Consider the following 57,309-nt stretch of genomic DNA (forward strand, 5'->3'; position numbering starts at 1 on the left):
TAAGGTGCATTTTTTGGTCTGTAATCAGGTCAAAGTCACAACTTCTTGCTGGGGCTACGGCTCGCCGAACAACCCGATTAAAGAGCCTAAGCAAATGAAGGAGCCCGCTGTATGTCCGAAATGAAAAACAATTCCATAGCTAAAGCTTGGGCTCCTCCGGTTTTTCCTGTCAGTGGTCGTTTGCCTTCCGAGGCGTCGGTGGTGAGCGCCAATTACAAAAACAAACCTTGGAGTGACTATTTAGTTACGTGCGCAACATTTTTAGTTTGGTTGTGGTCAGGGAGGTTTAAGGCTGTGAAATTAATGATGAGAAAATTGCTGATGCAAGGATTGTGTGGCTTGCTGGCCTTAATGCTATTCGGATGTTCCTCGGCGGATAACGAAATGGCGGGCGGAAATATACAGGCCGTCAACCATACCTTGAGTGCAATCAATTGGTTGTCGGTCAATGGTTATAGAGCTGACGGAGGGGGCGGGCGATCTTGCTGCATTATCATGCCGACTAAGTGGCGTCCTGGTTTGAAAGCTAATATCGAATGGGAAGTCGACCCTGACCCGTTTGCAAAAATGCCTCCTCTTGGAACAAAGGAGTTTAAGGTTGCTATGGCTAAAGCGGAAACTAGCTTCCAGCGTCACAGCGCCACAGTGGATATACCAGAGTGGCCAGGTACAGAGTCTTGTGATCTTAAGGTGCATTTTTTGGTCTGTAATCAGGTCAAAGTCACAACTTCTTGCTGGGGCTACGGCTCGCCGAACAACCCGATTAAAGAGCCTAAGCAAATGAAGGAGCCCGCTGTATGTCCGAAATGAAAAGCAACTCCATAGCTAAAGCTTGGGCTCCTCCGGTTTTCCCTGTCAGTGGTCGTTTGCCGACGAGAACTTCGGTGGTGGCAGCCAATTACAACAAGCAAACCATGGAGTGACTATTTAGTTACGTGCGCGTAATTTTTAGTTTGGTTGTGATCAGGGGGGTTAAGGCTGTGAAATTAATGATGAGAAAATTGCTGATGCAAGGATTGGGTGGCTTGTTGGCCTTAATGCTATTCGGATGTTCCTCTGCGGATAACGAAATGGCGGGCGGAAATATACAGGCCGTCAACCATACCTTGAGTGCAATCAATTGGTTTTCGGTCAATGGTTACAGGGCCCATGGAGGAGGCGGGAGTTCGTGCTGCATCATCATGCCGACTAAGTGGCGACCTGGTTTGAAGGCTAATGTCGAGTGGGAAGTCGACCCTGACCCTTTTGCTTACTCAAAATGGCCGCCGTTAGGAACTGATGGCTATCGAGCCGCACAAGCTAAACATAAAGCCAATTATCAGCACCATAGAGTCACAGTGGAAATTCCGGAGTGGCCAGGTACAGAGTCTTGTGATCTTAAGGTGCATTTTTTAGTCTGTAATCAGGTCAAAGTCACAACTTCTTGCTGGGGCTACGGCTCGCCGAACAACCCGATTAAAGAGCCTAAGCAAATGAAGGAGCCCGCTGTATGTCCGAAATGAAAAGCAATTCCATAGCTAAAGCTTGGGCTCCTCCGGTTTTTCCTGTAAGTGGTCGTTTGCCGACGATAACTTCGGTGGTGGCCGCCAATTACAATAAACAAACTTTCGAGGAGAGCCGTTACCGTCAGGGGGTTAATTCCAGAGGGCAGAAGCGGCATTCCGACTGCTGTCATAGTCTGCATATCAGTCTATTTTTCGATGGCACCAACAATAACGACAGTAACGATACCAAGAGTAACCACCCCAGTAATATCGCCAAACTCTATCATGCGTCGATTCAAGACAATGATGCCAAGAGCAAAGGCTATTTTTCTTATTACATGCCGGGTGTCGGTACTCCGTTTCCCGAAATTGGTGAACTGGATTACAGCGAAGGCGGGCTGAAATATGCCACTGGTGGTGAGGATCGCATCAACTGGGCGTTGGTGCAGGTAGCCAGTGCCCTGTCTTTCGCGCTTAACGATAAGAAAGAAATTGATAGGGCTATTGCCAAAACCAAGGTCCAGGCCATGAGCACCTTGAAGGCGCCTCTGATGAGTGCCCTAGGTCAAGGTAACCGGCGGCGGACGATGAACGAGTTATTGGCCCCCTTGCAGGCCAAAACGGAATTGGCCAAGCCTCGCGTGCTGGGGGTCAAACTGTTTGTGTACGGCTTCTCCCGAGGAGCAGCCGAGGCCCGTACTTTTGTCACCTGGCTGAGCCAGTTGTTCGACACCCCTGAGGGCGCCGAGCAACCTGTTCAAGAACTGGCGGGCTTACCCGTGAGCGTCGAATTTCTCGGTGTGCTGGACACCGTGGCCTCGGTGGGCATCGCCCATGCGGCCCCGTTTTTCGCCGGGCACATGGATTGGGCCGATGACACCCAGTTATTGCCGGATGCACAGCGCTTCCCGAAGCTGGTCAAGTGTTGCCGACATTTTGTCGCCGGCTTTGAGCAGCGCTCATGCTTCCCGCTAGATTCGATCCGGAACGAGAACGGCCAGTATCCGGCCAACACCTATGAGGTGGTTTACCCCGGTGTGCACTCCGATGTTGGCGGCGGCTACCCCGAAAATGACCAGGGCAAGGCCCGTGGTGGCACTGATGAACTGGTGTCGCAGATCGTTCTGCACGACCTATATGCCGCCGCATTTTCAGCAGGAGCGCCGCTGCAAGTGTTGGAAGCAGTACTGCCAAAAAGTCTGTTGTCGCAGGCGCAATGGCGAAGCATGGGGCGCGATACGTTACGGGAGTTCGACGTCAGCCCTGTAGTAATCGAACGCTTCAACGCCTGGCGGAGCAAAACCCTACCTGGTATCCCCGCCGACAAGTCCGTCGACAATCCCGCTGGGGAGTACACACCGCAGCTTCTGAGCACAACCGTAGAAGACACTCTGGCTGATCAATTGGGCTGGATCACCGGCTGGCGCATTGGCCGTTATGTTAATGACCTCAAGGATGATAACGACAGCTACAAACGCCAGCCGTATTTCACTCAGGCCAAAGAAGTCACGGCTTACATTGCGAGTGAAGAGCGCAAGGACTATGAAAAAGAAGTGGCAGGCCTGCCGCGTAAACGACTGGAAAACCCTAATCTCCCGGGCCCGCGGATCTACGAACCGACGATCGACCAGACCCAGCTCAGTCAGGCTGCCGCAGAGTTCAAGTCCGACTACACGGGGCAGAAGCGCGAGCAGACCAGTTGGCAAGGCACGGTGACTGATGTGGTGTTACGTGACGCGGTCTTCCTGCTTAACGAGAATGACGAGTCCAAGGATCATGATTTCCTCAAGACGGCAGGCGATCAGCGCAGTAAGCAACTGTTCCGTGATGCTCAAGGTACGTCCAGTGCAGACCCTGACATGGCCCTGCTGGTGGCGTTGTTCGATGACCAGATACACGACTCGCGGGCCTGGTTCATGCACGATAAGTTGAAGTCGAGGGAGTTGTGGGCCGGTTATTTCTTTTACCGCATGACCTATTTCGGTAACGACAACAGCCGCGATCTATCTCCGGTTGTAGTCGCCGGTCGCATATTGGGCGTGGCGATGATTGCCGGGGCTACGGTGTATGGCATCAAGCGCCGTGGCGTATTGGGTGGTGTTGGCGGACTGGCGGCGGGTATTGGGGCGGCGACTATCGGCTACCAGGTGATCGATAAAGCCACTGGCTTGGCGATGCCGTTCCTGCCGGGCGCCGAGAAACTCCTGCAACCGACCCGCCATATCGGCCAGGTGGTGGCCGAACAGAAGCGCCAGATCTCGCTGGATGACTATATGCAGCGTATCGAGCAGACCAGTGCGATGTTGCGCAAGACGGGCAGCTTGGTCGAGCAGGTGAAGGCGGTGGTCTCATGATGCCTCTGGTACGGCTGGGCGACCCATTGCACCCCTTCGGCGGTGAGGTGTTATCGGGACACTACGAAGCCTTCGGCAAACCAGTGGCCTGTGTAGACGATCAAGTCCGCTGCAATCTGCATGGCATGACGCACATTATTGAAGGTACCTCGATTTCTACCATGGACGGCAAACCTGTGGCGCTGGATGGCCATCGTTGCGCGTGCGGTTGCCAGTTGGTCAGCACCTTGGCGGCAACTTTTATGAGTGTCGCGCCATGAATGGCCCCCCTGAATACCCTGGCTCTATCGAACCGGACGCACCACGTTGGGGACGCTGGTGGCTGGGGTTGGTGCTGCTGTGGGGGACGCAGTCGGCAGTCTTGCTGCTGGTGTGGCCCCAGGAGCAACCGCGCCTGGAGCTGTGGCTGTGGAGTGCAGTGCTGCCGCTGTGCTGGGCGTTGGTGCTGGCGGTGCGTGTGGTGGTGTGGCAGATCGAGCTGTTCAATCGCACGGTGTATCTGCGTACGCTGGAGACCGCCATACAGCGTTGGTGGCAATGGCGCTCTCTCGGGCTACCGGTGCAGGACGTGTTGTTACTGGGACCTGCGGGTGATGTGCAAACCGATTACCGCAACTTGATGAAAGACGTCCCGCTGTCTAAGCCTTTGGCGACACCCGGCGCCACGCATCTCATGTTGCGTTGTCCGTTGTCGATGAGTGCTCTCACCGAGCGTGCCCCGGCCCTGGCCCGGCATTTGGCTCGCTTGACCCTGGCGCTCCCAGGGCTGGTCGAGGGCTGGTCGCAACTGCGGGCGATTGCATGGGTAGGAGATGAGAGCAGCCAGGCTGCTTTCGTTGATGCGCTGGCCCGGGCGGGCGTGGTGTTGCCCGAGGCCCGTTTGTCATTACAGAACCTGACTGATTTGGATGACCTGATCGATACCTTCCACCGCGATTGCTGTGGCGAGAACGATTGGCTGTTGTGCGCCGGTGTGGTGTCGGTGGAGAGCGCAGACGAGGGTGAGCTGACCGGTGAAGCCGGCTTTCTCTGGCGGGCAAGCCGACAGGGCCGGCAGTTGTTGCATCGCGGTGAATACCTGGCGAGCGAGTCTCCTGTCGAACTCTGTACACAGATGCAGCGTTACGCCGGGCTGCAATCTCCTCCGACCACCTGCCTGGCACTGGATAAAACCAGCCAGGCAGCGTTTGTAGAGGGCGGTTGGTCAGCGGTGGGGCATCAACTGGCCGGGCAGTGGGGCGTGCTGGCGCACCTTGCGCCATTTATCGGGATGTCCCTGGCATTGCTGCAGGCGGGAGAGGCGGGTCAGCCCTGTGGTTGGCTGAGCCAGGATGGAAACAAACGATTGGCGATTGGAGTGGCGGTGCCTCATGGCAACAGTTAAAGACGTAGGTAAGGGCTCTTTGGTGCGCGTGGGGTTGGGCTATCTACTGATCATGACGCTGCTGGTGCTGCTCGGTGGCCTGTTGTATGGCTTGTGTGGCGGCTATCTGGGCTGGCCGAAAATTCCGATCAAGCACTTACTGCTGTGGGGCCTGGGGTTGTGGTTCGCGCTCTGCTGGTTCTGCCCGGTCATTTTGCTGGCATGGGATCGTCTGGCGCTTCGCCAGGCACGGCGGGTTGTGGGGGCGGACGCTGAGACGCCGAACTTGCGATTGAACCCGGAACCGACATCGCCAGACGCGGCAAAGGTAGGAGAGCTGCGCGAGCACCTGCGCGAATGCTACGGCTTCTTCTGGCGCCGCAAAGTCCGCCTCCTATTGGTCCTCGGCGAACCCGCGCAAGTCGAAGCCATAGCCCCGACCCTGGCCGATAAACGCTGGCTGGAAGGCCAAGGCACCGTGCTCTTGTGGGGCGGTAGTGCCCAGTCGACGCGGGACCAATCATTCCCTACACAATGGGCTGGCCTCAGCCGCTGGCGCGCACTGGACGGCGTGGTCTGGGCGCTGAACAACACCCAGGCCGCCGATGATGCCGCAATCGCGGCGGGCATTCATCAGTTGCAGCGCCTGGCCCGCAGCCTGAGCTGGCAGTTGCCGTTGCACCTGTGGCATGTCTGCGACAGCGCATGGTCTCAGGCTACTCGCAAGGCACGCCCGGTCGGTTGCCTGTTGCCTGCACGTTTAACGGCGGCGGCGTTGGAAACCTCTCTGTCTCGGTTGCTGGAGCCATTGCGCCGCGAGGGCCTGGCGCAGATGAATGGTGAGATGAGCCATGACTTCCTGCTACGCCTGTCGCGGGACTTACAGGGCGAGGGCATTGCCCGTTGGCGTCACACGCTGGCCCCTCTGGCCGGTGAGTTTGCCCGTGGCGTGCCGTTACGCGGGTTGTGGTTCAGCCTGCCGGTGCAGCGTACTCAGCGCGATGCTCAACATGTTTGGCCGGCCGCGCCGGTGTGGCACGGCGTGCTGGACGATAAAGCCAGTGGCCGTCGGCTGGGCTGGAGTGTTCCGCGTGTCGCCTATGTATTGATGCTGGGACTGGCGACGCTGTGGGGCGCCGGTCTGTTGCTGTCGTTTGTCAGCAACCGGATGCAGATTGCCCAGGTGCAGGCCTCGTTGGCGACCTTGGAGCAGCCGGGCAACGGCGATGCGCAACTGACTGCGCTCAATGACCTGGTGCGCGAACTCTCCCGCCTGGATTATCGCGCCGAACACGGTGTGCCCTGGTATCAACGTTTCGGTCTGAACCGGAACCCGGATTTGTTCGAGGTGGTGTGGCCGCGTTATGTCGAAGCCAACAACCGTTTGATGCGTGACCCGGCGGCGGCCAATTTGCAGCGCCAGCTCAACGCCTTGATCAGCCTGCCACCGGGCAGCGAGCAACGGGCCGAGCGGGCTCAGAGTGCCTACGAGCAATTGAAGGCGTATCTGATGCTGGCACGCCCGCAAAAAGCCAATGCGGTCTTTCTGACCAAAGCCTTGAGCAACGCCGAGCCGTCGCGCGTTGGCGTATCGCCGGGGCTGTGGCAAGGTCTGTCGCCAACGCTGTGGCAGTTCTATGGCGAGCATCTGGCGGCGCATCCTGAATGGGCCATCAAGGCTGACCCGACGCTGGTAGCACTGACCCGGCAAGTGCTGCTCGGCCAGTTGGGCCAGCGTAATGCCGAGACCAGCCTGTACCAGCAAGTCCTCGACCTGGCTGCTAACCAATACCCTGACATGGGTGTGCAAAACATGGTCGGTGAGACCGACGTCCTGGCGCTGTTCTACACCGAAGCCAGCGTGCCGGGCGTGTTCACCCGTCAAGCGTGGGAAGGCCAGGTGCGCCAGGCCATCGACGACATCGCCGAGGCGCGCCGCGAAGAAATCGACTGGGTGCTCAGCGACAAGCAGGCCGACATCGCCGCCGAATTGACGCCGGAGGTACTCAAGGAGCGTCTCATCGAGCGCTACTTTTTGGACTACGCCAATGCCTGGCTGGATTTTCTCAACACCTTGCGCTGGCATCAGGCTGACAGCCTGCCCGATGTGATCGACCAGTTAACCCTGATGACCGATGTGCGCCAGTCGCCGTTGATTGCACTGATGAACACCCTGGCCTATCAGGGCCAAGCCGGGACGCGTACGCAGGCATTGGCCGACTCGCTGATCAAGTCCGCACAAAAGCTGATCGACCAGGACAAGGTGCCGGTGATCGACCAGCAAACTCAGACGCCACGTAGCCCGCTGGATGCCACCTTCGGTCCGCTGCTGATGTTGCTGGGCAAAGCGGAGGGCAAGGCTGATAACGACCGGTTGAGCCTGCAAGCGTTTCTCACTCGGGTCACGCGGGTACGTTTGAAATTGCAGCAAGTGAGCAATGCGCCCGACCCGCAGGAAATGACCCAGGCCTTGGCGCAGACCGTATTTCAGGGCAAAAGCGTCGACCTGACAGATACCCAGTCTTACGGCAGCCTGATTGCCTCCAGCCTGGGCGCGGAGTGGGGTGGCGTCGGCCAGACGCTGTTCGTGCAGCCGTTGCAGCAAGCCTGGCAACGGGTGCTGCAACCGTCAGCGGCAGGGCTCAACAATCAATGGCAACGGGCGGTGGTCACCGACTGGCAAGGCGCCTTCGCCGGTCGTTACCCCTTTGCAAACACCGCCAGCGACTCCTCGTTGCCGATGCTGGGGCAGATGATCCGCGCCGACTCCGGGCGCATCGAGCAGTTTTTGCAACGCCAACTGCGCGGCGTATTGCGCAAGGAAGGCAGTCGTTGGGTGGCCGATCCGCGTCACAGCCAGGGGTTGCGTTTCAACCCGCAGTTCCTGGCGGCGATCAACCAGCTCAGTCATTTGGCGGATGTGATTTACACCGATGGCGGCATGGGCTTGAGTTTCGATCTACAAGGCAAACCGGTGCGTGATGTAGTGCAAACCACCTTCGTGCTCAATGGCGAACAGCACCAGTATTTCAACCAGCGCGAAATCTGGCAGCGCTTCAACTGGCCGGGCCGCAGCGACCACCCGGGGGCCAGCCTGAGCTGGACCAGCATTCATACCGGCGAGCGTCTGTTCGGCGACTTCCAGGGCACTTGGGGCTTGATCCGCCTGCTGGAAAAAGCCCAAATCACGCATTTGGACGATAGTGACAGCCACTATCGTATGGTGCTGAAGGCCCCAGACGGCGCAAGCCTGACCTGGAACCTGCGCACGGAACTAGGCGCAGGGCCGTTGGCCTTGCTGCAATTGCGTGACTTCACCTTGCCGCAGCAGATATTTCTGAGTGAGGGCGCTGTAGAGGTGCCCTATGCGCAGATTGATCGGTAGTGGTTTTGGAGAGCGGGGCTTGCTGCGGATGGTTTGCTATCCCGCTCTAGCCGCAGACACTTTGCTCACTTCTGCTCCATCATCCACTTCACAAAATCCCGCACCTTGGGCACCTCCGCCGAATGCTCCGGGTACGCCAGGTAGTACGCGTCCTGGCTGGGCAGTGCGTGCTGCCAGGGGATCACCAACTTGCCGTCTGCCAGCTCTTCTTCCACCAGAAAACGCGGCAGGAGCGCCACGCCACAGCCCACCTGGGCGGCGCGGATGCACATATAGAAGGTGTCAAAGCGCGGCCCGTGGTAGCTGTGTTCGGTCTGGTAGCCGAGGCTGGCGAACCAGTCGTGCCAGCCCTGGGGGCGTGAGGCGTTTTGCAGCAGCACCAGTTCGCTCAGTTGCGTCGGGTCGCGCAAGGGCAGGGCCGGCAGGCTCTCGGGGGCGCACACCGGCACCAGTTCCTCGCTGAACAGCTTGAGGCTCTCGGTGCCGGGCCTTGCGCCTGCGCCGAAGTAGAAGGCCAGGTCGGCCTTGCCTTGCAGCAACTCGTCTGGCGTCTGTTCGTTGCACAGGTCCAGGTGGATCTGCGGGTGGCGTAGGCGCCAGCCCTTGAGACGTGGCACCAGCCAGCGCGCGCCAAAGGTGTAGGGCGTGGACACCCGTAGTACTTCGGTCTCGCCGCCGTAGGAGCGCAGGTAGTGGGTCGACATCTCCACCTGGCTCAGGATCTTGCGCACTTCCACCAGGTACAGGTCGCCCGCCGGGGTCATCTGCAAGCGCCGACGCACCCGGCGAAACAGCAGGTGCTGCAGCAACTCTTCCAATTGCGCGACCTGCTTGCTGACGGCGCTCTGCGTGAGGTTCAGCTCCTCGGCGGCACGGGTGAAGCTCAGGTGGCGGGTCACGGCCTCGAAGCATTGCAGCGCGGTGATCGAGGGCAAATGTCTTTTATTGAGCACGGCATGCCTCTTTTTGTTTTGCATGAATAAACGGAATGATATCTCGCCTAATCGTCGTTTGTTGGCAAGTCCTGGGCCAGCTACAAATAAGGCCTGGATCGTCGTGCGGGCTGCGGCGCATTTTTTGTTGATGGATTGAAGGAGTGACCCATGGTTGCCGCATTGCTTGATCGTCTGGGGGTAGACCCGGCGTTGTACCAGGCGGGGAAACAGCCCGTGCATTCCCCTATCGATGGCAGCCGCATTGCCAGTGTGCACTGGGAAGGCGCCGCCGAGGTCGAGCAGCAGGTCAGTCGTGCCGAGCATGCATTCGACGCCTGGCGCAAGGTGCCGGCGCCCCGTCGCGGTGAACTGGTGCGCCAGTTCGGCGACCTTTTGCGTGAGTACAAGGCCGACCTGGGCGAGTTGGTGTCGTGGGAAGCCGGCAAGATCACCCAGGAAGGCCTGGGGGAAGTGCAGGAAATGATCGATATCTGCGACTTCGCCGTGGGCCTGTCGCGCCAGTTGTATGGCCTGACCATCGCCTCCGAGCGCCCTGGCCACCATATGCGTGAAACCTGGCACCCGCTGGGCGTGGTGGGCGTGATCAGCGCCTTCAACTTCCCGGTCGCAGTGTGGGCGTGGAATACCGCGCTGGCGCTGGTGTGCGGCAACGCGGTGATCTGGAAACCCTCGGAAAAGACCCCGCTCACCGCACTGGCCTGCCAGGCCTTGTTCGAGCGGGTGGCGAAAAACTTCAGCGATGCACCACAGTACCTCAGCCAGGTGGTCATTGGCGGGCGCGATGCCGGCGCCGCCCTGGTGGACGACCCGCGCGTGGCGCTGATCAGCGCTACTGGCAGCACGCGCATGGGCCGCGAAGTGGCGCCCAAGGTTGCCGCGCGGTTTGCCCGCAGCATTCTGGAGTTGGGCGGCAATAACGCGATGATCCTCGGCCCCAGCGCCGACCTGGACATGGCCGTGCGCGCCATCCTGTTCAGCGCGGTCGGTACCGCAGGCCAGCGCTGCACCAGCCTGCGCCGGCTGATCGCCCACGAGTCGGTCAAGGATGAAATCGTCACGCGCCTAAAGGCCGCGTATTCCAAGGTGCGCATCGGCCATCCTCTGGAAGGCAATCTGGTCGGCCCGCTGATCGACAAGCACAGCTTTGAAAACATGCAGGACGCCCTGGAGCAGGCCCTGAGCGAAGGCGGCAAGGTGTTTGGCGGCAAGCGCCAGCTGCAGGACCAGTTCCCCAACGCTTACTACGTGGCGCCGGCCATCGTCGAAATGCCTGAGCAGAGCGATGTAGTGTGCAGCGAAACTTTCGCGCCGATTCTCTATGTAGTGGGCTACAAGGACTTCACCGAGGCGCTGCGTTTGAACAACGCCGTGCCGCAAGGCCTGTCGTCGTGCATCTTTACGACCGATGTGCGCGAGGCCGAGCAGTTCATGTCGGCGGTGGGCAGTGATTGCGGGATCGCCAACGTCAACATCGGGCCGAGTGGCGCGGAGATCGGTGGCGCGTTTGGCGGCGAGAAAGAAACCGGTGGCGGGCGTGAATCGGGTTCGGATGCCTGGCGCGGGTACATGCGCCGGCAGACCAACACCGTGAACTATTCGCTGGAGCTGCCGTTGGCCCAGGGTATTACCTTCGACTGAGCCTCCAGCCGAAATGCGGTCAATGTGGGAGCTGGGTTGCCGGCGATAGCGGTATTGAATTCACCATCGTCATCGCTGGCAAGCCAGCTCCCACATTCGATTGGGTTCGCAATTCAGAATAAGAGTTGTTTGTTAGATCCCGGAGTCTGGCAATGCCATTACGCGAAGCGTGTTTGTGGGAACAACTGACCCCTGGCCGGCCGGATCGCGCAGCACTCGCGGGCGAGGTCAAGGTGGATGTGTGTGTGATCGGCGCCGGTATCACCGGTTTATCGGCGGCCATCCACCTGCTGGAGCAAGGTAAAAGTGTCTGCGTGCTGGAGGCCCATCGCACCGGCCATGGCGGTTCTGGGCGCAACGTGGGGCTGGTCAACGCCGGGATGTGGATCCCTCCGGATGAGATCGAGGCTGGTTTCGGCACGGCGGTGGGCAGCCAGCTCAACCGGATGCTTGGCGCAGCGCCGTCCCTGGTGTTCAGCCTGATCGACAAGTACAGGATAGATTGCCAACTGCGCCGCGAGGGCACGTTGCACATGGCGCACAACGCCCGTGGCGAAGCCGACCTGCGCAGCCGCGAGCAACAATGGAAGCGCCGTGGCGCGCCCGTGGAGCTGCTGACCGGTGCTGCGTGCGAGCAGGCCACCGGCACCCAAAAGATCGCCGCCGCCTTGCTCGACCGGCGTGCCGGCACCTTGAACCCGATGGCCTACACCAGTGGCCTGGCCAATGCCGCAGTGGGCCTGGGTGGGCAGTTGTTCGATCATTCACCGGTGACCCAACTGGAGCGCCAGGGCCAATCCTGGTCTGTGCAAACGGCCCAGGGTGCGGTGCAGGCTGCACAAGTGGTGATCGCCTCCAATGCCTACACCGAAGGCGAGTGGACCGAGTTGCGGCGCAATTTTTTCCCCGGTTACTACTATCAGGTGGCCTCGGTGCCCCTGAGCGGTGATGCTGCGCAGCAAATCCTGCCGGGCGGCCAGGGTTCCTGGGATACCCGCCAGGTGCTGAGCAGCATCCGCCGCGATGCCGATGGGCGGTTGTTGCTGGGCAGCCTGGGCAATGGCAACCAGAAACCCACCTGGTTTCTCAAGGCCTGGGCCGACCGCGTGCAGCAGCACTATTTCCCATTTCTCAAGGCGGTGGACTGGGAATACACCTGGACCGGCTGCATCGCTTTCACCCCAGACCATCTGATGCGTCTTTTCGAGCCGGCGCCCGGTTTGGTGGCAGTCACTGGTTACAACGGGCGTGGGGTGACCACTGGCAGCGTGGTGGGCAAGGCATTTGCCGATTATTTGTGCCACCAGGACCCCAAGGCCCTGCCGATTCCGTTTGCGCCGATGCAGCCGCTGGCCGGCGTGGGCCTGCGCAGTTGCCTGTACGAGGCCGGATTCTCGCTGTACCACGCGGGCCAATGCCTGCGAATTGTCATCTGATCAGCGAAATACCCTTCAAAAGCCGGCATTTTCTTAGCCGGCTACTAATCTGTATTGGTGCGAGTCGTAGCAGTGACGCACTGTAAATGTGCACTTCCGTTACGCGCATGGTTACAGATGCTCGAAGGGGCGCTTGATGGCTGGCTGACATCAGTCCAATGGGCGGGTTTCACTCTTTCGGGCCAGTGGTTGCACCTCTGCGTTCCAGAGGGTTGCACGTCCCGCCAAAAAGGCACCGAAACGCCTGTAATAACAATGACACCGTGTCTTTTTGAAATATAAAAACGCAATGGCACGCCGCTTGCTCTCAGCTTTCCAGTGAAGGTTTCAAGTGAAAGTTTGAAGTGAAATTGCAGTGCCCATTCAACAAAAAACTCGGAGCACCACTCATGTCCCAGACGTTTTACAAGAAAGGTTTCCTGGCCCTCGCGGTAGCTGCCGCGCTGGGCGTTTCTACGTTTGTTCAAGCTGATGTGAAGATTGGCGTGGCGGGGCCGATGACCGGTGCCAACGCTGCCTTCGGTGAGCAGTACATGAAAGGTGCCCAGGCGGCGGCCGATGTGATCAACAAGGCGGGCGGGATCAACGGCGAGCAGATCAAGCTGGTGGCCGGTGACGACGCGTGCGAACCCAAGCAGGCCGTAGCCGTGGCCAACCGCCTGGCCGACCAGGACAAAGTGATCGGCGTGGTCGGGCACTTCTGCTCGTCGAACACCATTCCAGCCTCCGAGGTGTACGACGAAGCGGGCATCATCGCAATCACTCCAGGCTCCACCAACCCCCAAGTGACCGAGCGTGGCCTGGGCGCCATGTTCCGCATGTGCGGGCGGGATGACCAGCAGGGCATCGTGGCCGGCGACTACATCGTCGACGTGCTCAAGGGCAAGAAAGTCGCGGTCATCAACGACAAGGACACCTACGGCAAAGGCCTGGCCGATGCCACCGCAGCCCAACTGACCAAGCGCGGCGTCAAGCCGGTGCTCGAAGAAGGCCTGACCCGTGGCGAGAAAGACTTCAGCGCCCTGGTGACCAAGATCCGTTCGCTGGGCGCCGATGTCGTGTACTTCGGCGGCCTGCACCCGGAAGCCGGCCCACTGGTGCGCCAGATCCGTGAAGCGGGCCTCAAAGACGTCAAGTTCATGTCCGACGATGGTGTGGTGACCGACGAACTGGTGGCGACCGCCGGTGGTGCGCAATACGTCGATGGCGTCTACATGACCTTCGGCGCCGACCCGCGCCTGCTGCCAGACAGCAAGGCCGTGGTGGAAGAGTTCCGCAAAAATGGCACCGAGCCTGAAGGCTACACCCTGTACGCCTACGCCTCGATCCAGGCCCTGGCGGCCGGCTTCAACGGCGCCAAGTCCAACAAGGGTGAAGACGCGGCCAAGTGGCTCAAGGCTAACCCGGTGCAAACCGTGATGGGCAAGAAGGAATGGGATACCAAGGGTGACCTGAAGGTCTCCGACTACGTGGTGTACCAGTGGGACAAGGACGGCAAGTACCACCAGTTGGAAAAGCAGAAGTAATCAACCAGCCACCGCCGACCCCTTGTGGGAGCCGGGCTTGCCCGCGATGACGGACTGACAGCCAGCACCTGTGTTGAATGTGAGACCGCTATCGCCGGCAAGCCAGCTCCCACACTGGATCGCGGTTGCCCGGGCCATTGCGTCCGGTACCAGATCTGTTTTTTCCTCCAGAAGGGCCGCACGCCCAAGGGTGTGCAGGTTCTCACCGCGTGAGATTGCGTTATGGATGGTATTTTCCTGCAGCAACTGGTCAACGGCCTGACCCTCGGGTCGGTCTATGGCCTGATCGCCATCGGCTACACAATGGTCTATGGCATCATTGGCATGATCAACTTCGCCCATGGCGAGGTTTACATGATTTCCGCTTACCTCGCGGCGATCAGTCTGGCACTGCTGGCTTATTTCGGCCTCGAATCCTTCCCGCTGCTCATTCTCGGCACCCTGATATTCACCGTCGTCGTCACCGGCGTCTATGGTTGGGTCATCGAGCGTGTCGCCTACAAACCGTTGCGCAACTCCACTCGCCTGGCCCCGCTGATCAGCGCCATCGGGATCTCGCTGATCCTGCAGAACTACGCGCAGATCGCCCAGGGCGCCAAGCAACAAGGCATTCCCACCCTGCTGGCCGGCGCCTGGCGCGTCGATATCGGCACCGGGTTCGTACAGTTGACCTACACCAAGGTCTTCATCCTGGTCGCGGCCTTTGCCGGCATGGCGCTGCTGACCTACATCATCAAGTACACCAAGCTCGGCCGCATGTGCCGCGCGACCCAGCAAGACCGCAAGATGGCCTCGATCCTGGGGATCAACACCGACCGCGTGATCTCCTACGTCTTTGTCATCGGTGCCGCCATGGCGGCCCTGGCCGGTGTGCTGATCACCCTGAACTACGGCACGTTCGACTTCTATGCCGGCTTTATCATCGGCATCAAGGCATTTACCGCAGCGGTACTCGGCGGCATCGGCTCCCTGCCTGGGGCGATGCTGGGCGGGATTATCCTGGGGATTTCCGAGTCGCTGTTCTCGGGGTTGATCAACTCTGACTACAAAGACGTGTTCAGTTTCTCCCTGCTGGTGGTGATTCTGATTTTCCGTCCCCAGGGCCTGCTTGGTCGCCCGCTCGTGGCGAAGGTGTAAACATGTCTGCTGCCAAATCTATCGATATCAAGAAAAGTGTGGTCGATGCGGTCCTCGCCGGGCTGATTTCCCTGATCGTATTCGGCCCCATCGTCGGCGTGGTCCTGGACGGCTACAGCTTCAACCTGGAACCGGCCCGCGTCGGCTTGCTGGTGGCCATCGTCATGGCCGGGCGCCTGCTCATGAGCCTGTTCCTGCAAACCCCCAAGGGCTTGAAGATTCTCCAGGGTTTTGAAAGCTCGGGCTCTGGCGTGCATGTGCTGGCGCCGGACTACAAGTCGCGGCTGCGCTGGATCATCCCGGCGCTGATCGTGATCGCCATTGTCTTTCCGTTTTTCGCCAACAAATACCTGCTGACCGTGGTGATCCTCGGGCTGATCTACGTGTTGCTGGGCCTGGGCCTGAACATCGTGGTCGGCCTGGCCGGGCTGCTTGACCTGGGTTACGTGGCGTTCTACGCCATCGGCGCCTACGGCCTGGCCCTGGGTTACCAATACCTCGGGCTGGGGTTCTGGACGGTGCTGCCGCTGGCGGCCATTGCTGCTGCGCTGGCGGGGTGCATCCTCGGGTTCCCGGTGTTGCGAATGCACGGTGACTACCTGGCCATCGTGACCCTGGGTTTTGGTGAAATCATCCGCCTGGTGCTCAATAACTGGCTGTCGTTTACCGGCGGGCCAAACGGTATGCCGGTGCCATCGCCGACGTTCCTCGGCCTGGAGTTCGGCCGGCGTGCCAAGGAGGGCGGGGTGCCGTTCCATGAGTTCTTCGGCATCGCCTACAACCCCAACGTGAAGTTCCTGTTCATCTACATCGTGCTGTTTCTGGTGGTGCTGCTGGTGCTGTACATCAAGCATCGCCTGACCCGCATGCCAGTGGGCCGCGCCTGGGAAGCCTTGCGCGAGGATGAAATCGCTTGCCGTTCCATGGGCCTGAACCACGTACTGGTCAAGCTCTCGGCCTTCACCATCGGCGCTTCGACGGCCGGCCTGGCCGGGGTGTTCTTTGCCAGTTACCAGGGCTTCGTCAACCCGTCTTCGTTCACCTTCTTCGAGTCGGCGCTGATCCTCGCCATCGTGGTACTGGGTGGCATGGGCTCGACGGTGGGCGTGGTCATTGCCGCGTTCGTGCTGACCGTGGCGCCTGAACTGCTGCGCAGCTTCTCCGAGTACCGGGTGTTGCTGTTTGGCGTGTTGATGGTGGTGATGATGATCTGGCGGCCACGGGGCCTGATCCGGATCAGCCGTACCGGTGTGACACCACGCAAGGGGGTAGCGCCATGAGCAAGGAAGTTGTCCTCAACGTGGAACACCTGATGATGCACTTCGGTGGCATCAAGGCCTTGAGCGATGTGAGCCTCAAGGTCGAACGCAACTCGATCTTCGCCCTGATCGGCCCCAACGGCGCCGGCAAGACCACGGTGTTCAACTGCCTGACCGGCTTCTATACGGCCAGCGGCGGCAAGATCGAACTCAACATCCGCGGCAAGCAGACCAACGTGATCCAGTTGCTCGGCGAGCGCTTCAAGCCTACCGACTTCGTGTCGCCCAAGAGCTTTTTCAGTCGGGTGTACTACAAGATGTTCGGCGGCACCCACCTGGTGAACCGCGCAGGCCTGGCCCGTACCTTCCAGAACATTCGCCTGTTCAAGGAAATGTCGGTGGTGGAAAACCTGCTGGTGGCCCAGCACATGTGGGTCAACCGCAACATGCTGGCGGGCATTCTCAACACCAAGGGCTACCGCAAGGCAGAAAGCGACGCACTGGACCACGCCTTTTACTGGCTGGAAGTGGTGGATTTGGTGGACTGCGCCAACCGCCTGGCTGGCGAGCTGTCCTACGGCCAGCAGCGCCGCCTGGAAATCGCCCGTGCGATGTGCACCCGGCCGCAGATCATCTGCCTGGACGAACCGGCAGCGGGCCTCAACCCCCAGGAAACCGAAGCCCTTAGTGCGATGATTCGCCTGCTGCGCGACGAACACGACCTCACAGTGGTACTGATCGAGCACGACATGGGCATGGTGATGAGTATTTCCGACCACATCGTGGTGCTGGACCACGGCAACGTCATTGCCGAGGGCGGGCCGGAAGCGATCCGTAACGACCCGAAAGTGATCGCGGCCTACCTGGGCGCCGATGAGGAGGAGCTGGTATGACGACGCCTATCCTCGAAATGAAGGACCTGGACGTGTTCTATGGCCCGATCCAGGCCCTGAAGAAAGTCTCGCTGCACATCGACGAGGGCGAAACCGTGAGCCTGATCGGCTCCAACGGCGCGGGCAAGTCCACGCTGCTGATGTCGATCTTCGGCCAGCCGCGTGCCGAGTCCGGGCAGATCCTCTACCAGGGCGTGGACATTACCCACAAGTCGTCCCACTACATTGCCTCCAACGGCATCGCCCAGTCCCCGGAAGGGCGGCGGGTGTTCCCCGACATGACCGTCGAGGAAAACCTGCTGATGGGCACCATCCCCATTGGCGACAAGCACGCCAGCGAGGATATGCAGCGCATGTTCGAGCTGTTTCCACGGCTCAAGGAGCGGCGTAACCAGCGGGCCATGACCATGTCCGGTGGCGAGCAGCAAATGCTCGCCATTGCCCGGGCGTTGATGAGCCGGCCCAAGCTGTTGCTGCTCGATGAGCCGAGCCTGGGCCTGGCACCGATTGTGGTGAAGCAGATCTTTGCCACCTTGCGCGAACTGGCGGCCACCGGGATGACCATCTTCCTGGTGGAGCAGAACGCCAACCACGCGCTGCGCCTGTCTGACCGGGCGTATGTGATGGTCAACGGCGAAATCCGTTTGACCGGCAGTGGCAAGGAGCTACTGGTGAACGAGGAAGTGCGCAACGCCTACCTCGGCGGGCACTAACCCGCCATCACCCTAGGCGCCGGCTTGTGTGGGAGCTGGCTTGCCTGCGATGCAGACACCTCGGTATTTCAGGTACAACGAGGTGATGCCATCGCGGGCAAGCCCGGCTCCCACATAAAGCCGGCGCCTACATTTTTCGGTAGTCCGCAGGCCTTCCGGCAAATTGTGGAAAACAAATCCACACACCTCCCAAAGCGCGACATATAGCCGCCGCAAATCCCTGTTTTGTCACACAAATGACTTGTCCCCATCCACTGTGGAACCGGCTGTGGGTAACATGGGAGTAGCTGGCTGTACGCCTTTATCTACGGGGCTTACAGCGCGGTGGCTGTTTTTTGATCAGGGGCTTTTTCGGGAGGTGCCGCAGGTTTTGTCAACCTGTTCATAGACACAGGTATATGACCGGAACATGACCTGCAAGCCTGTGGATAAGTCTGTGGTTAAACTCTGGAAAGACGTGTGCAGGGGCCGGATTTACTGGCCTGGAGCCATGCCTCCTGGCGCGTCCTCCCCCATGGGCCTACATATGGGCCGCCCAAGGTCAAGCAAAAAACTTTTTGAATCGCCCTGAAAGCCTTGTGCACAGCGGCCTGGAGGGTTTTGCACTTGCCCCCAAAGACTGTGGGCGCAGCTGTGGATAACCTGCGCGCACATGGCTGCGCGCCACGTTTTATAAGGCTTTGCCTGTGGTGGTTAAAAATTGACCAGGTGTGCTTCAAGTTGTGTGCATAGCGGTTGCCGCGACGGCGGCGTAAGGGCATTCTGCTGGCTGATTTTTTCTCGATGCCCGCAAGGAGAACACCATGTCCGACACGCTGTTTATTACTGGCGCAACCTCAGGTTTCGGCGAAGCCTGTGCCCGTCGCTTTGCCGAGGCTGGCTGGAAACTGGTGCTCACCGGTCGACGTGCCGAGCGCTTGAATGCCCTGGTCGAAGAGCTTTCCAAGCAAACCGAGGTGCATGGCCTGGTAGTGGACGTGCGTGACCGCAAGGGCATGGAAGAGGCGATTGCCAACCTGCCGGCGTCGTTCAGCAAGCTGCGCGGGCTGATCAACAACGCGGGCCTGGCCGTGGGCACCGACCCGGCGCCCAAGTGCAGCCTCGACGATTGGGAGACCATGGTCGACACCAATATCAAGGGCCTGCTGACCACCACCAGCCTGTTGCTGCCGCGCCTGATCGCCCATGGCCGTGGCGCCGGGATCGTCAACCTGGGCTCCATCGCCGGCAACTACCCATACCCGGGCAGCCACGTGTATGGCGGCTCCAAGGCGTTCGTCAAACAGTTCTCCCTGAACCTGCGCTGTGACCTGCAAGGCACCGGCGTGCGCGTGACCAACATCGAGCCGGGCCTGTGCGAGAGCGAGTTCTCCCTGGTGCGCTTTGGCGGTGACCAGGCGCGTTACGACGCCACCTACGCCGGCGCCGAGCCGATCCAGCCGCAGGACATTGCCGACACCATCTTCTGGGTGATGAACACCCCGGCGCACGTGAACATCAACCGCCTGGAGCTGATGCCGGTAAGCCAGACCTGGGCTGGGTTTGCGATTGAGCGTGGGGCCAAGTAAGGCTTGAGACCGCGTCGCCTGTTTCGTGAGCAAGTCCAATCGCCGCACCGCCGATTCGACTTGCTCGCGAAGGCGGCAAATCGGCCAAAAGGCGGCATAAGGTACACTCCACTCCTGAAAACCCCACCGCACCCAGCGGTTTAAAGGTTTTGACAGGAGGATATGTGAGTAACCGAGGTGAGCAGGCACTGCTCAAACAATCGACCATCCTGATGTTCGCCGTGGCGATCGCCGGGATTGTCACGGGTGTGATATCAGGCGCCCAATCCATTTTATTCGACGGCTTTTTCTCGCTGATCGCGACCTTTATCAAGGTGCTGATGCTGATCACGGCCAAGCTGATCGCCAAGAAAAGCAACGATCGCTTCCAGTTCGGCTACTGGCACCTGGAGCCGATGGTGTTGCTGATCGAAGGCAGTTTCCTGCTGTTGATCGCCATCTACGCGTTTCTCAACGGGGTGTTCGGCATTATCAATGGCGGGCGCGAGATCGAGTTGGGGCTGGTGATCATCTACGCTGCGGTGTTTACCGTGGTCGAGTTCGCCTACTTCTTCTATGTGCGGCACCGCAACCGCAAGCTGCAGTCGTCGCTGATCCAGTTCGACAACATCAGTTGGCTGGTAGACGCCATGCTCTCCGTGGGCCTGCTGGTGAGCTTCCTGGCCGCGCTGCTGCTCAAGTCCCAGGGCTATGGCGAGTGGGCGGTGTACGTCGACCCCTTGATCCTGATCCTGCTGGCCCTGAGCATGCTGGCGCCGGCGTTGAAGATCTTGCGCCCGGCCTTGCGCGATGTGCTGGGAATTGCCCCCGACCAGTTGGACGACAAAGTGCGCGAAGTGATGGACGCGGCCCAGGCCCGGCATGGTTTCGACGACTACGTGTCCTACGTGCAGAAGCACGGGCGGGCGCGGTTTATCGAGATTCATGTGGTGCTGCCGGCGGACTACCCGGTGGATAAGGTCGCGACGCTCGACGGGCTGCGCGAAGAGATATCCACAGGGCTGGGCGCGCCGGACAAGGCGCGGTGGTTGACGATCAGCTTTACTGGGGATCGCAAGTGGATTGCTTGATCGGCCGTTAGACCGAGGTGAGGCTACCGCAGGCAAGCCAGCTCCCACATTGTTGAAGGGTGAACCCCTTCAAGTGTGGGAGCTGGCTTGCCTGCGATGGGGCCAGAAAGATCAGCCGAGAAACTCGCTCAACGCCTGATAGCAGGTCGCCAAATGGTAAGGCGTAGTCGACGGCATATCCCGCCGGCTCACCTCACCCTTGGCATCCAGGCACTCATTCCAGCCCTTGGCATGTAAAAAATGCTGCTGCAACGCCAGCAACTGGCGCTCCAGCACTGCCGCGCTGCCCGGGCGCAAGGTCAGTGCGCGCAGGTACTCGGCCTGGGCCCAGATGCGCTGGGTGGCGTCACGCACGCTGCCGTCCAGCGCCAACATGCCGCTGACCGCGCCACTGAGGTTATCCACACCGGTTTGCTCGGCATAGGCGAATGCCCGGCTCAGCGAGGCATGCAGCGCAGTGCCGCGCAGCAGGGGCGAGGACTCCAGCAGGAAGAACCATTCAAACTGATGCCCCGGCTCGAACCAGTTATCCACAGCCCCCAGGGGCTTTTCCATCATTACGCCATGCTGGCGTTCGATAAAGCGTCGCTGCATGGCCGTCGCCAGTGCCAGCAGGGCCTGTTGCACCGCCGCATCTTCACGCACTGCGAGGGTGGCGAGGAAGCCCTCGGCCAGGTGCATCAGCGGGTTCTGCAGCGGGCCGGACTTGAGGGACGACCAGTTACGCTCCAGGACCGCTTCATACAGGCCGTCGCCCGTGGCAAAGCGCTCGGCGACCACTTCCAGGGCGGCATTGAGCACCGACTCCACCAACGGCTCGCGAACCTTGGCCCAGTAATGGGCGCAGGCGAAGATGATAAACGCGTGGGTATACAGGTCTTTGCGCTTGTCCAGCGGCTGGCCGTGGGGGTCGATGCTGTAGAACCAGCCGCCGTGCTCGGCGTCATGAAAGTGCCGTTGCAGCGAGCGAAACAGCGTCGCGGCGCGTTCTTCGGCAAAGTCCTTGCCCGGCGCGCCGATCAGGCTGGCAAACACATACAACTGTCGGGCACAGGCCATGGCGCGGTAGCGTTGCGGGGGCAACGGGCGGTGATCGGCATCCAGCGCCTCATAGGGCAGCGCCAACTCGGCATTCCAGCCCGGACCCTGCCAGAGCGGCACGATCAGGTCGTTGAAGTGCGTGAGCACAGCGTTCAATTGAGGCTTGTTGGCAGAGCTTGGAGCGATGGGCATCGGCTGGCGTCGTCACGGCAGGGGTGTTTGCCGCGCATGGTAGCAGGCTTGGGGGCTGCGGTGGTTTTGCTACCGCTATCGCGAGCAAGCCCGCTCCCACATTCGACCCCATTCCAAAGGTAGAACTCGGTCAAATGTAGGAGCTGGCTTGCCTGCGATGAGTACCTTACAGGCGCCAAAAGACTCAGCCCGCCAGCAACCAAACCCCCGTCGCCGCCGAAGCCGCACCCGCCACCCGCACCAGCGGTGCCGCCGCAGCTGGCAGGAAACGCACCAGCGCATACCCGGCCGCATGCAGCACCGCCGTCGCCCCGACGAACCCGGCCGCATACGCCCAAGGGCTGGTCATGTCCGGCAGCTCCAGGCCATGGGCCACGCCATGGAACAGGGCAAACGCGGCTGTTGCGGCCACGGCCACCGCCACCGGCGGGCGGATCGCCAAGGCCACTGCCAGGCCCAGGGCCAGCACCGACGCGGCAATCCCGCTCTCCAGGGCCGGCAAGGCCAACCCTTCAAAACCCAGCACGCCACCGATCAGCATGGTGCCGACAAACGTACACGGCAGCGCCCAACGCGCCGCGCCTTGTTGCTGTGCCGCCCACAGGCCGACGGCCAGCATCGCCAGCAAATGGTCCAGCCCGCCGAGGGGATGGCTGATACCGGCCACCAGGCCATTGTCGCCGTGGCCCGGATGGGCCAGGGCCAGGGCCGGGGCCAGTAGCAGGGCGGCGGCGGCAAACAGTTTGTTGAGGCTCATAAACAGCTCCTTGGTAAGGGGATCAGGCTGCGGTCAGCAGGCCCTGGCGTTCGATAAAGGCGACGATTTCTTCCAGGCCGACCCCGGTTTTCTGGTTGCTGAAGACAAATGGCTTGCCGCCGCGCATGCGCTGAGTGTCGCTGTTCATCAGTTCCAGCGAAGCACCGACCAGCGGCGCCAGGTCAATCTTGTTGATCACCAACAGGTCCGACTTGCAGATCCCCGGCCCGCCCTTGCGTGGCAGCTTGTCGCCGGCCGACACATCGATCACATAGATGGTCAGGTCCGACAGTTCTGGACTGAAGGTGGCCGATAGGTTGTCACCGCCTGACTCCACCAGGATCAGGTCGAGGCCGGGAAAACGCCGGTTCAGTTGATCCACCGCTTCGAGGTTGATCGACGCATCTTCGCGAATCGCCGTGTGCGGGCAGCCGCCGGTTTCTACGCCGATGATGCGCTCGGGCGCCAGGGCCTGGTTGCGTACCAGAAAGTCCGCGTCTTCGCGGGTGTAGATGTCGTTGGTGACCACCGCCAGGTTGTAGCGATCACGCAGGGCCAGGCACAGCGCCAGGGTCAGGGCGGTCTTGCCGGAGCCAACGGGGCCGCCGATACCGACGCGCAAAGGTTGTGTGTTCATGGGGTTCTCCTAGGAACGGAACAGGCGGCTGTACTGGCGCTCGTGGGCCATGCATGCCAGGGACAGGCCGAACGCGGCGCTGCCAAAGTGGTGGGGATCGCGCTGGTTGGCGTCCTGCTGGGCTTGTTGCAGCAACGGCAGCAGTTCGCTGGTCAGGCGTTGGGCGGCCTGTTGGCCCAGGGGCAGGGTCTTCATCAGCACGGCCAACTGGTTTTCCAGCCAGCTCCACAGCCAGGCGGCCAGGGCATCGTCGGGGCTGATCGCCCAGGCTCGTGCGGCAAGTGCCCAGCCCAGGGCCAGATGGGGTTCGTGGGTGGTGTCGAGAAAGCGCCGCGCCGCGTCATCCAGTTCCGGCAGGCCGTTGAGCAGTTGTTGCAGGGAGTAGCCCATTTGCCGGCTCTCCTGGAACAGCTCGCGGGTTTCGCGGCTGGCGCGGTGTTCTTCACACAGTTGGCGCAGGCCCACCCAGTCCTGGGCAGCTGCCGCCTGGCAATGGGCAAGCAACAGCGGCGCTTCGAAGCGCGCGAGGTTGAGCAACAGTTGGTCGCTGATCCAGCGTCGGGCGCTGTCGGCATCGCTGACACGGGCATTGTCCACGGCCATTTCCAGGCCTTGGGAATAGCTGTAGCCGCCAATCGGCAATTGCGGACTGGCCAGACGCAGCAGCGCCCAGGCCGGATTCACAGGCGCACGCCGAACTGATGCAGTTTGGGCGGGTAGTTGAAGTCTTCGTCACCGTGGCGCGAGTGATGATGACCGCCACCGTAGGCTCCGTGCTCGGGCTGGAACGGCGCTTCGAGGGTTGCGGTATGGGCCCCCAGTTGCTCCAGCATGGCCTTGAGCACGTAGTCATCGAGCAGGCGCAGCCAGCCGTCCCCCACTTGCAGGGCCACATGCCGGTTGCCCAGGTGATAGGCCGCACGGGTCAGTTCAAAGGCGCTGCTGCAGGTGACGTGCAGCAGTTGTTCAGGGCGTGCGCAGACGCGTACGACACGTCCGTCTTCAGCTTGTAGGAATTCCCCATCGTAGAGTGGCGGCTGGCCGCGCTCCAGAAACAAGCCGACATCTTCACCCTCGGCACTGAAACAGCGCAGGCGGCTTTTGCTGCGGGCTTCGAAGTTCAGCAGCAACTCCGCGGCCCAGGTGGGTTGGGGCGCAATTCGGCGGTGGATGACCAGCATCGGGAAGCTTCCAGCAATGAGCGATAAACAGGCTAGAGCAAGGGGCTTGCCAACCACGCTTAGCGTAGGAAATAGCCGTAGGTTCTGGGCATTGCGCCACTAAACGGGGCGGTGGCAGGAGGTTGGAGTGATCTATTTTGGTGCGCCGCAGGGGGCGATGGCACCTGAATTGGGCGATTTGGCCGGGGCTATTTATAGCTAGGGGTGATTTGGGATTTGTCCTACGACCATCTTGGATTTGCCGTTCATCTTGCTTCGCATCGCTTCACTAGGATTGCACCCCGTGTTTAATCCACTGCGTTGTTCATCATGTTCAAGTCATTTTTATGTGTAGTGATGGTCGGCCTGTTTGGCGTCACGTCATCGGCTTCGGCCAACTTCAACAAGCGCCACACCTCACTGGCGCCCTTCAGTGCCTCGCTACAGGCCGTGCCGCAGCCGAGTATCGAGAATGTAGTCGACCGCGCCCACCAATTGCTCGGCACCGCCTACAAATGGGGCGGCAGCTCTCAGGACCAGGGGTTCGATTGCAGCGGCTTGCTGGTCTATCTGTTCAAGACCGAGGCCAACATTGTCATCCCGCGCACCACGGCGGCGATGCACCGGTCAACGGCGGCGACGATCAAGCGTGACGCGCTGCAACCGGGCGATGCGGTATTTTTCAGGGCCAATGGGCGCAACCAGGTCAGCCATGTCGGCCTGTATGTGGGCGAGGGCAAGTTCATTCATTCGCCGCGCAAGGGCAAGAGCATCCGCATCGACTCACTGGCCAACAGCTATTGGAAGAAAAACTACACCACCGCCAAGCGTTTCCAGGCGCTGCGCTGACCGGCCTATTCGGTGCTGCCCAGGCCTTGCCAGTGCTTGAGGCCGATAAAGATAAAGCGCAGTTGCTGGGTGATCTTGGCCTGGGGCGTGAGGTGCGCCGGCAAGGCCGCGGCGGGCGGGTCGATAATGTCGGGCAGGGTGGCGAACACGCTCTTGACGATCAGGTCGGCCATCACATGCAAACCGTCGGCATCCAGGTGCTGCAGCTTGGGCATCAGCGTCAGGTCGGCTGCCAGGTCCGAGGTGATGTCTTCGCGCAAGGCGCCGATGGCTTGGCGCACGGCCAGGCAACCGCCGTATTGCTCGCGGGCGAGGAACAGGAATTGTGAACGGTTGGCCGCCACTACATCGAGAAAGATCCGTACCGAGGCATCGATGATGCCGCCCATGACGAATTCGTTGTGGCGTACCAGGCGGATGGTGGCACGGAAGGTCTGGCCGACCTCACTGACGAGCACCAGGCCCAATTGGTCCATATCGGCAAAGTGTCGGTAAAAGCCGGTGGGCACGATGCCAGCGCTCTTGGCCACTTCGCGCAGGCTCAGGCTGCCAAACCCTCGGCCACCCTCCATCAGATGGCGGGCTGCGTCCATCAAGGCAAGGCGGGTCTGTTGCTTCTGTTCGGCGCGGGGCAGCATTGGCGGGTGGGCTTTGTAGACAAGGACAGCGACGCACTCTAGCAAATCAACTTTGCCTGCGTCGAACTTGTAACGGGACAAAGGTGGCGCAGATCCCACAAAGTCAAAGCCCGATCTCTGGGGATCGGGCTTTTTTCAGGGCCAGCACAGGCTTAGCTCGTAGCTTTATGCATGTCATCCAGACGGTCGGAACCGCCCTCGGCGACGAATTCGCGTTGTTGCAGGCGATCCGAGCCACCTTCAACCAGGCCTTTTTGTTCCAGGCGATCACGGCCGCCTTCGGCGACGAATTCGCGTTTTTGCAGACGGTCCGAGCCACCTTCAACCAGGCCTTTTTGTTCCAGGCGATCGCGACCACCTTCGGCAACGGTCTGACCGATGTGCGTGGCGTCAGCCTTGGCTTGCGGGATGGCTTGTTCGGCAGCTGGCAGGGCAAAAGCGCTGGTGGCCAGGACAGAGAGTGCAACACTGAGCAGTAATTGGCGTTTCATGATGAGTTGCTCCTTGGGAGGGCGATAAAGTGGGTACAGGGCTAATGCTACTCTCGATATCTCGATATAAAAGTTCATAAACACAATGGTAATAATCAACAGAATTGATTGTTCTGCGCCGAGGCTCTAGATCGCGCCTCTCAAGCACGCGCTTTTGCACCGGGGTGGGTATTTTCGACACGGGCGTGGGTAACAACGGTGCGTCGTTGATGAAAGAAGCTGTCGGATTAGTCAGAAAAAGCGCTTTTCAGCGCTAATTGCCATCTGCGGTTAAACCCCCAGGCCATTTGCCAGTCGTAGCCATATAAGCTTTAGTCCTTGCGCGCGTTGCCAGTGGCACGCGCAGTCGTAATCAGGAGCCCTGTGCAATGACGCGCACTCGTAAAATTCTCGCCTGGAGCAGTGCCTGCTTCGTTCTGTTAATCGCCGCTGTGGTACTGATCCTGGTGTTCTTCGATTGGAACCGGATCAAGCCGCAACTCAATGCCAAGGTCTCGGAAGAGCTGCATCGCGCCTTTGCCATCAATGGCAACCTGGCGGTGGTCTGGCAGCGCGAGCCGGACGAGGGCGGTTGGCGCGCCTGGGTGCCGTGGCCCCATGTGGTGGCCGAAGACCTGAGCCTGGGCAACCCCGAGTGGTCGAAACAGCCGCAGATGGTCACCCTCAAGCGCGTTGAACTGCGCATCTCACCCTTGGCCCTGCTGGCCCAGCGCGTGGTGATCCCGCGCATCGACCTGACCGAGCCGAGTGCCCAATTGCAGCGCCTGGCCGATGGCCGCGCCAACTGGGCCTTCACCTTTGATCCCAAGGACCCGAATGCCGAACCGTCCAGTTGGGTGGTGGATATCGGCGCCATCGGCTTCGACAAGGGCCACGTGACCCTCGACGACCAGACCCTCAAGACCCGTCTCGATGTGCTGATCGACCTCCTGGGCAAGCCGATTGCGTTCAGCGAAATCGTCGGTGAGCGCGATGCAAAAAAAGCCCTGGAGCAGGGCGCCACACCCCAGGACTATGCGTTTGGCCTCAAGGTCAGCGGCCAGTACCACGGCCAGAAACTCGCCGGCAGCGGCAAGATCGGCGGGCTGCTGGCCCTGCAAGACGCCGCCAAGCCATTCCCCCTGCAGGCCCAGGCGAAGGTCGGGGATACCAGCATCGCCCTGGCCGGCACCCTGACCGACCCACTGAACCTCGGCGCCCTGGACCTGCGCCTGAAACTGTCTGGCACCAGCCTGGGCAACCTTTACCCACTGACCGGCGTGACCCTGCCGGACTCGCCGGCCTATTCCACCGATGGGCGCCTGATCGCCAAGTTGCATGAGGCGGGCGGTGCGTCGTTCCGCTATGAAAACTTCAACGGCAAGATCGGCAACAGCGACATCCACGGCGACCTGGCCTATGTCGCCAGCCAGCCACGGCCAAAGCTCAGTGGCGCACTGGTGTCCAACCAACTGCTGCTGGCCGACCTGGCGCCGCTGATCGGTGCCGACTCCAACGCCAAGCAAAAGGCCCGTGGTGGTGAAAGCAAGCAACCGGCGACCAAGGTGCTGCCGGTGGAGGAGTTTCGCACCGAGCGCTGGCGCGATATGGACGCCGATGTCGAGTTCACCGGCAAGCGCATTGTCCACAGCGCCGAACTGCCCTTTACCGACCTCTACACGCACCTGGTGCTCAACGACGGCCAACTGAGCCTCGAACCCCTGCGTTTCGGTGTGGCGGGCGGCAAGCTCGATGCACAGATTCGCCTCAATGGCCGCATCACCCCGCTGGAAGGCCGGGCGAAACTGACGGCGCGCAACTTCAAGCTCAAGCAACTGTTCCCCACCTTTGAACCGATGAAGACCAGCTTTGGCGAGCTAAACGGCGATGCGGATATCGCCGGGCGCGGCAACTCGGTGGCGGCTTTGTTGGGCAGTGCCAATGGCGATCTGAAAATGCTCATCAACGACGGTGCCATCAGCCGAGGCCTGATGGAAATCGCCGGGCTGAACGTCGGTAACTATGTGGTCGGCAAGATGTTTGGCGACAAGGAAGTGAAGATCAACTGCGCGGCGGCGGACTTCGGCATCAAGACCGGCCTGGCCACCAGTCGGTTGTTTGTGTTCGACACCGAGAACGCGATCATCTACATCGACGGCACCGCGAACATGGCCAGCGAACAACTGGACCTGACAATCACCCCAGAGTCCAAGGGCTTTCGCCTGTTTTCGCTGCGTTCGCCCTTGTACGTCAACGGACCGTTCATCAAGCCCAATGCCGGGGTCAAGGCAGTGCCGCTATTGCTGCGTGGTGCGGGGATGGTGGCGCTGGGTGTGATCGTTGCACCTGCGGCAGGCCTGCTGGCACTGGTGGCGCCGAGCGGGGATGAGCCCAACCAGTGCGTGCCGCTGTTGCAGCAGATGCGGGAAGGCAAGGCGCCGAAGACGGTGAAAGGCTAGAACAAACCCACAACCCAATGTGGGAGCGGGCTTGCCCGCGATAGCGGTGGGTCAGTCGCTAAAAATGCTGACTGATACACCGCTCTCGCGAGCAAGCCCGCTCCCACATTAGTGAGTGCTGCTGGCAGGCTTACAGGTCTTTGAGAATGTCCGCCATATCGTCGGCGTGCTCTTCTTCCTGGGCCAGGATGTCTTCAAAGATCCGGCGGGTGGTCGGGTCTTTCTCGCCGATGTACTGGATGATCTCGCGATAGCTGTCCACCGCGATGCGCTCGGCCACCAGGTCTTCGTAGACCATGTCCTTCAAGGTCTTGCCGGCCACGTACTGTGCGTGGGACAGCTTGGACAGCAGATCCGGGTTGAACTCTGGTTCGCCGCCCAGCTGTACGATACGTTCGGCCAGTTTGTCGGCGTGTTCCAGTTCCTGGTTGGCGTGCTCCAGGAACTCATCGGCGGCCACGCTGGCTTTCAGGCCGCTGGCCATGAAGTAGTGGCGCTTGTAGCGCAACACACAGACCAGTTCGGTGGCCAGTGACTCGTTGAGCAGGCGCAGGATCTCTTCGCGGTCGGCGCTGTAGCCTTCGGTCACTGCGCCGTTTTCCACATTCTTGCGCGCGCGTTCGCGAAGGGTGCTTACGTCAGACAAATGCATGTCGGTCATTTCAATCTCCTCAGGGCGATATCCGGTTTTGCGCCACACTCTCGGGGTGTGATCGCTCAAAGTTGTGAGTGCTGCGCGGCGCAAAAAGTTTTATCGGATGTTGCCGGGTGTCATATCGATTGCCGCAGGGCTGGTCTAGGATCAGCTCAATCGCCCCTTTGAAGGACGTTTGCCTCCATGCCGCAGACATTGGCTACACGTTATCCCCTGGTTTTGGTGCCGGGCATGCTCGGGTTTGTGCGGCTGCTGCTGTACCCGTATTGGTACGGCATCGTCCCGGCCTTGCGTGCGGGCGGGGCGCAAGTGTTTGCGGTGCAGGTGGCGCCGCTCAACTCCAGCGAGGTACGCGGCGAGCAGTTGCTGGTGCAGATCGAGCAGATTCGCCGCCAGACCGGTGCCGACAAGGTCAACCTGATCGGCCATAGCCAGGGCTCGCTCACCGCCCGTTACGCGGCGGCCAAACGCCCGGAATGGGTGGCCTCGGTGACCTCGGTGGCCGGGCCCAATCATGGTTCGGAATTGGCGGACTACCTGCACACCCACTATCCGGCCGACAGCGCCAAGGGCCGGATCATGAGTGCGTTGTTGCGCCTGGTGGGCGTGGTGATGGGCCTGCTCGAAACCGGCTATCGCGGCCCGCGTTTTGCGGCGGATATCCACGCCTCCCATCAATCGCTGACCAGCGCGGGTGTGGCGCTGTTCAATCGTCAATACCCCCAAGGCCTGCCAGACACCTGGGGCGGGCAGGGCGCCGAAGAAGTGGGCGGAGTGCGTTATTACTCCTGGTCCGGCACCTTGCAGCCAGGCAAGACCGATCGCGGGCGCAACCTGCTGGACGGCACCAACCGCAGTTGCCGGCTGTTTGCGCGCACCTTCGTCAAGGAGAAAGGCCAGTGCGACGGCATGGTCGGGCGTTACAGCTCACACCTGGGCACGGTGATTGGCGATGACTATGCGCTGGACCATTTCGATATCGTCAACCAGTCACTGGGCCTGGTGGGCAAGGGTGCCGAGCCGATCCGCCTGTTTGTCGAACATGCGCAGCGGTTGAAGGCGGCCGGGCTTTAACGCCTTACCGGCGTGGTCCAGCGCTCCGACAGAATCACCCCGCCCAGCGTCAGTACGCCGCCGATCAGGTGATACAGCGCCAGCTGTTCCTTGAGCACCACTGCGGCAATCAGCGCGGTGATCAGCGGCAGCAGGTTAAAAAACAGCGTGGTCCGGCTTGGCCCCAACTGCTTGACCGAATGCATCCACGAAAGCGGCGCAATCATCGATGCCAGCAGGCAGGCGTACACCACCAGGCCAATATTCGACGGGCCCAGGCCGACCTTGTCCGAGGCCAGGAACAGCGGAAACAGCACCACCACCGCCACCAACACCTGCAAATACAGCAACACCAGGGGCGGTAGACGCAATTGCCATTTTTTCAGCAGGGTGCTGTAGATCGCATAGGCCAGGGTGGCCACCAGCATCATTGCGTCGCCCAGGTTCACCCCGTGTTGCAGCAGCGCGCCGAGGCTGCCGGCCGACACCACCACCACCACCCCGGCAAACGACAGCACCGCCCCGGTCAGGGCGCCGAAGGTCAGGCGCTGGCCGAGGCTGATAATCGCCGCAGTCAGGGCCATCAATGGCATCAGCGACAGGATGATCCCCATATTGGTGGCGCTGGTCAGGCTGGCGGCGTAGTACGCCAGGCTCTGGTAGACCGCCATGCCGAGCACGCCGAGCACGGCGATCTTGCCTAGGTTGGGGCGAATCAGCGCCCAGTTGGCAATGACTGGCTTGAGCATGAACGGGGTAAACAGGATGGCGGCCAGCAGCCAGCGATAAAAACCGATCTCGGCCGGGAAAATCGAGCCCACGGCGAGTTTGTTGACCACGGTATTACCAGCCCAGATAAAGATGGCCAGCAGTGGATAAGCGTATTGCATTGCAAGGAACCAGGAACGTTAGTGAGGGGTGATTATCCTTTGTCTGGATCGAAGCCTATACTTCGATCCAGACAAGCCGCCTCTGTATCCAGACAATATGCCGAAGACCTACATCAACCTGCCCGATTTCGACGTGCTACCGGCCCCGGTGTACTTTCGCTACTCGGAATTTGCCGCCGACAGCCGCGCCTCCCGCCACCAGCATGCCTGGGGCTCCCTGGATTACTCGGCCCGCGGCGTGATGCGCTTTGAAGTGGGCGGCAACCGGTTTATGTCGCCGCCGCAATATGCGGTGTGGATCCCGCCCAACACCCAGCACAGCTCCTACAACGCCCAGGCGATTATCTACCGCTCGGTGTACCTGGCGCCGTCCCTGTGCGAGCAATTGCCCACGCAGCCCTGCACCCTGACCATCAGCAACATCCTAAAGGCCATCCTCAGTGATTTTGCCGAGCGCGACGTGAATATCCCGGCCAACGAAGCCGACGTGCGCCTGGCCCAGGTGCTGGTGGACCAACTGCGCCAGGCGCCGGTGCATGACTGTTTCCTGCCGTATGCCAGCAGCCCCGGCCTGCTCAGCGTGCTTGAAGGCATGCAGGCTGATCCCGGGGACAACCGCGCGCTGGCGCTATGGGCGCAGCAGGTACACGTCAGCGAGCGCACCCTGGCCCGGCAATTTGTGCGCGAACTGGGCATGAGCTTTGGCGAATGGCGCCAGCGCCTGCGCTTTCTGGCGGCCATCGAGGCCCTGGAAAACACGCGCAGCGTCCAGGAAGTGGCCTTTGACCTTGGCTACAGCACCGCCTCGGCGTTTATTGCAATGTTCCAGCGCCAGGCCGGCTGTACGCCGGAGCAGTATCGACGAACGAACTTACGTAGCAGGTGAAGGTGTAACAGGCTTTGTCTACACTGCAGGGGAGGCCGCGCCCCTCGGCGTGGTAACAGGGAGAAAACTCCATGAAGATGTTGCGTATTCCGTTGTTGATGATCGGTCTGCTGCTCTGTTCCCAAGGGTTTGCGGCCACTGCCCAGCAAAACAAAATGACCACCTGCAACGCCGAAGCCTCCACCAAGACCTTGAAGGGCGACGAGCGCAAGGCCTTCATGAAAACCTGCCTCTCGGCCCCGGCCGCCAATGACGCCAAGACCCTGACCCCGCAGCAGCAAAAAATGAAGGACTGCAACGCGACGGCAAAAACCAAGGCGCTGGCCGGCGATGCGCGTAAAACCTTTATGAGCACCTGCCTTAAAGGCTGACCCGCTTAAATACCCCTGTGGGGGCGGGCTTGCCCGCGATTGCGGTGTGTCAGCCAACCAGCGCCATCGCGGGCAAGCCCGCTCCCACAGTTGATGGTGTTCACAACCATCAGACTTCTCGCTTGATTGCCCCAAGGCTGGCAGACTGCCCATCCTTTAACGCCGTTCGTTTAGAGGCTGTATGCCAACGTTTTCTCAGCGTCATGTGTTGTTGCTGGCCAGCTACATCATCATTTTCGGCGGGTTGCTGCTGGTCCTCCCGTTAAAACTGCTGCCCAGCCTGTTGGCCGGCCTGTTGGTCTTCGAATTGGTCAACATGCTCACCCCGCAACTGCAACGCTTGATCGAAGGCCGGCGTGCGCGCTGGCTGGCGGTGGCATTGCTCGGCACCGTGATTGTCAGCGTGCTGACCCTGATTTTTGCCGGTGCCATCAGCTTTTTGCTGCACGAAGCGGAAAACCCCGGGGCTTCCCTCGATAAATTCATGGGCGTGGTCGACCGCGCGCGCGGCCAGCTGCCGCCGTTCCTCGACGCCTACCTGCCGGCCAGCGCCGCCGAGTTTCGCGTGGCTATCGGTGAATGGCTGAGCAAGCACCTGAGCGAACTGCAACTGGTGGGCAAGGACGCGGCGCATATGTTCGTGACCCTGCTGATCGGCATGGTCCTGGGCGCCATCATCGCCCTACAACGGGTCCCCGACCTGACCAAGCGCAAACCCCTGGCCGCCGCGTTGTTCGACCGCCTGCACCTGCTGGTCCAGGCTTTTCGCAACATTGTCTTTGCGCAAATCAAAATCGCGGCGCTCAACACCATCTTCACCGGGATCTTCCTTGCGGTGGTGCTGCCGCTGGCGGGGATCCACCTGCCGCTGACCAAGACCCTGATCGTCCTCACCTTCCTGCTGGGCCTGCTGCCGGTGATCGGCAACCTGATGTCCAACACCCTGATCACCATCGTCGCGTTGTCGATGTCGATCTGGGTGGCGGTGGCGGCGCTGGGCTACCTGATCGTGATCCACAAGGTCGAGTACTTCCTCAATGCCCGCATCGTCGGCGGGCAGATCAGCGCCAAGTCGTGGGAGTTGTTGTTGGCGATGCTGGTGTTTGAAGCCGCATTCGGCCTGCCTGGGGTGGTGGCAGGGCCGATTTACTATGCGTATTTGAAGAGTGAGTTGAAGCTGGGTGGGATGGTCTGAAGGTTGAGGGCGTCTAGGCTGGCCCTATCGCGGGCAAGCCCGCTCCCACATGTTGACCGAGTTCCGCCTTGGGAATGCGGTCCAAATGTGGGAGCGGGCTTGCTCGCGAAAGAGCGCGCCGTGGTTTCAGCTAATACTCAGTAGCCGTAACGCTTGCTTGCCTCGATCGCCAACCCGCTGCCAATGCTGCCGAAGATGTTGCCTTCCACGTGCCGGGCATTGGGCAGCATCGCCGAAATGCTGTGGCGCAGGGCCGGGATGCCGCTGGAGCCGCCGGTGAAGAACACCGTGTCGACCTGGGCCACGTCCACCGAGGCGTCGTCGAGCAGTTGGGTCACGCTGTTGCGCACCCGTTCCAGCAGGTTGTCGATGGACGATTCGAACAGGGCGCGGCTCAGTTCCACGCTCAGGCCCGGTTCTACCCGGTCCAGCGGCACGTGGCGGCTGTCGTCGTGGGTGAGGTGGATCTTGGTTTCTTCCACTTCCATCGCCAGCCAGTGGCCGGCGCGCTGCTCGATCAGCTTGAACAGGCGGTCGATGCCGCCGGTGTCTTCGATGTCGTAGCGCATGCTGCCCAGGGCCAGCTGGGATTTTTGCGAGTACACCGAGTTGATGGTGTGCCAGGTGGCCAGGTTCATATGGTGGCTGGTGGGCATGTAGGCCCCGCTTTTCATGCGGCTGCCGTAGCCGAACAGCGGCATCATGCCGGCCAGCGAGAGCTGTTTGTCGAAGTCGGTACCGCCGATATGCACGCCGCCGGTGGCGAGGATGTCGTCGTGGCGGTTGTCGTGCTTGCGCCGCTCGGGCGACAGGCGCACCAGGGAGAAGTCGGAGGTACCGCCGCCGATGTCGACAATCAGGACCAACTCTTCTTGTTCAATGGTGGATTCGTAGTCGAAGGCTGCGGCGATCGGCTCGTACTGGAACGAGACTTCCTTGAAGCCGAGCTTGCGGGCCACGTCCACCAGGGTGTCTTCGGCCTCTTTGTCGGCCATCGGGTCGTCGTCGACGAAAAATACCGGGCGGCCCAGTACCACTTCTTCGAACTCACGGCCGGCAGTGGCTTCGGCGCGGTTCTTGAGCTGGCCGATAAACAGGCCCAGCAGGTCCTTGAACGGCATGGCCGTGCCCAGCACGCTGGTGTCGTGCTTGATCAGCTTGGAGCCCAACAGGCTCTTGAGCGAACGCATCAGGCGGCCTTCGTAGCCTTCCAGGTACTCGTGCAGCGCCAGGCGGCCGTACACCGGGCGGCGTTCTTCGAAGTTGAAGAACACCACCGACGGCAGGGTGATCTTGTCGTCCTCCAGCGCGATAAGCGTTTCCATGCCGGGACGGATCCAGCCGACAGTGGAGTTGGACGTGCCGAAGTCGATGCCGCAGGCACGGGCTGGAGAGGTGTTGTTCATGTCTAACAGGTTCCGGTTAAAAAACGGCCGCGCAGTGTATGTCACTCGCGTGCAGATGCGTAGGCCGACTATCCGCTAAATACAGCAGACTTGTTACCTTGAAAGGTCGGCTCCTTGCCCCCAACTCCTGTGCATACGGTTGGTGGCTGTCGAAAGGATCAAGTTTGTCCTGCAAGCCGCCGATATTTTTCTGACGCACCTCGAATCGCCCCGCAATGCCCAGGCAGGCAGGGCCCGACTGTGCGATCTCGATAACGGATGGTGATGCCCCCATGGATTTCAAAGACTATTACAAGATTCTTGGTGTCGAGCCGACGGCCGATGACAAGCAGATCAAGGCCGCTTATCGCAAGCTGGCCCGTAAGTATCATCCCGACGTCAGCAAGGAAAAGGACGCGGAAGAGAAGTTCAAGGACGCCTCGGAAGCCTATGAAGCGCTGAAAAGTGCCGACAAGCGCGCCGAGTACGATGAATTGCGCCGCTATGGCCAGCACGGTCAGCCCTTCCAGGGGCCGCCAGGTTGGCAGAGCCGTGGCGGGTTTGGCGGTGGCCAGGATACGGGCGAGTTTTCGGACTTCTTCAGCTCGATCTTCGGCTCGCGTGGCAACGGCTTTGGCGGCGCCCAGGGGCGCAGCCCCGGGCGACGCGGCCAGGATGTGGAGATGGAGTTGCCGGTGTTCCTGGAGGAGACCCTGTCCACCGAGCCCAAGGCAATCAGCTTCCAGGTGCCGCAATACAATGCGGCGGGCCAGCACGTCAGCAACACCACCAAGAGCCTGAACGTGAAGATTCCGGCCGGTGTGGCCGATGGCGAGCGCATTCGCCTCAAGGGCCAGGGTGCTCCGGGGATCGGTGGCGGCGCCAATGGCGACTTGTACCTGATCATCCGCTTTGCGCCGCACCCGAAGTTCGAGGTGGAAGGCGAAAACTTGGTGATTACCTTGCCGCTGGCACCGTGGGAATTGGCTTTGGGCGCGGAAGTCGCAGTGCCGACCCTGACCGGCAAGATCAACCTCAAGGTCCCGGCCGGCAGCCAGAACGGCCAGCGCATGCGGGCCAAGGGCCATGGCTTGCTGAACAAGGCCGGGCAGCGCGGGTACCTGTTTGTGCAGCTCAAGGCCGTGATGCCCAAAAGCAGTGACGATGAGGTCAAGGCGCTGTGGCAGGAACTGGCGCAAAAGGCCAATTTTGATCCACGGGAAACCTGGGGCCGCTAACCGCCCTGTGTGGGAAATCAGCAAAACCCTGTAGGAGCTGGCTTGCCAGCGATGGCGGCGGCATTACCAGCATTGATGCTGCCTGACCCACCGCCATCGCCGCCTCGCTAAAGCTCGACAGCTCCTACCGGGGATCGTTGCCGGGCACAAATTTTCGCCACATCGCAAAAGAAATGTAGGAGCTGTCGAGCCCCGGCGAGGCTGCGATGGCGGCGGCACTGCCAGCATTGATTCTGCCTGACCCACCGCCATCGTTGCCTCGCTAAAGCTCGACAGCTCCTACCGAGGATCGTTGGCGGGCATAGATTTGCGCCACATCGCAAATGAAATGTAGGAGCTGTCGAGCCCCGGCGAGGCTGCGATGGCGGCGGCACTGCCAGTATTGATGCTGCCTGACCCACCGCCATCGCCGCCTCGCTAAAGCTCGACAGCTCCTACAAGGGATCGGTGGTGTCTACTGGCGCGGCAGCACTACGGTAAACGTGGTGCCCGCTGCCTCGCTGGACGTCACTTCAATCGTGCCCCCATGGGCCTGCACCACTTCCTTGACGATAAACAAGCCCAGCCCGAGGCTGGTCGAGTTGCTGCCCAGCTCTTCGTTGGCGCTGCGTACCAGCGGGTCGAACACGGTGCCCAGCGCCGCCTGGGGAATCGGCTGGCCGTAGTTGTGCATGCGCAGTTCCACGCTGTCGGGCGTGCCGTCCAGGCTCAGGGTCACCGCCTGGCTGTTGAGGCCGTGCTGCAATGCATTGCCGATCAGGTTCTGCAACAGTTGATCAATGCGCCCGCGATCCCACAGCCCTTGGGTTTCCCCGTCGATGTGCAGGTGAACCCGGCAGTCCGGGCGGCCTGCGCACGCTTCATTGATGGCCTCTTTGGCAGCATCGGCCAGGTTCATCGGCTTGGGCTCGATAGGCAGGCTGCTGCCCAGTCGGCTGCGGACAAACTCCAACAGGTCGCTGACCATCGCCTCCATGTGCCGCGCACCATTTTGGATATTGCCCAGCAGGCTCAAACCGTTGCTGTCCAACGCAGCTTTGCGCAACAACATCTCGGTGGACATCTTCACCGCCTGCAAGGGCGCGCGCAGGTCGTGGCCGAGGATGGCGAGGAAAATATCCCGCGAGCGATTGACCTGCTCGGCGTAGGCCGCCGTGGATTCGGCCAGGGCTTCGTCGATGGCTTCGTTGAAGCGGATCATGTCCTGGAAATAGTCCAGGTCCGGCGATTCCAGGCTATTGACCCACAGGCGAATCACACAGGCGCGCAGGTGGCGGAACTCGGAGGTCATCTGCACCAGGTCAAAACCCACGGTATGGCGCAGTTCGCCATGGCTGGCGGCCGCTTCGTCCAGGCTCGGGGTTTTTTCCGGGCCTTCGCCCTTGGCCTTGGCCGCCTGTTCGCTGGCGCTCTGGCGGGTGTTCATGTCCCGCGCGGCGGCCAGCAGGATCGAACGGGCGTGGTCGCGCAGTTGCGCGCGGTTCAGGGTTTCGGCGGCCGGGGTCAGGGTTTCGGCAAACTGTTCCCATTCATCGACGATTCGGTCGGCATGCAACACGATGAATTCGGATAGGCGCATAGCCAGGTTCCCAAGTGCAAGACAGTGAACAAACGTCGCGCATCGTAGCGCCAACGTCTCCCGGCTTCACTGGCACAGCAGGTGCCTGCCGATGAACGGTCAGAACAGGAAGTAACGCTGGGCCATCGGCAGCACGTCCGCCGGCTCGCACCACAACAGCTCGCCATCGGCCTTGACCTGGTAGGTCTGCGGATCGACCTCGATGTCTGGCAGGTAGTCGTTGTGGATCAAGTCGCTCTTTTGCACCTGGCGGCAACCCTTGACCACCGCGATCTGCTTCTTCAGGCCCAAGGCCTGCGGCAGGCCCTCTGCCAGCGCCGCCTGGCTGATAAACGTCAGGCTGGTGGCGTGCAGCGAGCTGCCGAAGCTGGCGAACATCGGGCGGTAGTGCACCGGCTGCGGGGTGGGGATTGACGCATTGGCATCGCCCATCAGGCTGGACGCAATCGCCCCGCCCTTGAGGATCAGGGTGGGCTTGATGCCGAAGAACGCCGGGCGCCACAACACCAGGTCGGCCCATTTGCCGACTTCGATGGAGCCCACTTCATGGCTGATGCCGTGGGTGATCGCCGGGTTGATGGTGTACTTGGCGATGTAGCGCTTGGCGCGGAAGTTATCGTTGCCCGCGCCGTCGCCAGGCAGTGGCCCGCGTTGTTTCTTCATCTTGTCGGCGGTTTGCCAGGTGCGTGTGATCACTTCGCCCACGCGGCCCATGGCCTGGCTGTCGGAGCTGATCATCGAGAAGGCGCCAAGGTCGTGCAGAATATCTTCGGCGGCGATGGTTTCGCGGCGGATGCGGCTTTCGGCGAACGCCACGTCTTCGGCAATGCTCGGGTCCAGGTGATGGCAGACCATCAACATGTCCAAGTGCTCGTCGATGGTGTTGCGGGTGAACGGCCGCGTCGGGTTGGTGGAGCTGGGCAGCACGTTAGGGAAGCCGCAGGCCTTGATGATGTCCGGCGCGTGGCCGCCACCGGCACCCTCGGTGTGATAGGTGTGGATGGTGCGCCCCTTGAGCGCGGCGAGGGTGGTTTCGACGAAGCCCGACTCGTTGAGCGTGTCGCTGTGGATCGCCACCTGCACATCGTACTCATCGGCCACGCTCAGGCAGTTGTCGATGCTCGCGGGCGTGGTGCCCCAGTCTTCGTGCAGCTTCAAACCGATGGCGCCGGCCTTGACCTGCTCGATCAGCGGCTCGGGCAGGCTGGCATTGCCCTTGCCGGTAAAGCCGATGTTCATCGGGAATGAGTCGCTGGCTTGCAGCATGCGCGCCAGGTGCCACGGGCCTGAAGTACAGGTGGTGGCATTGGTGCCGGTGGCCGGGCCGGTGCCGCCGCCGATCATGGTGGTGACGCCGCTGGTCAGCGCCTCTTCGATCTGCTGCGGGCAGATGAAATGCACATGTGAGTCGATGCCGCCGGCGGTAAGGATCATGCCTTCACCGGCGATCACTTCGGTGCTGGCGCCGATGGCCATGGTCACGCCGGGCTGGATGTCCGGGTTACCGGCCTTGCCAATGGCGTGGATGCGGCCATTCTTCAAGCCAACGTCGGCTTTGACGATGCCCCAGTGGTCGATGATCAGCGCGTTGGTGATCAGCGTATCCACCACTTCATGGGCGAGCAGTTGGCTTTGGCCCTGGCCATCGCGGATGACTTTGCCGCCGCCGAACTTCACTTCTTCGCCATAAACCGTGAAGTCCTGCTCCACTTCGATGAACAGTTCGGTGTCGGCGAGGCGGACCTTGTCACCGACGGTGGGGCCGTACATGTCGGCGTAGGCTTGGCGGCTGATTTTCATAGGGGTGTCCTGAAGAATTTGTGTTGAATGTGAATCCGCTATCGCCGGCAAGCCAGCTCCTACATTTGAAGTGCATTCCCATGTGGGAGCTGGCTTGCCTGCGATGAGGCCCTAAAGATCACCCATGATCTTCCCGGCAAACCCGAACACCCGGCGCAACCCTGCCAGCTCCACTAACTCCACCTCGCGACTCTGCCCCGGTTCAAAGCGCACCGCCGTGCCCGCCGGGATGTTCAGGCGCATGCCGCGGCTGAGGGCGCGGTCAAAGGTCAGCGCGTCATTGGTCTCGAAAAAATGGTAATGGGAACCCACCTGGATCGGACGGTCGCCGCTGTTGGCCACGTTCAGGGTGACCGTGCGGCGGCCCACGTTGAGTTCGATTTCACCAGGCTGGATCTGATATTCACCAGGAATCATGCAGGTTGCCCCAGGGTCTTGAAGTAGATGGCGGTCGGGCTGTAGTGCCCGTCCGGGCTTTGGCAGTAATCCGGCAACTCGCCGATTTTTGTGTAGCGCAGCGCCTGGTAGAAGGCTTCGGCACCGGAGCCGGCCTCGGTGTCCAGGTACAGCAGGCCGCGTTTGTGCTGGCGGGCGGCGAGTTCCAGAGCGCTCATCAGTTGCTGGCCCAGGCCATGGCGGCGGGCGCTGCTGTGCACCAGCAGTTTTTGCACTTCGGCGCGGTTGAGGCCGTTGGCTTTGAGGCACAACGCCAATTGCACACTGGCGATCACTTGCTCGTCGCGCACCACTACCCAGAGCAGCAGGCTGCCCTCTTCGATACTCGCCTGCACACCGCTCAAATAGGTGCGGGCCTGGGCATCATCGAAGTCGGCCATGAAACCTACCGAAGCGCCATGCTTCACCGCGTCCAGCAACAGCTCAATCAAACCCAGGCGGTAATGGGCAAAACTTTCAGCATTGACTCGACGCAGTTGGGCAGCATTCATCGGTGTTACTCCTTGTGGACCGCCGGCGGCTGGGCGCCGGGGCTGAGCAGCAGTTGCATAAAGGTCAGGTCCAGCCAGCGGCCAAACTTGGTGCCCACCTGGGCCATCTGCCCGCTGATGCCAAAGCCCAGGCGTTCGTGCAGGCGGATCGAGGCCTGGTTGCCGCTTTCGATGGCGGCAACCATCACGTGTTTGTCGCACGCCCGGGCGCGTTCGATCAGGGCCTGCATCAGCAGCGGGCCCAGGCCTTTGCCGCGTTGGTCGTTGCGCACGTACACCGAATGCTCGACGGTGTGGCGAAAGCCGTCGAAGGGCCGCCAGTCGCCGAACGAGGCATAGCCGAGCACCTGCTCGGCCTCCACCGCCACCAGGATCGGATAAAACTGCGCCTGGCGTGCGCTGAACCAGGCCTGGCGATTGCCCAGGTCCACCGGTTGATCGTTCCAGATGGCCGTGGTGTTGAGCACGGCATCGTTGTAAATATCGCGGATCGCCGGCAGATCGCCGTGCACCGCGTCACGAATCAGCAAGGACATGGCCGGGCCTCAGGCGATGGGTTGGTGGACGGTCACCAGTTTGGTGCCGTCGGGGAAGGTGGCTTCGACCTGGATATCCGGGATCATCTCCGGGATGCCTTCCATCACTTGCTCGCGGCTGAGCAGGGTGGTGCCAAAGTGCATCAGGTCGGCCACGGTGCGCCCGTCGCGCGCGCCTTCGAGCAGGGCCGCGGAGATGTAGGCGATGGTTTCCGGGTAATTGAGTTTCACCCCACGCGCCAGGCGGCGCTCGGCCACCAGGCCTGCGGTGAAGATCAGCAGCTTGTCTTTTTCCCTTGGGGTCAGGTCCATGGTCAGCAGTCCGTTTTGAAAAACAATTATTAACAACACAGGTCCAATGTGGGAGCGGGCTTGCTCGCGAATGCGGTGGGTCAGTAATGGATATGCTGACTGATACACCGCATTCGCGAGCAAGCCCGCTCCCACATTTTGATCTCATGTGTTCCAAATTCTTGGTGGTATGGCCTCACGCCCCAGCAATGCCGGGCGCAACAGCCGCCACAGATCAATCAACCAGGCCCGCGCCAGTAACGTCTCGCTGGCCAGGCAGCGCGCCACCAGCAAACCCGGCAGTTGGGTCAGGTCGCCACGCACTGCATGCGGCAGCGCTCGGCATTGTTCAAGCAGTTCGGTATCGATTTCCCCGCTCACCAGCAACGTGGCGAACACCGGCTGCCCATCCAGGCCAATCGGCGAGTCGAGCAGGCCGTCGTCGCCGACGATGCGTTGGCGTTCATGCCAGAGCAACTGGCCGTCGCGACGGATATCCAGGTGCGACTGGAAGTGCCCACGGTCGAAACGTTCGCCGCTGGCCGGGCGCCCCAGCGCCACCACGTCCCAGTACAGCAGCCGGGCGTCGCCGTGCAGGTCGATGCGGGTGCTGAGTTCGGCCTGGGCCGCACTGAACACGATGGTTTCCTGGGGCAGCCACTCCAGGGTGGCGCCGGCCTCGACCGTCAAGGCCACCTGCTGGTAGGCCGGCCCGCTGGCACGGTACCACTTGGCGGCGCCGGGGCTGGTCAGTTGCGCCCACGCGCCCTCAGCCAGGTGGGCGGTGATCTCCAGGCGATCGCCCCCGGCAATCCCGCCCGGCGGGTGCACGATGATGTGCTGGCACACCTCGGGGCCTTCGGCATACAGGTGCTTTTGCACCCGCAGCGGGCCCAGGTGGCGGCGCAGCACCGGGCGCGTGCTGGCGCCAAAGCGTGCATAACCCAACTCCAGCGCGGCGTGCCAACTGGGGGTGAACAGAGCGGTGGGGGCAGGAACGGTCATGGTCAGGGCTTATCAACGAGACGCTACAGATTAGATGGTAACCAGGCCGCGTACACCCTCGGCCTCCATATTTTCTCCGCGGCCCTGCTGGACGATTTCCCCCCGTGACATCACCAGGTATTGATCGGCCAGTTCGGCGGCGAAGTCGTAGAACTGCTCCACCAGCAAAATCGCCATGTCGCCGCGTTCTGCGAGCTTCTTGATCACCGCGCCGATCTCCTTGATCACCGAGGGCTGGATGCCTTCGGTGGGCTCATCGAGGATCAACAGGCGCGGACGGCTGGCCAGCGCACGGCCAATCGCCAACTGCTGTTGTTGACCACCGGACAAGTCGCCGCCGCGCCGATGCTTCATTTGCAGCAACACCGGGAACAGTTCGTAGATAAACGCGGGGACTTCCTTGGCTTCAGAGCCCGGAAAGCGCGACAGGCCCATCAACAGATTTTCTTCCACGGTCAGCCGGCCGAAAATCTCGCGGCCCTGGGGCACATAGGCGATACCGGCGTGCACGCGCTGGTGCGGCTTGAACCCGGTGATGGCCTTGCCTTCCCAGTTCACCGCGCCTTCCTTGGCGGGCAGCAGGCCCATCAGGCATTTGAGCAGGGTGGTCTTGCCCACGCCGTTACGGCCGAGCAGGCAGGTGACTTCGCCGACTTTCACGTCGAACGAAAGGCCGCGCAGGATGTGGCTGCCGCCGTAGTACTGGTGCAATTTGTCGACTTGCAGCATGTTCAAAATCTCCTCAATTCCCCTGTGGGAACCGGATCAAATGTGGGAGCCGGCTTGCCTGCGATGGCGCTGTGTCAGTCACCCTGGCTATCGCTGGCCAGCCAGCTCCTACATAAAGCGGATTGCATCAGGCTTAGCGACCGAGGTACACCTCGATCACCCGCTCATTTTCCTGCACCTGTGCCAGCGACCCTTCGGCCAGCACGCTGCCCTGGTGCAGCACCGTCACATGGTCGGCAATCGCGCCGACAAAGCCCATGTCGTGCTCCACCACCATCAGCGAATGCTTGCCCGCCAGGCGCTTGAACAACTCGGCGGTGAACTCGGTCTCGGCGTCGGTCATGCCGGCCACCGGTTCATCGAGTAGCAACAGTTGTGGGTCTTGCATCAGCAGCATGCCGATTTCCAAAAACTGCTTCTGGCCGTGGGACAGTAAACCCGCCGGGCGCTGTACCGAAGTCGTCAGGCGAATGGTGTCGAGCACTTCATCGATGCGGTCCTTCTGTTCACCGCTCAGGCGCGCCCGCAGGCTGGCCCACACGGACTTGTCGGTCTTCTGCGCCAGCTCCAGGTTCTCGAACACGCTCAGGGCCTCGAACACCGTGGGTTTCTGGAACTTGCGGCCAATGCCGGCCTGGGCGATCTGCACTTCGCTCATGCGCGTCAGGTCCAGGGTTTCGCCGAACCAGGCCTTGCCGTGGCTGGGGCGGGTCTTGCCGGTGATCACGTCCATCAGGGTGGTCTTGCCCGCGCCGTTGGGGCCGATGATGCAGCGCAGCTCGCCGACGCCGATATACAGGTTGAGGTCGTTGAGGGCCTTGAAGCCATCGAAGCTGACGCTGATGTCTTCCAGGGTCAGGATCGTGCCGTGGCGGGTATTGAGGCCCTTGCCGGCGGCCTGGCCGAGGCCGATGGCGTCGCGGCTGGTGCCCTGGTCGCGGTTCGGTTCGATGATCGGTTCGAGCATGAACTGGTCGGTTGCCGTGACTCTCATTGTTCGCCCCTTTTCTTCAGCAGGCCGATGATGCCCTTGGGCAGATACAGCGTGACGATGATGAACAGCGCCCCCAGGAAGAACAGCCAGTACTCCGGGAAGGCCACGGTGAACCAGCTCTTCATGCCGTTGACCACGCCGGCACCCAGCAGCGGGCCGATCAGGGTGCCGCGCCCGCCCAGGGCCACCCACACGGCGGCCTCGATGGAGTTGGTCGGCGACATTTCGCTGGGGTTGATGATGCCCACCTGCGGCACGTACAACGCACCGGCCAGGCCACACAGCACCGCGCTCAACACCCACACAAACAGCTTGAAGCCCCGCGGGTCATAGCCGCAGAACATCAGGCGGTTCTCCGCGTCGCGCAGGGCCGTCAGCACCCGGCCGAACTTGCTCCGGGCCAGGCGCCAGCCGATAAACAGGCTGCCCACCAACAGCAGCACCGTGGCCAGGAACAGCACCGCGCGGGTGCCCGGCTCGGTGATGCCAAACCCCAGGATGCTACGGAAGTTGGTAAAGCCGTTATTGCCGCCAAAGCCGGTCTCGTTGCGGAAAAACAAGAGCATCCCGGCAAAGGTCAGGGCCTGGGTCATGATCGAGAAATACACGCCCTTGATCCGTGAGCGGAAGGCAAAGAAGCCGAACACCAGCGCCAGCAAACCCGGCGCCAACACCACCAGGCACAGGGCCCAGAGGAAGTGCTGGGTGCCGAGCCAATACCACGGCAGTTCGGTCCACGACAGGAAGGTCATGAACGCCGGCAACTCGCTGCCGGCGGCCTGGCGCATCAGGTACATGCCCATGGCGTAGCCGCCAAGGGCAAAGAACAGGCCGTGGCCCAGGGACAGCATGCCGGCGTAGCCCCACACCAGGTCCAGGGCCAGGGCGACGATGGCGTAGCAGAGGATCTTGCCCACCAGCGTCAGGGTGTAGGCCGAGACATGCAATGCGTTATCGGCCGGCAGCAGCGACAGCAGCGGCAACGCCAGCAGCACGGCGAGGATCACCGCGCCCACTGCAATCGTCACCTTGGGGCCGGCCTTTTGCGCGGCCGTGAGCATCAATGGCTGGTTCATCAGTCGATCACCCGTCCTTTCAGTGCGAAGAGTCCTTGCGGGCGTTTCTGGATAAACAGAATGATCAGCGCGAGGATCAGGATCTTGCCGAGTACGGCACCGATCTGCGGTTCGAGAATTTTGTTGGCGATGCCCAGGCCAAAGGCGGCCATGACGCTGCCGGCCAGTTGGCCGACGCCACCGAGCACCACCACCAGGAACGAGTCGATGATGTAACTCTGGCCCAGGTCCGGGCCGACGTTGCCGATCTGGCTCAGGGCCACGCCGCCTAAGCCGGCGATGCCCGAGCCGAGGCCAAAGGCGAGCATGTCCACACGCCCGGTGGGCACGCCGCAGCAGGCGGCCATGTTGCGGTTCTGGGTGACGGCGCGCACGTTGAGGCCCAGGCGGGTCTTGTTCAGCAGCAGCCAGGTCAGCACCACCACGCACAGGGCAAAGCCGATGATGACGATGCGGTTGTATGGCAACACCAGGTTGGGCAGTACCTGGATCCCGCCCGACAGCCAGGCCGGGTTGGCCACTTCGACGTTCTGTGCGCCGAACAGCAGGCGTACCAGTTGGATCAGCATCAGGCTGATGCCCCAGGTGGCCAGCAGGGTTTCCAGTGGGCGGCCGTAGAGGTGACGGATCACCGTGCGCTCCAGGGCCATGCCGATGCCGGCGGTGACAAAAAACGCCACCGGCAGCGCGATCAGCGGGTAGAACTCGATGGCCTGGGGCACATAGCGCTGCATCAGCAACTGCACCACATAGGTGGAGTAGGCACCGAGCATCAGCATCTCGCCGTGCGCCATGTTGATCACCCCGAGCAGGCCGAAGGTGATCGCCAGGCCCAGGGCCGCCAGCAACAGGATCGAGCCCAGGGACATACCGCTGAAGGCTTGCCCGAGGATCTCGCCCACCAGCAGCTTGCGCTTGACCTGGGCCAGGCTGGTTTCGGCCGCGGTGTGTACTGCGGCGTCGGCTTCCACGCCGGGCGCCAGCAGGGCCTCCAGGCGCGTGCGGGCCAGCGGGTCGCCGGTGCTGCCGAGCAGGCGCACGGCAGCCAGGCGCACGGCCGGGTCGGTGTCGACCAGTTGCAGGTTGGCCAGGGCCAGGCTCAGGGCGCTGTGCACCGGGTCATGGGTTTCGCTGGCGAGCTGCTGGTCGAGGAATTTCAGCTGCGCCGGTTGCGCGCTTTTTTGCAGGGTTCGGGCGGCGGCCAGGCGCACCTTGGGATCGGCGGCGAGCAGTTGCTGGCTGGCTTGCACGTTGTCGATCAGGCCGCGCAGGCGGTTGTTCAGGCGCACGGTCTTGGCTTCGCCGTTGACCGTGAGTTGGCCTTGTTGCAGGGCGTTGACCAACTCGATACGCGCAGGGTCAGGCTGGGCGGCCCAGTCCTGCAACAGCTTGGCCTGTTGGCTCGGGTTGGCGGCGAGGAAATCTTCGGCATCGCCGGCGTGTGCGGCCAGGGGCAGCAACAGCAGGCAGGCCAGGAGGAAGCGGTGGAGGGCAGTGGGCATAACAAATTGTCCTGAACATGCGCGGACGGGGTGAACACCTACCCCCTGTAGGAGCCGGCTTGCCGGCGATTGCGGTGTGTCAGTCGATTCATCTGTCACTGACACGCTGCTATCGCCGACAAGCCAGCTCCTACAGGGGGCGGGCTCGTGGGTTGGGGCTTAGTTGCTCTTGACCGCGTGATCCGGCTTCTTGTCATTGCCAGGGATGTACGGGCTCCACGGCTGGGCGCGGATCGGCCCTTCGGTCTGCCACACCACCGAGAACTGGCCGTCGGACTGGATCTCGCCAATCATCACCGGCTTGTGCAGGTGGTGGTTGGTCTTGTCCATGGTCAGGGTGTAGCCCGACGGCGCGGCGAAGGTCTGGCCGGCCAGGGCTTCACGCACTTTGTCGACGTCGGTGGACTTGGCTTTCTCCACCGCCTGCGCCCACATATGGATGCCGACGTAGGTGGCTTCCATCGGGTCGTTGGTCACGGCCTTGTCGGCACCCGGCAGGTTTTTCGCCTTGGCGTAGGCTTTCCAGTCGGCGACGAACTTGGCGTTGACCGGGTTCTCTACCGACTGGAAGTAGTTCCACGCCGCCAGGTTGCCCACCAGCGGTTTGGTGTCGATGCCGCGCAGTTCTTCCTCGCCTACCGAGAACGCCACCACAGGCACCTCGGTCGCCTTCAGGCCCTGGTTGGCCAGTTCCTTGTAGAACGGCACGTTGGAGTCACCATTGACGGTGGACACCACGGCGGTCTTGCCACCCGCCGAGAATTTTTTGATGTTGGCCACGATGGTCTGGTAATCGCTATGGCCGAACGGGGTGTAGACCTCTTCGATGTCCTTGTCGGCTACGCCTTTGGAATGCAGGAACGCGCGCAGGATTTTGTTGGTGGTGCGCGGGTACACGTAGTCGGTGCCCAGCAGGAAGAAGCGCTTGGCGCTGCCGCCTTCTTCGCTCATCAGGTATTCCACTGCCGGGATCGCCTGCTGGTTCGGCGCGGCGCCGGTGTAGAACACGTTGGGCGACATTTCCTCGCCTTCGTATTGCACCGGGTAGAACAACAGGCCGTTGAGTTCTTCGAACACCGGCAGCACCGATTTACGCGACACCGAGGTCCAGCAGCCGAACACCACCGCGACCTTGTCCTGGGTCAGCAACTGCCGGCCCTTTTCGGCGAACAGCGGCCAGTTGGAGGCCGGGTCGACCACCACCGCTTCGAGCATCTTGCCGTTCACCCCGCCCTTGGCGTTGATCTCGTCGATGGTCATCAGCGCCATGTCCTTGAGGGACGTTTCGGAGATGGCCATGGTCCCGGACAGCGAGTGCAGGATGCCGACCTTGATGGTCTCGGCGGCCTGGACGGTCCAGGTCAGGCCCATGGCGGCAATGGATGCCGACAGAGTGAAAGCCTTGATCAAGCTGCGACGCTTCATGGTGCGGTCTCCAGAACTCAATATTTTCAGGGGGCGGATAGGGGCGTTGCCAGAGCATTTGCAAAGGCTGTGCCTATTGGCTGCGCTGCCTTGTTATGTGGGCCATGGGCTGCACTGGTCGGTTGCACTGCACCAAGTGAGGGCTTGCCGGGCGTGCTGGTGCGTGGCGTGCGCCCGAACGGGGCAGGGCGTGTGGCGCGGTGGATATCTATTTAGCGCCCTCGCGCTCGCGCCAACGGTAAAGATCGCCGTGACCCTGGCCAGCGTCTGGTCGGGGCATATTTGAGGGGATGTCATGGAACGACCTAAACGCGGTTGGTTCGGCAGCGGCTTGAAGTCGGATGTGGTACTGCCACCAGTGGGACCGGCCTTTGTCACCATGGATGATGCGGCGCGTTATGCCCATCGACAGATCGGCAGCCGGCGCGATAAGGAGTATGGCGGGGTGATCCTGGAGAGCTTGGCGGACGGCTACTTCTATGCCACCGAGCCGATAGCGGGCGGGGCCTACACCTTCGATTACTGGACGGTGCTGAAAGTCGACAGCAATAGCCAGTATCTGCACCCACAAGGCTATCGGTGCGTGGCCGACTACCACTCTCATCCCGATGCGTTCGATGATTTTCAAGAGAACAACCCTGAGTTTTCCGAGCGTCAGGTCAGGGGGCTGAATGGCTTTTTTTCGGATATTGACCTGAGCATCTTTATTTTGGAGCGCGGTTTTTTTTCGGCCTCTTATCTGTCTGGGCCCGATGGCGGGTTGCTCAAATATGTCACCACCGGCTCGGCTGAGGAGCAGCGTTTTGGTGTGTGGCTCGATAAAAAGCTGCACTTCGGTCATGCGGATGGCCCGGCCGATAACAAACCGGAGACCTTCTTCAAGAAGGCCGCCAGTGTCAGCCAGTTGTCCTTCGTGGTTCCGAGTGCGTTGTGGGGGGGCTCGACAGGCACAGTGCCCAGGCAATGGCGACCGTTCACAGCCTTTGTCTCGCGCACCTACGAGCTGCCGGCCTGCGGGCCGGTGTACGCCGGGCTTGATGCCCTGCTGGAGGTATTGCAGCAACGCAACCCTGAACGCGCCTTTATCCTCAAGGATGCCAACAAAGAGGACTATGTGCTGGTCGAGCCCCCGGCCGGCGGGCCCGCACCGGTGTCCATCCAGCAATTGTTCCCGCGCACCTCGGATGGTAAGCGCGTGTCACACGAGAGCTTCCATTGGGTGGCGGTCTATCTGGGACGCCCTCCGGTGCCCCTGCGCCTCCCGTCCAGGGACGCGTGGCTGTACCGTAACTTTTTTAGCCCGCTGGAGTTGGCGACCCAGCTTTACCATGGGGTGCAGTCCAGGGATTTGCTGGGGCCGGAGCGTCAGCTGTTTTTCTATCGCAACCTCAATGATGGGGCGTTGTTGCAATACAAGTGCGCGTTCTCGACCGCCGAGACTGAACTGTTTCGCGTCGAGCCGGACGGTCAGGTGGTGGATAACCAGATCGATTCGGCGCTGCTCGCGGGTACGCTGAGCCCTCGGGACTTTGTCCTGCGCGTGGCGGCAGGCGGGTATCTGTCGGTGATCCGGGCGGGCAAGATCTGGGACAGGCTCGGCCCGGTCGACGCGCAGTGGCGAGCCGTCTCCAGGGTTCCCAAACCCGTATTGAGTCCGCCCTTTGTCACCGCCGATGATGCTGCGCGCTGGGCTCACAACCGGATCGGCGAGCGACGCGACAAGGAGTATGGCGGTGCGGTGCTGCGACAAGGCGTGCGTTATTTCGCCACAGAACCGGTGGCCGGTGCGTCGATACAGTTTGATTTTCGCGCCATCATGGCCACCGATGAGCATGACTACTTCATTGTTCCGGCTCCCTTCGACTGCTACGCCTTTTACCACTCGCACCCGGCGGGCTCTCCCGGTGAACAGGGGTTGCACACTCAGTTCACGGCCGATGAGGTGGAGATATTTATCAGCTTTTTCTCGTCTGCCGACCAGGCGTTTGTCATCGGTAACCGTGAGTTTGCCCCGGCCCACTACCTGTCAGGCCCGCAGGGCTCGTTGCTCAAGTACGTGAGCAGCGGTTCAACGGCGGAGCAGACGCTGCTCAAGCAGTTGACCGGTGAGATGCCGATCCAGCCGGTCACCGAGTTTGAAGGGACTGTCTGGAATTTTGCCGATGCGGGCGACCTGCGGGTGGTGTTGGCCAACCGTGTCTGGGGCGGCGCTCGCGGTCGTGTCGCCAGGGGGTGGCGGGTCGGCGAACCGGTCATTCCCAAGGACACCGTGCAGGAGCAGCCGTTCTTTACGCCGCAGGCCAACACGGGGCAAGTTGCCGCGCTGATCGCCCTGAACCATATCAATGGCATGCCGGCGGGCGCTTACCAGGGGTTTGTGCTCAAGCATCAGAATGCCCCGAGCTATATCGCGACGCTACCGGTTGCAGCAGGCACAACCCTGGCCAGTCTGTTCCCCGCCCGTGCCGACGGTCAGGCGAAACTGCCCTCCAATTATCGCCTGGTTGGCCTTTACCGTAATGTGTTTGCGTCCGAGCCGAGGCCGTTGCCGGCCAATGAAGCCTGGCTGTATAAGCGGTTTGCCCCACCTGCGCTGTGGGTGGAGGTCATGACCCAGGCTCTTGCCACCTCCAAGCTGCAGATCGCCGGGTTGGGGCTCAAGTTGTATCTGCAAGCCCCTGACCGGGCGCTGCTGCATTGGCAGGTGCCGAGTGCCGATACCGCCAACGAGCTGTTTAGCGTGGTCGGCCAGAGGGTGACTGACAAAGGCAACCAGGCGGCACTGCTCGACGGTACGTTGTCGTCCCGGGAGTTCGTGCACCGGGTGATTCGTGCCGGCGAGTTGACGGTGATTCAGCAGGGCGACTTGTGGAACGTACTGGGGCCGATGCATGACGGCGAGCGTCTGCCGCTGGGTTCGGGGACCACGCTGCTGAGTGCGGCATTCCTGACGGCCGATGATGCCGCGCGCCTTGCCCACGAGAAGATCGGCTTTCGCCGAGGGACGGCCTTTGGTGGGTACATTCTCAAAAGACCAGACGGGCGATTTTTATTCACCGAACCTGTGACTATTCATGGCGACGGCTTTTCCTCCGACCTGCTGCTGCCGAGACCGGGCGGTGGTTTGCTGGTGCCTCCGGTGGGCCATGAGATTCATGGGCGCTACGCCTCCCATGGGGCGGTGTCCTTCAATGACCTGGCCCGCCAGCGGCGCCTTGACTGGACCCTTGCGGACCTTGAGGTCAATGCCACGATGTTCTCGGATGTGGAGATCCGGGCGGTGATTGAATCCCGCCTGCCGGCCTACCTGAGCGGTTCGCCGAACAACCTGATCGGCTACACCCCCAGCGGCTCGGCCAATGAGTTGCTGGTGCTGAGCAACACCACCCGCGAGCCCGGCCAGCATGGTTACTTCGAACGCCTGGAAACCGGCAAGCTCAAGCCGGTGGACATCGTTACCCGCCTGGCGGATGCGGGCAATCTGCAAGTGCTTGTCGGTAGCCAGTTATGGGGGCCGCGTGGCACGGTCTACGACGACTGGACGCCCAACTTCGAGTATGCCCAGATCGATCTGCAAACCCCGGCGTTTGGTGCAATCTTCAACAGCCAGGACGCGGCGGCGCTCAATGCGCACATTCGCTGGTACGGCAGGAACCTGGATGCACAGGCGGCGACGGCCTACATTCTCAAGCACCCGCAACACGAAGAATATGTGGTCAGCGAGCTGTTGCCGATCAAGCCGCCCGGGCGTTGGTTGAGCGACTCCTCCAGGGGCTTCGGGTATCTGACCGGTGGCGACTTCGCCAAGGGCTTTGTGCTCAAGGGCCTGCTGTATTCACAGCAATGGCTGCCTGTGGGGCTGAACACTTCCGAGGCCTGGTTGACCCAGTTCTTTGTCACCCCCGAGTTGCTGTTGCGTGCCGAAGAAGATGCCCGGCATTTGCCGCGATCTTCTGCGGGGCCCGCCGTATTGCCTGTGTATGTGTCAACACTGGACGGCGCCTTGTTGCGGTATCAACCCCAGGCTTCGTCAATGCTCAAGCAGGGCATTGATGGCGCCGGTGTGACGATCCAGGGCATGAGCCTGCATGACGGCTCCCTGGATATCCGCCGGTTTGTCACGCTGATCGCCAAGGCCGGTGACCTGCGGGTGTTATACAGCAGCCAGTGCTGGGATCGACGGGGGCTGGTCATCGAAAACGCCACGTCATGGCGTCCCTATGGGCGTTTCACCCGCCGTCGCCTGGGCCCGGCTTTCCAGGAACAGGATGACGCAGTGCGCCATGCTCGCTCACGGCTGGGTGATCACGATAACGGCTTGCTGGGAGGCTTGGTGCTCAAGCGCCCTGACGGCCTGTTCGTGGCCACAGAACCTTTGAAAGTGCCTCGTGAAGATTTCGATCCCAAGTGGATTTTTCCCGATGAGGTGGTCTCGGTGGGAGGTTTTCCGGCGGGCCATACAATTGTTGCGCGTTACCGCACCAGTGCTGCGCGGGAGTTGCCGTTTGCCCTGGAGGCCACGCAAAAGAGCGTCTACCGCAATATGCTTTCCACCCGGGTGATTGGCGCATCGCTGCAGTCGCGGGACGTGCATCTGACCCGCGAGTACCTGTTAGGCACTGACGGCTGCGTACTCAGTTACACCCGTAGCCGCACAGCCCTTGAGGATCAGTTGAAAACAGCCCTGCAGCCATTGCAGCCGCAACGTGCCGAGCTGTTGGATAACCTTGTCGAGCGGCAGATGCGCGACGGCACGCTGACCCCGGTCGAGTTCGTCACCCGGCTGGCCCAGGCCGGTACATTGCGCGTGGTGGACGGTAGCGTGGTGTGGGGCATGCCGCGCACGGTCACAGCACCCTTCGTTGCCAACGTCATCTGGCCCGAGCCGTTGTTGATCCGCAACGCCGTGGCCGACCCGCCGTTCAGCCCGCTCTTCACCCAGGAGCAGGACGCGGTGCGCTATGCCCATGAGCAGTGCAGGCCCGGAGAGAGCTTGCAGTTCGGCTACGTTTTCAAGTCGCCCAAGCTGGGGCTTTACATGGTCAGCATGCCACTGGTGCGTGCGAGCTATCGCGACTATAGCCAGGTGTTCCCCCAAGGCCTGCTTCCCCAGGGGTATGCCCTGGAAGGTCTCTACCTCTGCGCCACCAATGAGCTGTTGACGCCGGCGGAGGATCCGTTGCACCAGGCGTTCTTCCTGCCCACGGATTTCGATACGGGCCTGCGTTTCTCCCAGCACGCGGTCAAGGACAAGAAACTGCGCCTCTACCTGTCGTGCCCGGACGGCGCGCTGCTCAGGTATCAGTACCTCAGTAGCGATGAGCAACTGGACACGCTCGGCTCGTTGCAGGTATTGCGCGAACAGTTGCTGCTGGGTAATGCCCGCATGCTTGACCACGTGCGCAGCCTGGTTGCCCGGGGCAATCTGGATGTGTTGATCGAGGGCCGGGTGTGGGCTGGCACGACACGGGTTTCCTCCGATTGGCAACCGGGTACGGGGCCAGGTTTCGAGGAAACCTGGCGGGCCTGTGGCCCGCTCTTTTCCCATGCCGACGATGCTGCCCGCGATGTACAGCGCAGGCTCGCGCCGTATCGTGGCCAGGAGTACCTTGCCGCGATATTGGGCAATCGTGCGCGCACCTCGTTTGTCGCTACGTTGCCGCGAGTGGCCGGGCTCGACACGGCGCAGCAGCTGGCGCTGTTTTACACCGGGCCAGATGGGCCGGTACAGCCGCTGGTGCAACCGACTGAGCACCCGGTGCCTGAGCCGGTGTTCCCGACGCAGTACCAAGTGGTCGCCGCACAACTGATCTACGGCGCCATGCCGCCCTCGCAAAGCAACGATCCCCAGGAGCAGCGGCTGCTCAACAACTTTGTCGGCCCGGCACTCTTGAGCTTGTTCCAGCGGGTGTTGCGTGCGTATGCAGAGCGCCCGGCGAGCCTTTACCTGTCGGTTCGCGAGGGGGCGCTACTCAAATACATTCCGAGCTTTTCGCAGATGGAAGACCAAATCCAGCAGCTGGGTGTGAGGCTCCAGCCCAGTGAGTTCCTCAAGCGCGTGACCGGCTATGGCCAGCTTTTTGTACTGGATCGGGATGCGCTCTGGCGCAACGAGGGGCGCACGGTGGAAGCTCAGGTCGACCCGCGCAACCAAACCGAAGAAACCCAGATCGATGAAGCATTGAGCATCCGCGACCGGGATGAGCTGTAAGCCGGCGCCTGAGCTTAGCGCCTGCGCATCAGGCCAATAAAAAACAGGCCGCCAATCGCCGCCGTGGCCACGCCAATCGGCAGGTCCTCGGGGGCGATCAGGGTGCGGGCGGCGACATCGACCCACACCAGGAACAGGCTGCCCACCAGCACGCACACCGGCAACAAGCGCCGGTGCTCGGCGCCCACCAGGCGCCGGGCGATATGCGGCACCATCAGCCCGACAAACCCGATGGAGCCGCTGATCGACACCAGCACGCCGGTCATCAGCGAGGCAATCAAGAACACCTTGAGGCGCACATTGCGCGCGTTCAGGCCCAGGGTCACGGCGGTCTGCTCGCCGGCCATCAGCGCGTTGAGCGGGCGGGCCATGCCCAGCAGCAACAGTAGGCCCAGCAGCACCGTGGCGCTGGGGATCGCCAGCAGTTCCCAGCGCGCCAGGCCCAGGCCGCCGAGCATCCAGAACATCACCGCCGACGCCGCGCGATGGTCGCCCATGAACAGCAGCAGATTGGCCGCCGCCATCATCACGAATGACACCGCCACCCCGCACAGCAACAGGCGATCACTCTCCAGCCGGCCATTGCGGCTGGCCACCGCCAGCACCACCAGCATGCTCAGTAGCGCGCCGATGAAGGCGGCGATGGGCAGGGTCAGCAGGCCGATGATTTCGCCCACATGCAGCACTACGATTACCGCGCCCAGGGTAGCGCCCGAGGTCACCCCCAACAGGTGCGGATCGGCCAGTGGGTTGCGCGTGACCGCCTGCAAGACTGCGCCAATCAACGCCAGCCCGGCACCCACCAGCGCCCCGAGCAACATGCGCGGTACGCGGATCAGCCAGACGATATGTTCCTGGCCCACCGACCAGTCCACCGCCCCGATACCCAGGGCCTTGTGCAGCAGGATCCGCCACACCACGTCCACCGGCACCCGTGCCGAACCGAAGCCCAGCGAGACCACACAGGACACCAGCAGCACCGCGCCAAGGGCGGCGAGCAGCAGGGCATAGCGGCGCTCGATCATTGGCCGTGGAACCCCTTGGCCAGGGTTTCCACCGCCAGCACATTGTCGATCCCAGGTGTGGCCTGCACGTAGGGGATCACGATAAAACGCCGCTGCTTGATCGCGTCCACCGATTGCAGGGCCGGGTTATCCAGCAGGAACTGGATTTTCTGCTCGGCAGTGATTTCGCTGTAGTCGACGATCACGATCACCTGGGGGTTGCGCTCCACCACGGTCTCCCAGTTGACCCGGGTCCAGCTGGCGTCCACATCGTCGAGGATATTGCGCCCGCCAGCGGCAGCGATCAGCGCCTGGGGCATGCCCAGGCGGCCGGAGGTCATGGCGCGGTCTTCGCCGCTGTCATAGAGGAACACCCGTGGCTGTGTGGCGGGCAGGGTTTTGTGCACAGCGGCGACCTGGGCCTGCATCCGGGCGATCAGGGCGTCGGCGCGGTCCTGCACGTCGAAGATCCGGCCCAGGTTGCGCAGGTCGTTATAGGTGTCGTCCAGGGTTGCTGCCGGGCGCTTCATCACGAACGCGCAGGATTCGGTCAGCTCCAGCACGTTGATGCCCAACGGTTGCAGGGTTTGTGGGGTGAGGTCGCCCCCCACGCGCATGCCGTAGTCCCAGCCGGCGAAGAAGAAATCCACGTTGGCGTTGAGCAGGGTTTCCACCGACGGGTACTTGGCCGCCAGCTCCGGCAGGCCGTCGAGCAGCGTGGCCATTTGCGGGGTCACCGCCTTCCAGCCGGTCACGCCGCTGTAGCCGACCATGCGCGACTTGAGGCCCAGGGCGAGCATCATCTGGGTCATGTTGATGTCGTGGCTGACCGCGTGTTCAGGGGCCTGGTTGAAGATCACCTCGCGGTTGCAGCTCTGGATCTTCAACGGGTAGCGGGTGGCCTCGGCAAAGGCCTGGGTCGCACCGCACAGCAGGGTAAGGCACAGCAGGGAACGCAGGATCATGGTTGGGTTATCCAGGTGATTCGCGGGTAGCCGGAAAGTGGATGGGTATCGATCAGTGCCTCGACACCGAACACCTCGCGCAGCAGCTCGGCGGTCAGCACTTGGTGGGGCGTGCCGCTGGCGACGATGCGGCCATGGTTGATCACGTACAGGCGATCACAGAAGGCGGCGGCCAGGTTCAGGTCATGGATGCTGGCCAGGGTGCCGATCTGCAGGCGCTTGACCAGCCCCAGCAGCTCCAGTTGGTAGCGTGGGTCGAGGTGGTTGGTCGGCTCGTCGAGGATCAGCAGTTGCGGCTGCTGGGCCAGGGCGCGGGCGAGGATCACGCGCTGCTTTTCACCGCCGGACAGGGTGGCGAAGGTATGGTCCTCAAAACCCAGCAGGCCGACGGATTCGAGGGCGTGCTGAATCAGTTGGCGGTCGTGCAGGGTATCGCTGTCGAACAGCCCTTTGTGCGGGGTGCGGCCCATGGCGACCACTTCATCGACCCGCAGGCCGAAGGCGTCGGGGAACTCCTGCAGCACCACGGCGATGCGCTGGGCGCACCAGCGCGAGGATTGCTTCCAGACGTTCTGGTGATCCAGATG

General features: G+C 61.7%; 49 protein-coding genes (1 of these 49 only partly in view). 23 read left to right on the forward strand and 26 right to left on the reverse strand.

The window, feature by feature from the left end; all coding sequences use genetic code 11:
- Positions 1–303: 303 nt before the first annotated feature.
- From HBO19_RS26375 to HBO19_RS26400, 6 genes are all read left to right on the forward strand, one after another.
- Positions 304–810 (forward strand): DUF3304 domain-containing protein, encoded by a 507-nt coding sequence (locus HBO19_RS26375; protein WP_170058656.1) that lies wholly within the window; start codon positions 304–306, stop codon positions 808–810.
- Between the two features lie 179 nt (positions 811–989).
- Complete coding sequence (locus HBO19_RS26380; RefSeq protein WP_170058657.1) at positions 990–1,502, forward strand: DUF3304 domain-containing protein; 513 nt, start codon at positions 990–992, stop codon at positions 1,500–1,502.
- A complete protein-coding gene (locus HBO19_RS26385) occupies positions 1,490–3,838 on the forward strand; it encodes a DUF2235 domain-containing protein (RefSeq protein WP_170058611.1) in 2,349 nt (782 codons plus the stop codon). Before HBO19_RS26380 ends, HBO19_RS26385 begins: the two co-directional genes overlap by 13 nt.
- On the forward strand, positions 3,835–4,098 hold the full coding sequence (locus HBO19_RS26390; RefSeq protein ID WP_170042475.1) for a PAAR domain-containing protein: 264 nt from the start codon (positions 3,835–3,837) through the stop codon (positions 4,096–4,098). Before HBO19_RS26385 ends, HBO19_RS26390 begins: the two co-directional genes overlap by 4 nt.
- 140 nt (positions 4,099–4,238) lie before the next feature.
- On the forward strand, positions 4,239–5,222 hold the full coding sequence (locus tag HBO19_RS26395) for a hypothetical protein (protein ID WP_170058658.1): 984 nt from the start codon (positions 4,239–4,241) through the stop codon (positions 5,220–5,222).
- Positions 5,209–8,586, forward strand: a complete 3,378-nt coding sequence (locus HBO19_RS26400; RefSeq protein WP_170058612.1) for an ImcF-related family protein — start codon at positions 5,209–5,211, stop codon at positions 8,584–8,586. The genes HBO19_RS26395 and HBO19_RS26400 overlap by 14 nt, the downstream gene beginning before the upstream one ends.
- A gap of 65 nt (positions 8,587–8,651) precedes the next feature.
- Here the strand turns inward: HBO19_RS26400 and HBO19_RS26405 are convergent, their stop codons facing one another.
- A complete protein-coding gene (locus HBO19_RS26405) occupies positions 8,652–9,539 on the reverse strand; it encodes a LysR substrate-binding domain-containing protein (protein ID WP_169952161.1) in 888 nt (295 codons plus the stop codon).
- Between the two features lie 150 nt (positions 9,540–9,689).
- Here HBO19_RS26405 and HBO19_RS26410 point away from each other — a divergent pair, with 150 nt between their 5' ends.
- From HBO19_RS26410 to HBO19_RS26450, 9 genes are all read left to right on the forward strand, one after another.
- Entirely contained in the window at positions 9,690–11,180 is a 1,491-nt protein-coding gene (locus HBO19_RS26410; protein ID WP_170042479.1) for an aldehyde dehydrogenase family protein, read from the forward strand.
- Between the two features lie 152 nt (positions 11,181–11,332).
- Entirely contained in the window at positions 11,333–12,616 is a 1,284-nt protein-coding gene (locus HBO19_RS26415) for an FAD-binding oxidoreductase (protein ID WP_170058613.1), read from the forward strand.
- 389 nt (positions 12,617–13,005) lie between these two features.
- Positions 13,006–14,142 carry a branched-chain amino acid ABC transporter substrate-binding protein gene (locus HBO19_RS26420; protein ID WP_104911477.1) on the forward strand — a complete coding sequence of 379 codons (1,137 nt, stop codon included), beginning with the start codon at positions 13,006–13,008 and terminating at the stop codon, positions 14,140–14,142.
- 222 nt (positions 14,143–14,364) lie between these two features.
- Complete coding sequence (locus HBO19_RS26425; protein ID WP_029300506.1) at positions 14,365–15,279, forward strand: branched-chain amino acid ABC transporter permease; 915 nt, start codon at positions 14,365–14,367, stop codon at positions 15,277–15,279.
- Between the two features lie 2 nt (positions 15,280–15,281).
- Complete coding sequence (gene livM / locus HBO19_RS26430; RefSeq protein WP_169952152.1) at positions 15,282–16,559, forward strand: high-affinity branched-chain amino acid ABC transporter permease LivM; 1,278 nt, start codon at positions 15,282–15,284, stop codon at positions 16,557–16,559.
- Positions 16,556–17,431, forward strand: coding sequence for an ATP-binding cassette domain-containing protein (locus tag HBO19_RS26435; RefSeq protein WP_029300504.1), 876 nt, complete (start codon positions 16,556–16,558; stop codon positions 17,429–17,431). Before livM ends, HBO19_RS26435 begins: the two co-directional genes overlap by 4 nt.
- Positions 17,428–18,144, forward strand: coding sequence for an ABC transporter ATP-binding protein (locus HBO19_RS26440; RefSeq protein ID WP_029300502.1), 717 nt, complete (start codon positions 17,428–17,430; stop codon positions 18,142–18,144). Before HBO19_RS26435 ends, HBO19_RS26440 begins: the two co-directional genes overlap by 4 nt.
- 803 nt (positions 18,145–18,947) lie before the next feature.
- Positions 18,948–19,712 (forward strand): SDR family oxidoreductase, encoded by a 765-nt coding sequence (locus tag HBO19_RS26445; protein WP_169952150.1) that lies wholly within the window; start codon positions 18,948–18,950, stop codon positions 19,710–19,712.
- Positions 19,713–19,876: 164 nt separating this feature from the next.
- Entirely contained in the window at positions 19,877–20,782 is a 906-nt protein-coding gene (locus HBO19_RS26450) for a cation diffusion facilitator family transporter (RefSeq protein WP_169952148.1), read from the forward strand.
- Between the two features lie 111 nt (positions 20,783–20,893).
- Here the strand turns inward: HBO19_RS26450 and HBO19_RS26455 are convergent, their stop codons facing one another.
- The 5 genes from HBO19_RS26455 to ureE all read right to left on the reverse strand — a co-directional run bounded on the left by HBO19_RS26455 (position 20,894) and on the right by ureE (position 24,590).
- Complete coding sequence (locus HBO19_RS26455) at positions 20,894–22,015, reverse strand: AGE family epimerase/isomerase (RefSeq protein ID WP_169952146.1); 1,122 nt, start codon at positions 22,013–22,015, stop codon at positions 20,894–20,896.
- 184 nt (positions 22,016–22,199) lie between these two features.
- Positions 22,200–22,772 carry a HupE/UreJ family protein gene (locus tag HBO19_RS26460; RefSeq protein WP_170058614.1) on the reverse strand — a complete coding sequence of 191 codons (573 nt, stop codon included), beginning with the start codon at positions 22,770–22,772 and terminating at the stop codon, positions 22,200–22,202.
- Between the two features lie 22 nt (positions 22,773–22,794).
- Positions 22,795–23,409, reverse strand: coding sequence for an urease accessory protein UreG (ureG, locus tag HBO19_RS26465; RefSeq protein ID WP_003217431.1), 615 nt, complete (start codon positions 23,407–23,409; stop codon positions 22,795–22,797).
- 9 nt (positions 23,410–23,418) lie between these two features.
- Positions 23,419–24,093 carry an urease accessory protein UreF gene (locus HBO19_RS26470; protein ID WP_170058615.1) on the reverse strand — a complete coding sequence of 225 codons (675 nt, stop codon included), beginning with the start codon at positions 24,091–24,093 and terminating at the stop codon, positions 23,419–23,421.
- The gene (ureE, locus tag HBO19_RS26475; protein WP_170058616.1) at positions 24,090–24,590 is read right to left on the reverse strand and encodes an urease accessory protein UreE; all 501 of its coding nucleotides are present in this window, start codon (positions 24,588–24,590) and stop codon (positions 24,090–24,092) included. Before ureE ends, HBO19_RS26470 begins: the two co-directional genes overlap by 4 nt.
- Positions 24,591–24,899: 309 nt before the next feature.
- Between ureE and HBO19_RS26480 the strand changes: the two genes are divergently transcribed.
- Positions 24,900–25,418 (forward strand): C40 family peptidase, encoded by a 519-nt coding sequence (locus tag HBO19_RS26480; RefSeq protein WP_169952138.1) that lies wholly within the window; start codon positions 24,900–24,902, stop codon positions 25,416–25,418.
- A 5-nt stretch (positions 25,419–25,423) separates the two neighbouring features.
- Here HBO19_RS26480 and HBO19_RS26485 read toward each other — a convergent pair whose 3' ends face one another.
- Positions 25,424–26,056, reverse strand: a complete 633-nt coding sequence (locus HBO19_RS26485; RefSeq protein WP_076961541.1) for a TetR family transcriptional regulator — start codon at positions 26,054–26,056, stop codon at positions 25,424–25,426.
- 152 nt (positions 26,057–26,208) lie between these two features.
- Positions 26,209–26,547: a hypothetical protein gene (locus HBO19_RS26490; RefSeq protein WP_170058617.1), complete on the reverse strand. Its 339-nt coding sequence runs from the start codon at positions 26,545–26,547 to the stop codon at positions 26,209–26,211.
- A 368-nt stretch (positions 26,548–26,915) separates the two neighbouring features.
- Here HBO19_RS26490 and HBO19_RS26495 point away from each other — a divergent pair, with 368 nt between their 5' ends.
- A complete protein-coding gene (locus HBO19_RS26495; protein ID WP_170058618.1) occupies positions 26,916–28,985 on the forward strand; it encodes an AsmA family protein in 2,070 nt (689 codons plus the stop codon).
- Between the two features lie 130 nt (positions 28,986–29,115).
- Here HBO19_RS26495 and HBO19_RS26500 read toward each other — a convergent pair whose 3' ends face one another.
- Positions 29,116–29,646 carry a ferritin-like domain-containing protein gene (locus HBO19_RS26500; protein ID WP_169952132.1) on the reverse strand — a complete coding sequence of 177 codons (531 nt, stop codon included), beginning with the start codon at positions 29,644–29,646 and terminating at the stop codon, positions 29,116–29,118.
- A gap of 177 nt (positions 29,647–29,823) precedes the next feature.
- Here HBO19_RS26500 and HBO19_RS26505 point away from each other — a divergent pair, with 177 nt between their 5' ends.
- Entirely contained in the window at positions 29,824–30,714 is an 891-nt protein-coding gene (locus HBO19_RS26505; RefSeq protein ID WP_169952130.1) for a triacylglycerol lipase, read from the forward strand.
- On the opposite strand, the gene HBO19_RS26510 is transcribed toward HBO19_RS26505, so the two are convergent.
- Complete coding sequence (locus tag HBO19_RS26510) at positions 30,711–31,583, reverse strand: DMT family transporter (protein ID WP_170058619.1); 873 nt, start codon at positions 31,581–31,583, stop codon at positions 30,711–30,713. The genes HBO19_RS26505 and HBO19_RS26510 overlap by 4 nt on opposite strands.
- Positions 31,584–31,680: 97 nt before the next feature.
- On the opposite strand from HBO19_RS26510, the gene HBO19_RS26515 reads away from it, so the two are divergent.
- From HBO19_RS26515 to HBO19_RS26525, 3 genes are all read left to right on the forward strand, one after another.
- Positions 31,681–32,469 (forward strand): helix-turn-helix transcriptional regulator, encoded by a 789-nt coding sequence (locus HBO19_RS26515; protein ID WP_170058620.1) that lies wholly within the window; start codon positions 31,681–31,683, stop codon positions 32,467–32,469.
- Between the two features lie 71 nt (positions 32,470–32,540).
- Positions 32,541–32,840 carry a PsiF family protein gene (locus HBO19_RS26520; protein ID WP_169952124.1) on the forward strand — a complete coding sequence of 100 codons (300 nt, stop codon included), beginning with the start codon at positions 32,541–32,543 and terminating at the stop codon, positions 32,838–32,840.
- 181 nt (positions 32,841–33,021) lie between these two features.
- Complete coding sequence (locus HBO19_RS26525; protein ID WP_169952122.1) at positions 33,022–34,035, forward strand: AI-2E family transporter; 1,014 nt, start codon at positions 33,022–33,024, stop codon at positions 34,033–34,035.
- A gap of 137 nt (positions 34,036–34,172) precedes the next feature.
- On the opposite strand, the gene HBO19_RS26530 is transcribed toward HBO19_RS26525, so the two are convergent.
- On the reverse strand, positions 34,173–35,441 hold the full coding sequence (locus HBO19_RS26530) for an Hsp70 family protein (protein ID WP_169952120.1): 1,269 nt from the start codon (positions 35,439–35,441) through the stop codon (positions 34,173–34,175).
- Positions 35,442–35,713: 272 nt separating this feature from the next.
- Here HBO19_RS26530 and HBO19_RS26535 point away from each other — a divergent pair, with 272 nt between their 5' ends.
- The gene (locus HBO19_RS26535) at positions 35,714–36,658 is read left to right on the forward strand and encodes a DnaJ C-terminal domain-containing protein (RefSeq protein WP_169952118.1); all 945 of its coding nucleotides are present in this window, start codon (positions 35,714–35,716) and stop codon (positions 36,656–36,658) included.
- 454 nt (positions 36,659–37,112) lie between these two features.
- Here HBO19_RS26535 and HBO19_RS26540 read toward each other — a convergent pair whose 3' ends face one another.
- The 12 genes from HBO19_RS26540 to urtA form a co-directional block, all read right to left on the reverse strand.
- The gene (locus HBO19_RS26540; protein ID WP_169952116.1) at positions 37,113–38,237 is read right to left on the reverse strand and encodes a HAMP domain-containing sensor histidine kinase; all 1,125 of its coding nucleotides are present in this window, start codon (positions 38,235–38,237) and stop codon (positions 37,113–37,115) included.
- A 99-nt stretch (positions 38,238–38,336) separates the two neighbouring features.
- Positions 38,337–40,037 carry an urease subunit alpha gene (gene ureC / locus HBO19_RS26545; protein ID WP_170042495.1) on the reverse strand — a complete coding sequence of 567 codons (1,701 nt, stop codon included), beginning with the start codon at positions 40,035–40,037 and terminating at the stop codon, positions 38,337–38,339.
- Positions 40,038–40,148: 111 nt separating this feature from the next.
- Positions 40,149–40,454 (reverse strand): urease subunit beta, encoded by a 306-nt coding sequence (locus HBO19_RS26550; protein WP_170042497.1) that lies wholly within the window; start codon positions 40,452–40,454, stop codon positions 40,149–40,151.
- Complete coding sequence (locus HBO19_RS26555) at positions 40,451–40,984, reverse strand: GNAT family N-acetyltransferase (protein ID WP_169952110.1); 534 nt, start codon at positions 40,982–40,984, stop codon at positions 40,451–40,453. The genes HBO19_RS26550 and HBO19_RS26555 overlap by 4 nt, the downstream gene beginning before the upstream one ends.
- Positions 40,985–40,989: 5 nt before the next feature.
- The gene (locus HBO19_RS26560; RefSeq protein ID WP_170042499.1) at positions 40,990–41,520 is read right to left on the reverse strand and encodes a GNAT family N-acetyltransferase; all 531 of its coding nucleotides are present in this window, start codon (positions 41,518–41,520) and stop codon (positions 40,990–40,992) included.
- A 9-nt stretch (positions 41,521–41,529) separates the two neighbouring features.
- Complete coding sequence (locus tag HBO19_RS26565; RefSeq protein ID WP_032862374.1) at positions 41,530–41,832, reverse strand: urease subunit gamma; 303 nt, start codon at positions 41,830–41,832, stop codon at positions 41,530–41,532.
- A 144-nt stretch (positions 41,833–41,976) separates the two neighbouring features.
- On the reverse strand, positions 41,977–42,816 hold the full coding sequence (locus tag HBO19_RS26570; protein ID WP_169952104.1) for an urease accessory protein UreD: 840 nt from the start codon (positions 42,814–42,816) through the stop codon (positions 41,977–41,979).
- Between the two features lie 30 nt (positions 42,817–42,846).
- Complete coding sequence (gene urtE, locus HBO19_RS26575) at positions 42,847–43,545, reverse strand: urea ABC transporter ATP-binding subunit UrtE (RefSeq protein ID WP_170042502.1); 699 nt, start codon at positions 43,543–43,545, stop codon at positions 42,847–42,849.
- 133 nt (positions 43,546–43,678) lie between these two features.
- Entirely contained in the window at positions 43,679–44,512 is an 834-nt protein-coding gene (gene urtD / locus HBO19_RS26580; RefSeq protein WP_170042568.1) for an urea ABC transporter ATP-binding protein UrtD, read from the reverse strand.
- A 23-nt stretch (positions 44,513–44,535) separates the two neighbouring features.
- The gene (gene urtC / locus HBO19_RS26585) at positions 44,536–45,615 is read right to left on the reverse strand and encodes an urea ABC transporter permease subunit UrtC (protein WP_170058621.1); all 1,080 of its coding nucleotides are present in this window, start codon (positions 45,613–45,615) and stop codon (positions 44,536–44,538) included.
- Positions 45,615–47,117 (reverse strand): urea ABC transporter permease subunit UrtB, encoded by a 1,503-nt coding sequence (urtB, locus tag HBO19_RS26590; protein ID WP_169952100.1) that lies wholly within the window; start codon positions 47,115–47,117, stop codon positions 45,615–45,617. Before urtB ends, urtC begins: the two co-directional genes overlap by 1 nt.
- 159 nt (positions 47,118–47,276) lie before the next feature.
- Positions 47,277–48,542, reverse strand: a complete 1,266-nt coding sequence (gene urtA, locus HBO19_RS26595) for an urea ABC transporter substrate-binding protein (protein ID WP_169952098.1) — start codon at positions 48,540–48,542, stop codon at positions 47,277–47,279.
- Positions 48,543–48,837: 295 nt separating this feature from the next.
- Between urtA and HBO19_RS26600 the strand changes: the two genes are divergently transcribed.
- Positions 48,838–54,753 carry a DUF4329 domain-containing protein gene (locus HBO19_RS26600; RefSeq protein ID WP_170058622.1) on the forward strand — a complete coding sequence of 1,972 codons (5,916 nt, stop codon included), beginning with the start codon at positions 48,838–48,840 and terminating at the stop codon, positions 54,751–54,753.
- A gap of 14 nt (positions 54,754–54,767) precedes the next feature.
- On the opposite strand, the gene HBO19_RS26605 is transcribed toward HBO19_RS26600, so the two are convergent.
- The 3 genes in view from HBO19_RS26605 to HBO19_RS26615 are tightly spaced (each overlapping or abutting the next) and all read right to left on the reverse strand, a layout consistent with a single transcriptional unit that may run on beyond the window.
- A complete protein-coding gene (locus tag HBO19_RS26605; RefSeq protein ID WP_169952094.1) occupies positions 54,768–55,778 on the reverse strand; it encodes an iron ABC transporter permease in 1,011 nt (336 codons plus the stop codon).
- Complete coding sequence (locus HBO19_RS26610; RefSeq protein WP_170058623.1) at positions 55,775–56,722, reverse strand: ABC transporter substrate-binding protein; 948 nt, start codon at positions 56,720–56,722, stop codon at positions 55,775–55,777. The genes HBO19_RS26605 and HBO19_RS26610 overlap by 4 nt, the downstream gene beginning before the upstream one ends.
- Positions 56,719–57,309: the 3' portion of an ABC transporter ATP-binding protein gene (locus HBO19_RS26615; RefSeq protein WP_170058624.1), read on the reverse strand. Its footprint extends 198 nt past the window's final position; 591 of the gene's 789 nt are visible here — the last part of the coding sequence; the start codon falls outside the window, past its right edge; the stop codon is at positions 56,719–56,721. The genes HBO19_RS26610 and HBO19_RS26615 overlap by 4 nt, the downstream gene beginning before the upstream one ends.

The organism is Pseudomonas sp. WS 5021, assembly GCF_012985535.1.
Taxonomy (GTDB): domain Bacteria; phylum Pseudomonadota; class Gammaproteobacteria; order Pseudomonadales; family Pseudomonadaceae; genus Aquipseudomonas.

Excerpts from the sequence above, each read along its gene's own strand:
- livM (WP_169952152.1), top strand. The coding sequence starts at position 15,282 with ATGTCTGCTGCCAAATCTATCGATATCAAGAAAAGTGTGGTCGATGCG.
- HBO19_RS26415 (WP_170058613.1), top strand. The coding sequence starts at position 11,333 with ATGCCATTACGCGAAGCGTGTTTGTGGGAACAACTGACCCCTGGCCGG.
- HBO19_RS26460 (WP_170058614.1), bottom strand. The coding sequence starts at position 22,772 with ATGAGCCTCAACAAACTGTTTGCCGCCGCCGCCCTGCTACTGGCCCCG.
- HBO19_RS26610 (WP_170058623.1), bottom strand. The coding sequence starts at position 56,722 with ATGATCCTGCGTTCCCTGCTGTGCCTTACCCTGCTGTGCGGTGCGACC.
- HBO19_RS26560 (WP_170042499.1), bottom strand. The coding sequence starts at position 41,520 with ATGTCCTTGCTGATTCGTGACGCGGTGCACGGCGATCTGCCGGCGATC.
- urtB (WP_169952100.1), bottom strand. The coding sequence starts at position 47,117 with ATGCCCACTGCCCTCCACCGCTTCCTCCTGGCCTGCCTGCTGTTGCTG.
- HBO19_RS26385 (WP_170058611.1), top strand. The coding sequence starts at position 1,490 with ATGTCCGAAATGAAAAGCAATTCCATAGCTAAAGCTTGGGCTCCTCCG.
- urtC (WP_170058621.1), bottom strand. The coding sequence starts at position 45,615 with ATGAACCAGCCATTGATGCTCACGGCCGCGCAAAAGGCCGGCCCCAAG.
- HBO19_RS26490 (WP_170058617.1), bottom strand. The coding sequence starts at position 26,547 with ATGAAACGCCAATTACTGCTCAGTGTTGCACTCTCTGTCCTGGCCACC.
- HBO19_RS26520 (WP_169952124.1), top strand. The coding sequence starts at position 32,541 with ATGAAGATGTTGCGTATTCCGTTGTTGATGATCGGTCTGCTGCTCTGT.
- HBO19_RS26505 (WP_169952130.1), top strand. The coding sequence starts at position 29,824 with ATGCCGCAGACATTGGCTACACGTTATCCCCTGGTTTTGGTGCCGGGC.
- HBO19_RS26390 (WP_170042475.1), top strand. The coding sequence starts at position 3,835 with ATGATGCCTCTGGTACGGCTGGGCGACCCATTGCACCCCTTCGGCGGT.
- HBO19_RS26410 (WP_170042479.1), top strand. The coding sequence starts at position 9,690 with ATGGTTGCCGCATTGCTTGATCGTCTGGGGGTAGACCCGGCGTTGTAC.
- ureE (WP_170058616.1), bottom strand. The coding sequence starts at position 24,590 with ATGCTGGTCATCCACCGCCGAATTGCGCCCCAACCCACCTGGGCCGCG.
- HBO19_RS26600 (WP_170058622.1), top strand. The coding sequence starts at position 48,838 with ATGGAACGACCTAAACGCGGTTGGTTCGGCAGCGGCTTGAAGTCGGAT.
- HBO19_RS26555 (WP_169952110.1), bottom strand. The coding sequence starts at position 40,984 with ATGAATGCTGCCCAACTGCGTCGAGTCAATGCTGAAAGTTTTGCCCAT.
- HBO19_RS26445 (WP_169952150.1), top strand. The coding sequence starts at position 18,948 with ATGTCCGACACGCTGTTTATTACTGGCGCAACCTCAGGTTTCGGCGAA.
- HBO19_RS26550 (WP_170042497.1), bottom strand. The coding sequence starts at position 40,454 with ATGATTCCTGGTGAATATCAGATCCAGCCTGGTGAAATCGAACTCAAC.
- HBO19_RS26500 (WP_169952132.1), bottom strand. The coding sequence starts at position 29,646 with ATGACCGACATGCATTTGTCTGACGTAAGCACCCTTCGCGAACGCGCG.
- HBO19_RS26440 (WP_029300502.1), top strand. The coding sequence starts at position 17,428 with ATGACGACGCCTATCCTCGAAATGAAGGACCTGGACGTGTTCTATGGC.
- HBO19_RS26515 (WP_170058620.1), top strand. The coding sequence starts at position 31,681 with ATGCCGAAGACCTACATCAACCTGCCCGATTTCGACGTGCTACCGGCC.
- urtE (WP_170042502.1), bottom strand. The coding sequence starts at position 43,545 with ATGCTGCAAGTCGACAAATTGCACCAGTACTACGGCGGCAGCCACATC.
- HBO19_RS26455 (WP_169952146.1), bottom strand. The coding sequence starts at position 22,015 with ATGCCCATCGCTCCAAGCTCTGCCAACAAGCCTCAATTGAACGCTGTG.
- HBO19_RS26425 (WP_029300506.1), top strand. The coding sequence starts at position 14,365 with ATGGATGGTATTTTCCTGCAGCAACTGGTCAACGGCCTGACCCTCGGG.
- HBO19_RS26495 (WP_170058618.1), top strand. The coding sequence starts at position 26,916 with ATGACGCGCACTCGTAAAATTCTCGCCTGGAGCAGTGCCTGCTTCGTT.
- HBO19_RS26540 (WP_169952116.1), bottom strand. The coding sequence starts at position 38,237 with ATGCGCCTATCCGAATTCATCGTGTTGCATGCCGACCGAATCGTCGAT.
- HBO19_RS26525 (WP_169952122.1), top strand. The coding sequence starts at position 33,022 with ATGCCAACGTTTTCTCAGCGTCATGTGTTGTTGCTGGCCAGCTACATC.
- urtA (WP_169952098.1), bottom strand. The coding sequence starts at position 48,542 with ATGAAGCGTCGCAGCTTGATCAAGGCTTTCACTCTGTCGGCATCCATT.
- HBO19_RS26535 (WP_169952118.1), top strand. The coding sequence starts at position 35,714 with ATGGATTTCAAAGACTATTACAAGATTCTTGGTGTCGAGCCGACGGCC.
- HBO19_RS26570 (WP_169952104.1), bottom strand. The coding sequence starts at position 42,816 with ATGACCGTTCCTGCCCCCACCGCTCTGTTCACCCCCAGTTGGCACGCC.
- HBO19_RS26375 (WP_170058656.1), top strand. The coding sequence starts at position 304 with ATGATGAGAAAATTGCTGATGCAAGGATTGTGTGGCTTGCTGGCCTTA.
- HBO19_RS26480 (WP_169952138.1), top strand. The coding sequence starts at position 24,900 with ATGTTCAAGTCATTTTTATGTGTAGTGATGGTCGGCCTGTTTGGCGTC.
- HBO19_RS26400 (WP_170058612.1), top strand. The coding sequence starts at position 5,209 with ATGGCAACAGTTAAAGACGTAGGTAAGGGCTCTTTGGTGCGCGTGGGG.
- HBO19_RS26565 (WP_032862374.1), bottom strand. The coding sequence starts at position 41,832 with ATGGACCTGACCCCAAGGGAAAAAGACAAGCTGCTGATCTTCACCGCA.
- ureG (WP_003217431.1), bottom strand. The coding sequence starts at position 23,409 with ATGAACACACAACCTTTGCGCGTCGGTATCGGCGGCCCCGTTGGCTCC.
- HBO19_RS26605 (WP_169952094.1), bottom strand. The coding sequence starts at position 55,778 with ATGATCGAGCGCCGCTATGCCCTGCTGCTCGCCGCCCTTGGCGCGGTG.
- HBO19_RS26530 (WP_169952120.1), bottom strand. The coding sequence starts at position 35,441 with ATGAACAACACCTCTCCAGCCCGTGCCTGCGGCATCGACTTCGGCACG.
- HBO19_RS26485 (WP_076961541.1), bottom strand. The coding sequence starts at position 26,056 with ATGCTGCCCCGCGCCGAACAGAAGCAACAGACCCGCCTTGCCTTGATG.
- HBO19_RS26420 (WP_104911477.1), top strand. The coding sequence starts at position 13,006 with ATGTCCCAGACGTTTTACAAGAAAGGTTTCCTGGCCCTCGCGGTAGCT.
- urtD (WP_170042568.1), bottom strand. The coding sequence starts at position 44,512 with ATGCTCGAACCGATCATCGAACCGAACCGCGACCAGGGCACCAGCCGC.
- ureC (WP_170042495.1), bottom strand. The coding sequence starts at position 40,037 with ATGAAAATCAGCCGCCAAGCCTACGCCGACATGTACGGCCCCACCGTC.
- HBO19_RS26380 (WP_170058657.1), top strand. The coding sequence starts at position 990 with ATGATGAGAAAATTGCTGATGCAAGGATTGGGTGGCTTGTTGGCCTTA.
- HBO19_RS26435 (WP_029300504.1), top strand. The coding sequence starts at position 16,556 with ATGAGCAAGGAAGTTGTCCTCAACGTGGAACACCTGATGATGCACTTC.
- HBO19_RS26510 (WP_170058619.1), bottom strand. The coding sequence starts at position 31,583 with ATGCAATACGCTTATCCACTGCTGGCCATCTTTATCTGGGCTGGTAAT.